The organism is Streptomyces sp. NPDC050548 (assembly GCF_044457385.1).
Taxonomy (GTDB): Bacteria; Actinomycetota; Actinomycetes; order Streptomycetales; family Streptomycetaceae; genus Streptomyces.
On sequence record NZ_JBITGV010000026.1, the window covers coordinates 92,689 to 136,995 of the forward strand.

General features: G+C 69.6%; 44 protein-coding genes. 28 read left to right on the plus strand and 16 right to left on the minus strand.

Annotated features, from left to right (window positions below):
* Positions 1-667: 667 nt before the first annotated feature.
* Complete coding sequence (locus ACIBJH_RS43880) at positions 668-2,476, minus strand: bifunctional metallophosphatase/5'-nucleotidase (RefSeq protein ID WP_399122575.1); 1,809 nt, start codon at positions 2,474-2,476, stop codon at positions 668-670.
* A 144-nt stretch (positions 2,477-2,620) separates the two neighbouring features.
* Between ACIBJH_RS43880 and mshD the strand changes: the two genes are divergently transcribed.
* Positions 2,621-3,550: a mycothiol synthase gene (gene mshD / locus ACIBJH_RS43885; RefSeq protein WP_399122576.1), complete on the plus strand. Its 930-nt coding sequence runs from the start codon at positions 2,621-2,623 to the stop codon at positions 3,548-3,550.
* 75 nt (positions 3,551-3,625) lie between these two features.
* Here mshD and ACIBJH_RS43890 read toward each other — a convergent pair whose 3' ends face one another.
* The 5 genes from ACIBJH_RS43890 to ACIBJH_RS43910 all read right to left on the minus strand — a co-directional run bounded on the left by ACIBJH_RS43890 (position 3,626) and on the right by ACIBJH_RS43910 (position 8,130).
* Positions 3,626-4,309, minus strand: a complete 684-nt coding sequence (locus ACIBJH_RS43890) for an ABC transporter (RefSeq protein WP_399122577.1) — start codon at positions 4,307-4,309, stop codon at positions 3,626-3,628.
* The gene (locus tag ACIBJH_RS43895; RefSeq protein ID WP_399122578.1) at positions 4,297-5,826 is read right to left on the minus strand and encodes an ABC transporter permease; all 1,530 of its coding nucleotides are present in this window, start codon (positions 5,824-5,826) and stop codon (positions 4,297-4,299) included. The genes ACIBJH_RS43890 and ACIBJH_RS43895 overlap by 13 nt, the downstream gene beginning before the upstream one ends.
* On the minus strand, positions 5,823-6,683 hold the full coding sequence (locus ACIBJH_RS43900; RefSeq protein WP_399122579.1) for an ABC transporter ATP-binding protein: 861 nt from the start codon (positions 6,681-6,683) through the stop codon (positions 5,823-5,825). Before ACIBJH_RS43900 ends, ACIBJH_RS43895 begins: the two co-directional genes overlap by 4 nt.
* Positions 6,684-6,751: 68 nt before the next feature.
* The gene (locus ACIBJH_RS43905) at positions 6,752-7,591 is read right to left on the minus strand and encodes a zf-HC2 domain-containing protein (protein WP_399122580.1); all 840 of its coding nucleotides are present in this window, start codon (positions 7,589-7,591) and stop codon (positions 6,752-6,754) included.
* On the minus strand, positions 7,588-8,130 hold the full coding sequence (locus ACIBJH_RS43910; protein ID WP_399122581.1) for an RNA polymerase sigma factor: 543 nt from the start codon (positions 8,128-8,130) through the stop codon (positions 7,588-7,590). Before ACIBJH_RS43910 ends, ACIBJH_RS43905 begins: the two co-directional genes overlap by 4 nt.
* A 124-nt stretch (positions 8,131-8,254) precedes the next feature.
* On the opposite strand from ACIBJH_RS43910, the gene ACIBJH_RS43915 reads away from it, so the two are divergent.
* The 12 genes from ACIBJH_RS43915 (at position 8,255) to pstB (ending at position 21,047) form a co-directional block, all read left to right on the plus strand.
* Complete coding sequence (locus ACIBJH_RS43915; RefSeq protein WP_399122582.1) at positions 8,255-8,641, plus strand: GntR family transcriptional regulator; 387 nt, start codon at positions 8,255-8,257, stop codon at positions 8,639-8,641.
* Positions 8,638-9,519, plus strand: a complete 882-nt coding sequence (locus ACIBJH_RS43920; RefSeq protein WP_399122583.1) for an ABC transporter ATP-binding protein — start codon at positions 8,638-8,640, stop codon at positions 9,517-9,519. Before ACIBJH_RS43915 ends, ACIBJH_RS43920 begins: the two co-directional genes overlap by 4 nt.
* A gap of 151 nt (positions 9,520-9,670) precedes the next feature.
* On the plus strand, positions 9,671-10,693 hold the full coding sequence (locus ACIBJH_RS43925; protein ID WP_399122584.1) for an ABC transporter permease: 1,023 nt from the start codon (positions 9,671-9,673) through the stop codon (positions 10,691-10,693).
* An 11-nt stretch (positions 10,694-10,704) separates the two neighbouring features.
* Entirely contained in the window at positions 10,705-11,652 is a 948-nt protein-coding gene (locus tag ACIBJH_RS43930; protein WP_399122585.1) for a hypothetical protein, read from the plus strand.
* Positions 11,649-12,479: a hypothetical protein gene (locus ACIBJH_RS43935; RefSeq protein WP_399122586.1), complete on the plus strand. Its 831-nt coding sequence runs from the start codon at positions 11,649-11,651 to the stop codon at positions 12,477-12,479. Before ACIBJH_RS43930 ends, ACIBJH_RS43935 begins: the two co-directional genes overlap by 4 nt.
* 139 nt (positions 12,480-12,618) lie before the next feature.
* The gene (locus ACIBJH_RS43940) at positions 12,619-14,979 is read left to right on the plus strand and encodes an RNA degradosome polyphosphate kinase (RefSeq protein ID WP_399122588.1); all 2,361 of its coding nucleotides are present in this window, start codon (positions 12,619-12,621) and stop codon (positions 14,977-14,979) included.
* The gene (locus ACIBJH_RS43945) at positions 14,960-16,072 is read left to right on the plus strand and encodes a CHAD domain-containing protein (protein ID WP_399122589.1); all 1,113 of its coding nucleotides are present in this window, start codon (positions 14,960-14,962) and stop codon (positions 16,070-16,072) included. Before ACIBJH_RS43940 ends, ACIBJH_RS43945 begins: the two co-directional genes overlap by 20 nt.
* A 41-nt stretch (positions 16,073-16,113) precedes the next feature.
* Entirely contained in the window at positions 16,114-16,554 is a 441-nt protein-coding gene (locus ACIBJH_RS43950; RefSeq protein ID WP_399122590.1) for an NUDIX hydrolase, read from the plus strand.
* 356 nt (positions 16,555-16,910) lie between these two features.
* Positions 16,911-18,044: a phosphate ABC transporter substrate-binding protein PstS gene (gene pstS / locus ACIBJH_RS43955; protein WP_399122592.1), complete on the plus strand. Its 1,134-nt coding sequence runs from the start codon at positions 16,911-16,913 to the stop codon at positions 18,042-18,044.
* A gap of 108 nt (positions 18,045-18,152) precedes the next feature.
* Positions 18,153-19,163, plus strand: a complete 1,011-nt coding sequence (pstC, locus tag ACIBJH_RS43960) for a phosphate ABC transporter permease subunit PstC (protein ID WP_399122593.1) — start codon at positions 18,153-18,155, stop codon at positions 19,161-19,163.
* Positions 19,160-20,221 (plus strand): phosphate ABC transporter permease PstA, encoded by a 1,062-nt coding sequence (gene pstA / locus ACIBJH_RS43965; protein ID WP_399122595.1) that lies wholly within the window; start codon positions 19,160-19,162, stop codon positions 20,219-20,221. Before pstC ends, pstA begins: the two co-directional genes overlap by 4 nt.
* Before the next feature lie 49 nt (positions 20,222-20,270).
* Entirely contained in the window at positions 20,271-21,047 is a 777-nt protein-coding gene (pstB, locus tag ACIBJH_RS43970; protein ID WP_381243605.1) for a phosphate ABC transporter ATP-binding protein PstB, read from the plus strand.
* Between the two features lie 123 nt (positions 21,048-21,170).
* Here the strand turns inward: pstB and ACIBJH_RS43975 are convergent, their stop codons facing one another.
* From ACIBJH_RS43975 to ACIBJH_RS43985, 3 genes are all read right to left on the minus strand, one after another.
* Positions 21,171-21,587 (minus strand): hypothetical protein, encoded by a 417-nt coding sequence (locus ACIBJH_RS43975; protein WP_399122596.1) that lies wholly within the window; start codon positions 21,585-21,587, stop codon positions 21,171-21,173.
* Between the two features lie 166 nt (positions 21,588-21,753).
* Positions 21,754-22,752 (minus strand): inorganic phosphate transporter, encoded by a 999-nt coding sequence (locus tag ACIBJH_RS43980; RefSeq protein ID WP_200714913.1) that lies wholly within the window; start codon positions 22,750-22,752, stop codon positions 21,754-21,756.
* Between the two features lie 7 nt (positions 22,753-22,759).
* Positions 22,760-23,380: a DUF47 domain-containing protein gene (locus ACIBJH_RS43985; RefSeq protein WP_026151758.1), complete on the minus strand. Its 621-nt coding sequence runs from the start codon at positions 23,378-23,380 to the stop codon at positions 22,760-22,762.
* Between the two features lie 197 nt (positions 23,381-23,577).
* Here ACIBJH_RS43985 and ACIBJH_RS43990 point away from each other — a divergent pair, with 197 nt between their 5' ends.
* Complete coding sequence (locus tag ACIBJH_RS43990) at positions 23,578-23,919, plus strand: metal-sensitive transcriptional regulator (RefSeq protein ID WP_399122616.1); 342 nt, start codon at positions 23,578-23,580, stop codon at positions 23,917-23,919.
* A gap of 3 nt (positions 23,920-23,922) precedes the next feature.
* On the opposite strand, the gene ACIBJH_RS43995 is transcribed toward ACIBJH_RS43990, so the two are convergent.
* Positions 23,923-24,102 (minus strand): hypothetical protein, encoded by a 180-nt coding sequence (locus ACIBJH_RS43995; RefSeq protein ID WP_359614761.1) that lies wholly within the window; start codon positions 24,100-24,102, stop codon positions 23,923-23,925.
* Positions 24,103-24,207: 105 nt separating this feature from the next.
* Positions 24,208-25,053, minus strand: coding sequence for a hypothetical protein (locus tag ACIBJH_RS44000; RefSeq protein WP_399122597.1), 846 nt, complete (start codon positions 25,051-25,053; stop codon positions 24,208-24,210).
* Between the two features lie 149 nt (positions 25,054-25,202).
* Between ACIBJH_RS44000 and ACIBJH_RS44005 the strand changes: the two genes are divergently transcribed.
* The gene (locus ACIBJH_RS44005) at positions 25,203-25,382 is read left to right on the plus strand and encodes a hypothetical protein (RefSeq protein WP_399122598.1); all 180 of its coding nucleotides are present in this window, start codon (positions 25,203-25,205) and stop codon (positions 25,380-25,382) included.
* A gap of 66 nt (positions 25,383-25,448) precedes the next feature.
* The gene (locus tag ACIBJH_RS44010; protein WP_399122599.1) at positions 25,449-27,014 is read left to right on the plus strand and encodes an FAD-binding oxidoreductase; all 1,566 of its coding nucleotides are present in this window, start codon (positions 25,449-25,451) and stop codon (positions 27,012-27,014) included.
* 87 nt (positions 27,015-27,101) lie between these two features.
* Here the strand turns inward: ACIBJH_RS44010 and ACIBJH_RS44015 are convergent, their stop codons facing one another.
* The 3 genes from ACIBJH_RS44015 to ACIBJH_RS44025 all read right to left on the minus strand — a co-directional run bounded on the left by ACIBJH_RS44015 (position 27,102) and on the right by ACIBJH_RS44025 (position 29,889).
* Positions 27,102-27,809 carry a phosphatase PAP2 family protein gene (locus ACIBJH_RS44015; protein WP_399122600.1) on the minus strand — a complete coding sequence of 236 codons (708 nt, stop codon included), beginning with the start codon at positions 27,807-27,809 and terminating at the stop codon, positions 27,102-27,104.
* A 166-nt stretch (positions 27,810-27,975) separates the two neighbouring features.
* Positions 27,976-28,920, minus strand: coding sequence for an NlpC/P60 family protein (locus ACIBJH_RS44020; RefSeq protein ID WP_399122617.1), 945 nt, complete (start codon positions 28,918-28,920; stop codon positions 27,976-27,978).
* A gap of 180 nt (positions 28,921-29,100) precedes the next feature.
* The gene (locus ACIBJH_RS44025) at positions 29,101-29,889 is read right to left on the minus strand and encodes a trypsin-like serine peptidase (protein ID WP_399122601.1); all 789 of its coding nucleotides are present in this window, start codon (positions 29,887-29,889) and stop codon (positions 29,101-29,103) included.
* Between the two features lie 188 nt (positions 29,890-30,077).
* Between ACIBJH_RS44025 and ACIBJH_RS44030 the strand changes: the two genes are divergently transcribed.
* On the plus strand, positions 30,078-30,356 hold the full coding sequence (locus tag ACIBJH_RS44030) for a DUF397 domain-containing protein (protein ID WP_399122602.1): 279 nt from the start codon (positions 30,078-30,080) through the stop codon (positions 30,354-30,356).
* Entirely contained in the window at positions 30,349-30,732 is a 384-nt protein-coding gene (locus tag ACIBJH_RS44035) for a VOC family protein (protein ID WP_399122603.1), read from the plus strand. The genes ACIBJH_RS44030 and ACIBJH_RS44035 overlap by 8 nt, the downstream gene beginning before the upstream one ends.
* Before the next feature lie 17 nt (positions 30,733-30,749).
* On the opposite strand, the gene ACIBJH_RS44040 is transcribed toward ACIBJH_RS44035, so the two are convergent.
* Positions 30,750-31,688: an oxidoreductase gene (locus ACIBJH_RS44040; protein ID WP_399122604.1), complete on the minus strand. Its 939-nt coding sequence runs from the start codon at positions 31,686-31,688 to the stop codon at positions 30,750-30,752.
* A gap of 99 nt (positions 31,689-31,787) precedes the next feature.
* Between ACIBJH_RS44040 and ACIBJH_RS44045 the strand changes: the two genes are divergently transcribed.
* The 10 genes from ACIBJH_RS44045 (at position 31,788) to ACIBJH_RS44090 (ending at position 43,587) form a co-directional block, all read left to right on the plus strand.
* On the plus strand, positions 31,788-32,390 hold the full coding sequence (locus ACIBJH_RS44045) for a TetR/AcrR family transcriptional regulator (protein WP_399122605.1): 603 nt from the start codon (positions 31,788-31,790) through the stop codon (positions 32,388-32,390).
* Entirely contained in the window at positions 32,387-32,845 is a 459-nt protein-coding gene (locus ACIBJH_RS44050) for a hypothetical protein (RefSeq protein WP_399122606.1), read from the plus strand. The genes ACIBJH_RS44045 and ACIBJH_RS44050 overlap by 4 nt, the downstream gene beginning before the upstream one ends.
* A gap of 281 nt (positions 32,846-33,126) precedes the next feature.
* Positions 33,127-34,488 carry a peptidase S8 gene (locus ACIBJH_RS44055; protein WP_399122607.1) on the plus strand — a complete coding sequence of 454 codons (1,362 nt, stop codon included), beginning with the start codon at positions 33,127-33,129 and terminating at the stop codon, positions 34,486-34,488.
* 342 nt (positions 34,489-34,830) lie between these two features.
* The gene (locus ACIBJH_RS44060; RefSeq protein ID WP_399122608.1) at positions 34,831-36,144 is read left to right on the plus strand and encodes a peptidase S8; all 1,314 of its coding nucleotides are present in this window, start codon (positions 34,831-34,833) and stop codon (positions 36,142-36,144) included.
* A gap of 369 nt (positions 36,145-36,513) precedes the next feature.
* Positions 36,514-36,822 carry a hypothetical protein gene (locus tag ACIBJH_RS44065; RefSeq protein ID WP_399122609.1) on the plus strand — a complete coding sequence of 103 codons (309 nt, stop codon included), beginning with the start codon at positions 36,514-36,516 and terminating at the stop codon, positions 36,820-36,822.
* A 169-nt stretch (positions 36,823-36,991) separates the two neighbouring features.
* Complete coding sequence (locus ACIBJH_RS44070; protein WP_399122610.1) at positions 36,992-37,834, plus strand: hypothetical protein; 843 nt, start codon at positions 36,992-36,994, stop codon at positions 37,832-37,834.
* On the plus strand, positions 37,824-39,137 hold the full coding sequence (locus ACIBJH_RS44075; RefSeq protein ID WP_399122611.1) for a hypothetical protein: 1,314 nt from the start codon (positions 37,824-37,826) through the stop codon (positions 39,135-39,137). The genes ACIBJH_RS44070 and ACIBJH_RS44075 overlap by 11 nt, the downstream gene beginning before the upstream one ends.
* Positions 39,134-40,693, plus strand: a complete 1,560-nt coding sequence (locus ACIBJH_RS44080; RefSeq protein ID WP_399122612.1) for an SCO6880 family protein — start codon at positions 39,134-39,136, stop codon at positions 40,691-40,693. Before ACIBJH_RS44075 ends, ACIBJH_RS44080 begins: the two co-directional genes overlap by 4 nt.
* Before the next feature lie 7 nt (positions 40,694-40,700).
* Positions 40,701-42,134: an ATP-binding protein gene (locus ACIBJH_RS44085; protein WP_317884262.1), complete on the plus strand. Its 1,434-nt coding sequence runs from the start codon at positions 40,701-40,703 to the stop codon at positions 42,132-42,134.
* 16 nt (positions 42,135-42,150) lie between these two features.
* Entirely contained in the window at positions 42,151-43,587 is a 1,437-nt protein-coding gene (locus ACIBJH_RS44090) for a type IV secretory system conjugative DNA transfer family protein (RefSeq protein WP_399122613.1), read from the plus strand.
* A gap of 25 nt (positions 43,588-43,612) precedes the next feature.
* Here the strand turns inward: ACIBJH_RS44090 and ACIBJH_RS44095 are convergent, their stop codons facing one another.
* Positions 43,613-44,158, minus strand: coding sequence for a GNAT family N-acetyltransferase (locus tag ACIBJH_RS44095; protein WP_399122614.1), 546 nt, complete (start codon positions 44,156-44,158; stop codon positions 43,613-43,615).
* Positions 44,159-44,307 lie beyond the last annotated feature (149 nt).

Consider the following 44,307-nt stretch of genomic DNA (forward strand, 5'->3'; position numbering starts at 1 on the left):
TCGGGACGATCTTGTGGAAGCTCATGACGGTTTCCCTCTCTGGTACGGCTTTCGCGGTGTCTGCTGCGGTTCTGCAACAGTTCCTCTACCGATCTGCTGCAACTGCCTATGAATTACGCCTGTAAATTCTTTGTCAGCCCTTGTCGGCGACCGGGCGACGCTTCGGGGCGGGCTTCTTCGGGGCCGCCTTCTTGGCTCCCGGAGCGGGCTTGCAGGACTTCTTGATGGGGTGAATCTTGTTGAAGCTCATGATTAATTCCCTCCCTGTTACGACGTCTTATGGGCTGTTTACTTGTGGCCGACCGGGCGGCGCTTCGGGGCCGGAGCAGGCTTCTTCGGGGCCTTCTTGGGGGCCGGGGCGGGCTTGTGGTGCTTCTTGACCGGGACGATCTTGTGGAAGCTCATGGTGCTCTCCTTTGTCTTGTGTTGCCTCTGTCGTTTGCGCTGTTCGCTTTCGACATGGAAAACACTACTGGACTTCTGGCGCAGGAAAAGCGATTTTGGCTTAGACCTTCCTGTGCGATTGCCATGGGTGATTCTTATGGAATTCGCGGAACTGAACCCGCCCTTACACAGAATTTAGAACGGCCCAGGCCTCGGGAAAACGGAAGGGGCCCGGCGCCGACCTGCGGCACCGGGCCCCTGAGCAGGGACGAACTGCTGACTGCTACTGCACGACCGTGATCCGGTTCGCCGCCGGAGGCGTGAGCGGGCTCGCCGCCGAGGAGTGGGCCGTCAGGTACTGGGCCAGCGCGGTGAGGTCGTCCGTGCCGACCAGGTCACCGGTGCCCTGCCCCAGCGTCGGGAAGCCGTCGCCGCCGCCCGCGAGGAAGCTGTTCGTCGCGACGCGGTAGGTGGCGGCCGGGTCGATCGCGGCGCCGTTCAGGCGGATGGAGTCCGTGACCACGCGGTCCGCGCCGGTCTTCGTCAGGTCCAGCGTGTACGTCAGTCCGGACGAGGGCTGGAGGATCTTCGGCGCCGCCGCGTTCGTACCGCTCACCTGTTCCTTGAGCGTCTGGATCACCTGCGCGCCGGTGAAGTTCTGGAGGTTCACGGTGTTCGCGAACGGCTGCACCGTGAAGCCCTCGGCGTACGTCACCACGCCGTCGCCCTCCGCGCCCTTGGCCGCGTAGGTCAGGCCCGCCCGCACCCCGCCCGGGTTCATCAGCGCGAGGTCGGTCTCCGGGTCCAGCTCCTTGCCGTACGCGAGCTGGGCGTCGGCGATGAGGTCGCCCATCGGGGACTCGGTGCCGGTGTTGTTGACGTCGGCGGAGACGTAGCCGATGGCGCGGTTGCCGATGGGAGCGGCGAGGGTGTTCCACTTGCTGATCAGGGCGGTCATGTCGGCGGCCTTGGGCACGGTCCGGGTGACCACGTGGTTCGCGGACTTGACCGCCGTACGGGCGATGTCGCCGGTCCAGCGGTCGTACGTCAGCGTGGTGTCCGTGTAGAGGCGGCCGAAGGACGCGGCCGAAGTGACCATACGGGGCTTGCCACTTGGGTCGTCGATCGTGCAGACGTAGGCGTTGTGGGTGTGGCCGGTGACGAGGGCGTCGACGGCCGGGGTGACGTTCTTCGCGATGTCGACGATCGGGCCGGAGATGCCGGAGCCGCCGCCGGACGCGTCGCAGTCGTAGTTGTAGGAGGCGGAGGCCGGGAAGCCGCCCTCGTGGATCAGCGCGACGATCGACTTGACGCCCTGCTTCTGCAGCTCCTTGGCGTACTTGTTGATCGTCTCGACCTCGTCCTTGAACTGGAGGCCCTTGACGCCGTCCGCGGAGACGATGCCCGGGGTGCCCTCCAGCGTGACGCCGATGAAACCGACCTTGACGCCGTTCTTCTTCCACACCCAGTACGGCTTGAGGATCGGCTTCTTCGTCTTCTCGTCGAGGACGTTGGCCGCGAGGTAGGGGAAGTCGGCGCCCGTGAACTTCTTGTCCGTGTAGCAGCCCTCGGTGGGGTGGCAGCCGCCGTTCTGCAGCCGGGCCAGCTCCTTGGCGCCCTCGTCGAACTCGTGGTTGCCGACCGAAGTGACGTCCAGGTCGAGCTTGTTGAGGGCCTCGATGGTCGGCTCGTCGTGGAACAGACCCGAGATCAGCGGGGAGGCGCCGACCATGTCGCCGCCGGCCGCGGTGATCGAGTACGGGTTGTTCTTGCGGGCCTCGCGCAGATGCGTCGCGAGGTACTCGACACCGCCCGCGTCGATCGTCTTCGTCGTGCCGTCCGCCTGGAGTTCGGTGACCCGGCCGGAGGAACCGGACGGGGGCTCCAGGTTGCCGTGCAGGTCGTTGAAGGACAGCAGCTGTACGTCCTGGTAGCGGCTGGGCTTGTGCCCGTGGTCGCCGCTCGGGTTTCCGTGCGCGTCGGCGGGCAGCGCGGCGGCCAGCGCACCGGCCGTGGCCAGGCTCGCGGCGGCGGCGAGCAGGCCTGCGACACGGCGTCTGCGCGGGCGGAACGGCTGGGAAGTGGCTGGCATGAGCCCCCCTGTGAGTCGGCTGAGAAGTCACCACGTTCCGGCGCAGCCTAGGGTCAACGCGCGTAGCGTGACAGGGGGTTCTTGGTTACATCCTGGTTTCTTCTTTGCCGCCACTTTGCTGGTGGGTCCGCTTACCCTGAGGCCATGACCAGCGACGACACCGCACGGCCCGCGCCCATCTCCCGTTCCATCGAGACCTATTCCGAGCTGACCCCGGACCAGGCCGGGGCCGTCCTCGCGCTGATCGCCGAGGCCGCCGGGACCGACGGGCAGCCCGCGGTGTCCGAGCAGGGGCGGCTGCAGCTGCGCGGGGGTGCGCGGCCCGGGGTCTCGCATCTGCTGCTCACCCTGGGCGAAGAACTGGTCGGCTACGGGCAGTTGGAGGACACCGACCCGGTGGAGGCACCGGCCGCGGAACTCGTCGTACGGCCCTCGGAGCGGGGGCACGGGCACGGTCGGGCGCTCGGCGCCGCGCTGCTGGCCGCGTCCGGGAAGCGGCTGCGGGTGTGGGCGCACGGCGGGCATCCCGCCGCGCGCCACCTGGCCCAGGTGCTCGGGCTCGCCCTGTTCCGCGAACTGCGCCAGCTGCGGCGGTCGTTGGCGGATCTGGAACTGCCCGAGCCGGTGCTTCCGGAGGGCGTGACGGTACGGACCTTCGTGCCCGGCGCCGACGACGCGGCGTGGCTCGCCGTCAACGCCGCGGCCTTCGCCCACCACCCGGAACAGGGGTCCCTCACCCAGCGGGACCTGGACGACCGCAAGGCCGAGGCGTGGTTCGACCCCGAGGGGTTCTTCCTGGCCGAGCGCGACGGCGAACTGATCGGCTTCCACTGGACGAAGGTCCACGCGGAGGAGCAGCGGGGCGAGGTGTACGTCGTCGGGGTGCTGCCCGGCGCGCAGGGTGGCGGGCTGGGCAAGGCCCTGACGACGATCGGCCTGCGGCACCTGGCCGCGCAGCGGTTGCCGACCGCGATGTTGTACGTCGACGCGGACAACAAGGCGGCGGTGTCGGTGTACGAGCGGCTGGGGTTCACGACGTTCGAGACGGACCTGATGTACCGGTCGGAGTCATGACGACCGGTACGTCGGTCCGGGCGTCCCTGGGGGCTGCGCCCCCAGCCCCCCATCGGCCCTGAAGGGGCCTCGTCCTCAAACGCCGGACGGGCTGAATTTCGCGGGCCGTGTCGACAGGAACCGCCTGCGTCGCAGTGGTTCCGGGCCGCAGGCTGTCCATAGGAGGGCCGCGGCCGTCAGGATGAGTGCCCAGTGGTCGTGTCCCGGTGCCCACCACTTCTCCTTCGGTGTGGCGAACAGGCCCCACTCCGTCGGGAGCAGCAGGGCCGCCGCCATGGACGTGGCGAGGAGGCTGATGGCCACGCGCTGGCCCGGTTCCGGTTCGTCGGTGAGGCGGATCGCGGTGGCCGACGCGGCCAGGGCGACGACCGCCGCCGCGGCGGCCTCCAGGGTGATGTCGCCCACCGGGGGGCGTACCTGGGCCGGGATCAGCAGGACGGCCGCCGTCCACCACAGGGCGGCCAGCGGGGCGATCAGCGCGGTGCGCAGGGCGGTGCGGAGCATGCGGCGGGTCGGTACCGCCGCCGTCACGTGGCGGGACGGGTCGTCCAGGAGGAACGTCAGGCCCAGGGCGAAGGCCAGTGCGGCGCCGCGCAGCAGCAGGAGGGCCGTCCAGGGGTCGGGGTCGTCCGAGAGAAGTCTGGGGAGCGCGGCCAGCAGCAGTCCCGCGGCGGCCCCCGCGCCGAGGGCCCGCCGGGGCAGGGCGCGCAGCACCGGGCGCGCCAGCTGCCCCAACGACCCTGTGGTCACTCGCCGCACTTGTCCGCTCCCGTCGGCGCCTTGACGCCCAGCAGTCCGGCCACCTTCGCGGTGGTCACCTTGGGTGCCGTCAGCTCCGCCCAGTGCGCCTTCACCTTGGGGGCGATCGTGGCCTTGTCGGCCTCCAGCAACTCCCGTACGACCGTGGTCTGTTCGGCCGTCATCGACATCGGGTTGGTCGGCGAGAGCACGATCGCGGAGCCGGTCACGCTGTCGTCGAGCCGGACCGCGCGCAGCTGGGTCAGCGGGTCGGACTGCCAGCCGAGCGCCAGCCACATGATGGTGACCACGCGGCCGTCGCAGAGCGAACTGGTCGCCTTCTCGCTGCCCATGACCAGCACGGAGGAGACCGCCGCGGCGAACTCCGGTACCCGGGGGCCGCCCCAGCGCGTGCCGACGGTCACCTGGTAGGGCACGGTGGACGGTTCGATGGCTCCGTCGCCGTCCATGCCGTAGCGGGCCTCGACGCGCTGCCGTACGAGCAGCTTCTCCTGGGCGGCGGTGCCGCCGGCCAGGGACTGGACGTGGTCCGTGACCTTCGCCCAGGTGCCGGTGCGGGGCATCCACTCGGGGAACGCGCAGTACGTGGAGTTGCCGTGCCGGGCGCAGGACTGGACCTTGGCCGGGTTGAGGGTGGCCAGCACGCGGGCGTCCGTCGTCGCCTTGGACACCTTGGCCGCCTGGCCCACCGCACCCCAGGTGCCCAGGCCGACCGCCACCACGAGTGCCGCCGCCACCGTCTTCTTGCGGCCGCCGTTGACCAGTACCGCCGCGAGGGCCAGGGTCAGGGCGAGTCCGGCCAGGTAGAGCGCGTGCCAGGCGGCCGGGCGGCCCAGCAGGTCGGAGGGGAGCGTCTTGCTGCTCGCGTCGCCGATGACCGGGACCAGCCAGCGCGTGGCGCTGTCGTCGGAGCCGGCCGAGATCGCCCCGAGGAAGAGCGTCGAGAAGAACGTCAGCACCAGGAGCATCGGTGCCGCGAACGGTGACCTCACCACCCGGGCCAGCAGCACTCCGGCCGCCCCGGCGAGCAGCACCGTCAGCGGTCCGACGAGCAGTTCGCCCACCGAGCCGTGGCCCACCGAGCCGGGCGCGAGCACGCCCCAGGTGAACTGCGCGGCCACCAGCAGCGCGGTGAGCGCGGCGGCCGGTACGACGGAGAGCGCGAACGCGACCGTACGGCGCCAGGGTTCGAGGGCGAGCACGTCGAAGTGCCGGTCGGTGTCCTGGCGTCGGGAGCGGAGCACGGCCTGGTTGGCGCAGAGCAGGACGGCCAGGGCGGGCAGCAGCGGGCCGGTCTGGGTGGCGCGGTCGACGTCCTGGAGAGCGGGGTAGGTGGTCCAGGCGTCGCGCATGGTCCAGCCGATCCAGGCGGCGTAGAGGACGAACATCAGCAACACCGGGAGGCGGAGCAGGAGTTTGCGGGCTTCGAAGAGGGCCAGCGCCAACACCGCCACCCAGGAACGTCGTTCCTCGTCGGCGCGTTCGGCCGGCGGTGCCTTCTCCAGTACGGCGTTCATACGGCCACCTCCGCGGCCATGCCGTCGAGGGTGATCAAGTAGCCGTCCTCCAGGGTGGGTTCGACGAGTTCCGCGCCGGGGGGCGGGTCGCCGACGTTGCGGAAGGCGCCGAGGCCGGTGCGCCAGCCCGCCATCGCGGCGGGGTCGCGTTCCGTGCCGCTCCACACCCGGCCGGCGGCCCGTGCGGTGAGTTCGGCCGGGGTGCCGTCGAAGCGGACGGTGCCGGCGGCCATGACGACGACGCGGTTGCAGAGCATCGCGACGTCCTCGGTCTGGTGGGTGGAGAGGAGGACCGTGCGGCCCTCGCCCGCCCTCGCGATCAACTCCCGGAAGCGCATGCGCTGTTCGGGGTCCAGGCCGACGGTCGGCTCGTCGAGGACGAGGAAGCCCGGGTCGCCGACGAGGGCCGCCGCGAGCGCGACGCGCTGCCGCATCCCGCCGGACAGCTTCTTGATGCGCTTGCCGCGCACGTCCGAGAGGTCGACCTCTTCCAGCACCCGGCGCACCTCGCGGTGGCGTCCCTCGCGGTCGGTGAGTTCCTTGAGGATCGCGACGTAGTCGACGAACTCGAAGGCGGTGAAGTCCGGGTGGAAGCCGGGCGTCTGCGGCAGATAGCCGAGGACGCGCCGCACCTCCTGGCGTCCGCCGGTGGTGCTCGGGTCGTGGTCGAGCACGGTGAACGTGCCCGAGTCGGCGGGCAGCGTGGTGGCGAGCACCCTCAACAGGGTGGTCTTTCCAGCCCCGTTGGGGCCGAGCAGCCCGGTGACGCCCTCGCCGAGCCGCAGCGACACGTCGTCGAGGGCGTGCGTCGAGCCGTAGCGCAGGCTGAGCCCGGCCGCGGAGACGGTGGTGGTCATGTACGGAACTCCAGTCAGGGTTCGAGAGACGCGGAACGCGTGGGATTCGGACGCGGAACGCGTGGGGTTCAGATGAGGGGCCCGAAGGCGGTCGGGCGGGAGTCGAAGCGGTCCCGCAGCAGGTACAGGAGTCCGGCGGCGAGCGCGGCCACCCCCGCGGCCACCCCCTGTCCGGCCGGAGTGAAGGGCACGAGCGTCGTTCCGGAGTGCCGTTCGTAGGCGGCCAGCAGGAACAGCACCCAACCGCCGCCGACCAGGGACGGTGCGAGGACCGGGCCGAGGCGGGGGGTCAGGGCGAGGCCCGTCGTGGTCAGGGCCAGCGCGGGCAGCAGCCAGCCGAGCGCGGCCAGGCCGTAGCCGGGCAGGGCCAGGGTCGCGAGGAGGTTGAAGCCGAGGCCGGCGGTCAGGACGGCGACCGTGCGGATCATCAGGAGCCGGAAGCCGTGCAGCGGGGCGACGACGGTCATCTCGTAGGTCGGGTCGAACTTCGGGCCGTAGGACAGCGCCACCCCCGCGAGCGGGAGCAGCGGGGCCAGGCCCAGGAAGAGGGTCGGGGAGGTCGCGGTCTTCAGGGAGTTGGTGACGAGCACCGTCATCACCAGCAGCGCGACCACCGCGCCGAGCCATGAGCGGCGCAGCACCGGCGTCGCCGCGAGCAGCCGTGCAGTGTGGTCGGCGACGCCGATCCGCACGAGCAGCGACTCCACCAACCCCCTTTTGGGGGCGTCGAGTTCGGCGTCGAGGCGCTCCCAGCCCGCGTCGAGCGCGACGGGGTCGGTGACGGACGCCAACAGGGCCCGGCAATCAGCGCACTTGGCGATGTGCGTGTCGGCGGACCAGAGCATGGGCGGTGCCAACTCGCCCCGCGCATAGGCGCGTACGTCGTCTTCGGCCACATGCCAGGTCATGCCAGCTCCTCCCGCAGTTGCTTACGGGCCCGCATGGCCCGTGTCTTGACCGTGCCGGCCGGGATGCCCAGCAGGACGGCCGCCTCCCGGGTGGTCAGCCCGTCGATCACGGTGGCCTGGAGGACCGCCCGCAGCTCCGGCGAGAGCCGGACCAGGGCGCCGGCGAGGTCCCCGTGCTCCACCCCCGTGAGCACGCGCTCCTCCGCCGACGCCTCGTCCCGGTGCCGCAGCCGCGCCAGCGCCTGCCGCATCCGGCCGCGCGCGCCGTCGCCGCGCAGCACGTCGATCAGCCGCCGCGACCCGATCCGCCACAGCCACCCGGCCACGTCGCCGTCCTCGCGGTAGCGGGCACTGCCCCGCCACACCGCGAGAAACGTCTCCTGCACGACGTCGTCGACCATCCCGGCGTCGGCGCACCGGCCGCGCAGCCGCGCGGTCAGCCACGGCGCGTACCGCCGGTACAGCTCTTCGAACGCGCGTCGGTCGCCGTCCGCCGCGATGGCCCGCAGCAGCTCCCCGTCGCTTCCCGTATCGCTCACATCTCCTCATCGCACGAGCCCCGCCGACCGGTTCACGGATCGGCGCACAGATCTCTCTTGACTTTCGCAGCCGTCTTCCACCACCCTTTCACTACTCAATTAGTGAAAGGGTGGTGGAACCCCAGTGGTCGAGTACCGCATCGACCGGCACAGCGGCGTGGCCACCTATGTCCAGATCGTCCAGCAGACCAAGCAGGCGCTCCACCTGGGAATGCTGGAGCCCGGCGACAAGCTGCCCACGGCCCGCGAGGTCGTCGAGGCCACCGCCATCAACCCGAACACCGTCCTCAAGGCCTACCGCGAGCTGGAGCGCGAGGGACTGGTCGAGGCCCGCCGCGGCCTCGGCACCTTCGTCCGTAAAGGGCTGAGCACCACGCCCGCCGACTCGCCCCTGCGTTTAGAGCTGGACGACTGGGCCGAGCGGGCCCGGGCCGCCGGCCTGGGCCGGGACGACGTCGCCGCGCTCTTCACCGCCGTACTCGAAAAGCACTTCCAAGGAGAACCTTCATGACAGGCACCGCCGCGATAGAGGCCGTCGCGCTCGGCAAGCGGTTCGGCCGGCGGGGAGGGTGGGCGCTGCGGGACTGCGCGTTCCGGCTGCCCGCCGGACGTGTCTGCGCGGTCGTCGGCCCCAACGGCGCGGGCAAGTCCACGCTCCTCGCGCTGACCGCCGGGCTGCTGGCCCCCAGCGAGGGCGGGATGTCCGTCCTCGGCGAGCGCCCGGGCGCGGCCCGCGAACGGGTCTCCTACGTCGCTCAGGACAAGCCCCTCTATCCGCAGCTCACGGTCGCCGAGACGCTGCGGATGGGCGCCGACCTCAACACGGACCGCTGGGACGCCTCGGTCGCCGAGCGCATCGTCGCCGACGGCGACCTCAACCCGAAGTCGGGCATCCGGGCGCTCTCCGGCGGCCAGCGCACCCGCGTCGCGCTCGCCCTCGCGCTGGCCAAACGGCCCGAACTACTGCTCCTGGACGAGCCGATGGCCGACCTGGACCCGCTGGCCCGGCACCAGATGATGGGCCTGCTCATGGCACAGGCCGCCGAGTCCGGCACCACGATCGTGATGTCCTCGCACGTGGTGGCCGAACTGGAGGACTCCTGCGACCACCTGCTGCTGATCGGCGACGGCAAGGTCCGTATCGCGGGCGAGATCGACGACCTGCTGGCCGCGCACCGGCGGGTGTCCGCGCCCGCCGACACCGTGCTCGACGCGCACACGGTCGTCGAGTCGCGCACCACCGGCCGCCAACTCACCGCCCTGATCCGCCCATTGGCTCCGCTGGCCGCCGACTGGCGGACCGACACCCCCACGCTGGAGGAGCTGGTCCTCTCCTACCTCCGCAACCCCCAGGCCCCCACCACCAAGACCCCGGAGACCGTCGCGTGACCGCCCTCGCCACACGGCCGGCGGCCTGGCGCCCGGTCCTGCACCTTCTGGAGTGTGGGGTCTGTTCTAACCATTCACCGGCCGGGACAGCAGTTAGATCCACCCCCAGCCTCCAGCAGGTACCCACCCCCGAGAGCCCGGAGACCGCCGCATGACCGCCCTCGCCCCATCTCCGGCGCTCACCTCGCGCCCGGCCCGGTCGCCGCATCTGCTGCGCTGGCTGATCCGGCTGCACCGGCCGGCCCTGCTCTCCTGGATCGCCTTCGTGCTCGTCGTCGCCGGCCTGCTGCTGTGGCTGGGCGGGCCGCTCACCGACGCCTCGGCCGAGGCCTGGAAGCAGTACCGCGCCTGCGGCACGGGCAGCTGCGTGTACGACGCGGGCGCGATCGGCCGCTACAAGGACTGGTACACGTACACGACGATCGCCGTCGTCGCCGCCCCGTTCCTGGTCGCCGCCTGGTCCGGTGCCGCGCTGGTCAGCCGTGAACTGGAAAGCGGCACCGCGCAGTTGGCGTGGACGCAGGCCGTCTCCCCGGCCCGCTGGCTGACCGCGAAGCTCGCCGTCCCGGCCGTGCTGGTCACCGTCGGCTCCGGGCTGCTGGCGGGACTGCACCACTGGGCCTGGTCCAACAGCCGGGGCCGGATCGACACGGCCAAGAACTGGTACGACCTCGGCACCTACGCCGCCAACGGCACGGCCACCACCGCGATGGCCCTGGCCGGGTTGGCGAGCGGTGTCCTCTGGGGGCTGTACAAGCGCAACTCCCTCGGCGCGCTGGTCGGTTCACTGGCGAGCACCGGCTTCCTGTGGAGCGTCGTCGCCCTCGCGACACCCCACCTGTGGCCCTCGGTCACCACGGTCAGCAGCCTCACCCACAGCGTCCCGGCCGGCTCCGGCATCGTCGTCGACCAGGGCCTGGTCACCTCCACCGGCAAGCACCTCTCCGGCCACCTGTGCGGCAGCACCACCTACGGCCCCTGCGAGACCGCCTACTCCAAGCTCGACGCGGTCGGCTACTACAACGACTACCACCCCCAATCCCACTACTGGCCACTCCAGTTGACCGCGACCGCGATCGTCCTCGCCGTCACCGGCCTGCTGACGGTGGCCGCGTTCCGACTCCTCAAGCGCCGCACCGGTTCGGCGCCCGCACGCAAGGCAGCCGCCGTATGACCGCCCTGGCCATGAGACCCACCGGTGCCCGACCGCGGCGCGCCGTCCTGCGGCTGCACCGGCCCGCCCTGATCCTCTGGGGAGTCTTCGTCGCCGCCGTCTCGGCGGTGCTCCTGTGGGCGTACGGCCCGGGAGGGAGCGCGGCGAGCGCCGCGTGGCGACGGAAGTGCACCGCCGACCTCTGCGACTGGGACTACTCGATCGACGGCTACCACCTCGCCTACCGGTTCAGCGAGGCCGCGATCGGTTTCCTGCCGGTCCTCGTCGCCCTCTGGGCGGGCGGCCTGCTGATCGGCCGCGAACTGGAGAACGGCACCGCGGAACTCGCCTGGACCCAGGCGGTCAGCCCGGCCCGCTGGCTGGCGGCCAAGCTCGCCGTCCCGGCCGCACTGCTCACCGCGGGCACCACCCTGCTCGTGCTGCTGCACCGCCTGCTCTTCGACGCGCACCGCATACCGGACGGCTGGAACTGGTCCGACAGCGGCACCTTCGAAGCCAACGGTCCCGTCGCCGTCGCGTTCCCGCTGCTCGGCCTCGCCCTCGGCGCCCTCGGAGGTCTGGCCGTCCGCCGTGCCGTGGCCGGCCTCGCCGTCGCCGCCGTCGCGACCCTGATCGCGAGGACCCTCGTCCTGTGGGCGAGCCCCCACCTCTGGCCGTGGAAGTCCGCCGTCAGCACCCTGCCGCACGGCTACCCGGCGAAAACGGCGGCCATCTACGGCGGTCAGGGCGCCGTCACCGCCACCGGCGCCCACATCCCCGACCCGTGCGCCGGAGCCGGCCAGGCGTGCCTCGCCGCCCATGACGTCGTCGGCCACTACCGGGACTACCACCCCTCCTCCCAGTTCTGGCCCCTCCAGCTCACCGAAACGGCCCTGATCCTCGCCGTCGCCGCCCTGGCCACCGCCGCCGCCTTCGCCCTGCTCGGCCGCCGTACGAACACCAAGGGAGCCGCCGTATGACCGCCTTCGCCGTGGACCCGACGGTCCGCCCGAGACCGGCCCGCATGTGGCGGGCCGTGCTGCGCCTGCACCGGGCCGCCCTGATCGGGTGGGCCGTACTCGTCACCGCCGTCTCCGGGGGGCTGCTGTGGGCCTACGGCCCCGGCGGGAACGCGGCCCGGGCCGACTGGCAACGCCGGTGCGCCGGGGACGCGTGCTCCTGGAGCAACGCGATCACCCTCTACCACGCGGCGTACACCGTCGCCGAGGTGCTGATCGGGTGGGTCCCCTATCTCGCCGCCGTCTGGGCGGGCACCTTCGTCGCCCGCGAACTGCAGCGCGGCACCGCACGCCTCGTCTGGACCCAGGGCGTCTCCCCGACCCGCTGGCTGGCCACCAGCCTCGCCGTGCCCGCCGCGCTGCTCACCGCCGGCAGCACCGTGCTCGTCCTGCTGCACCGGCTGCTGTTCGACGCCCACAAAGTGCCGCTGAGCTGGAACCCGTGGAACGACGAGACCTTCACCGCGAACGGCACCCTCGCGATCGTCCACCCCCTCCTCGGCCTCGCCATCGGCACCCTCGCGGGCTTCCTCCAGCGCCACGCCCTGACCGCGGCCGGCCTCGCGATCGCCGCCACGGGCCTCGCCCTCACCACCCTCGGCTTCGCCCGCCCGCACCTGTGGCCGACGGCGGCCCGCGGCAGCGTCGTACGCACCGACTCCTACGTCGGCTACCAGCCCGGCTTCCACTTCTGGCCCCTCCAGCTCGTGGAGACCGGCATCGCCCTGGCCCTCGCCGCCCTGCTCCTCGCCACCGCCTTCACCCTGCTGCGCCGCCGCACCTCCTGACCGGAACCCGCCGCACGGTGGCTCCCAGGCATCCATTACGTTCGTTTCCGTGCCGTAGACGTCCGGGAGCCGCCCCCCGATATCCCGCACGCCATGTCGCCGTAACCATTGGTTCAGACGGGCTTGCGACGCTCGGCGAATGAAGCCCGTCGTGCCAGAGCCTTCGCCGCCTCCCGAGGTGAACGGGAGCAACGGGACCGTCGTCCCGCTCCTTCCGGCGCTGTCCGACGCGCCCGTATCGCCGGTGGCGCGGAACAATGGGCACATGAGCAGCCAGCCCAACGCCCAGGCACAGGTCCAGCACGCGCAGCCCTCCGTGGGCTCCATAGCCGCCCACCGCCCGCACACCGTGTCGGCCGCGGTCTCCGATCTGGAACCCGACATCGACGCCGACCTCGACGAGTACGAGGAATCGCCGTACGACGGGCCCCAGCTTCCGCAGGGCCGCTTCCTGGACCGGGAGCGCAGCTGGCTCGCGTTCAACGAGAGAGTCCTGGAACTCGCCGAGGACCCCAACACCCCGCTCCTGGAACGCGCGAACTTCCTCGCGATCTTCGCCAGCAACCTGGACGAGTTCTTCATGGTCCGGGTGGCCGGCCTCAAGCGCCGTATCGCCACCGGTGTCGCCACCCGCTCCGCGTCCGGCCTGCAGCCGCGCGAGGTGCTGGAGATGATCTGGGCCCGCTCGCGCGAACTGATGGCCCGGCACGCCGCCTGCTACCACGAGGACGTCGCCCCCGCGCTCGCGGAGGAGGGCATCCACCTCGTCCGCTGGAACGAGCTGACCGAGAAGGAACAGGCGCGCCTGTTCACCCTGTTCCGGCACCAGATCTTCCCCGTGCTGACCCCGCTGGCCGTCGACCCCGCACACCCCTTCCCGTACATCTCGGGCCTCTCGCTGAACCTCGCGGTCGTCGTCCGCAACCCCGTCACCGGGCACCGACACTTCGCGCGCGTCAAGGTGCCGCCGCTGCTCTCCCGCTTCCTGGAGTCCTCGCCGGGCCGGTACGTCCCCCTGGAGGACGTCATCGCCGCCCACCTGGAGGAACTCTTCCCGGGCATGGAGATCCTGGAGCACCACGCGTTCCGGCTCACCCGCAACGAGGACCTCGAAGTCGAGGAGGACGACGCCGAGAACCTGCTCCAGGCCCTGGAGAAGGAACTCATGCGGCGCCGCTTCGGACCGCCGGTGCGCCTGGAGGTCGAGGAGTCCATCGACCGCGAGGTGCTCGACCTGCTGGTGCGCGAGCTGAAGATCAGCGAGGCCGAGGTCTACCCGCTGCCGGGCCCGCTCGATCTCACCGGCCTGTTCCGCATCGGCTCGCTCGACCGGCCCGAGCTGAAGTACCCCAAGTTCATCGCGGGCACCCAGCGCGACCTCGCCGAGGTCGAGTCCGCGTCCGCGCCCGACATCTTCGCCGCCCTGCGCAACCGGGACGTGCTGCTGCACCACCCCTACGACTCGTTCTCCACGTCCGTGCAGCGCTTCCTGGAGCAGGCGGCCGGCGACGACGACGTCCTCGCCATCAAGCAGACCCTGTACCGCACCTCCGGCGACTCCCCGATCGTCGACGCGCTCATAGAGGCCGCCGAGGCCGGCAAACAGGTCCTCGTCCTGGTCGAGATCAAGGCCCGCTTCGACGAGCACGCCAACATCAAGTGGGCGCGCAAGCTGGAGGAGGCCGGCTGCCATGTCGTCTACGGCCTGGTCGGCCTGAAGACCCACTGCAAGCTGTCGCTCGTGGTCCGCCAGGAGGGCGACACCCTCCGCCGCTACAGCCACGTCGGCACCGGCAACTACCACCCCAAGACGGCCCGCCTCTACGAGGACCTCGGCCTGCTGACCGCGGACCCCCAGGTCGGCGCCGACCTCTCGGACCTCTTCAACCGGCTCTCCGGATACTCGCGCCGCGAGACCTACCGCCGCCTGCTGGTCGCCCCCAAGTCCCTGCGCGACGGCCTGATCGCCCGGATCAACAAGGAGGTCCAGCACCACCGTGCCGGGCGCCCCGCGTTCATCCGCATCAAGGTCAACTCGATGGTGGACGAGGCGATCATCGACTCGCTCTACCGCGCGTCCCAGGCGGGCGTCCCGGTCGACGTGTGGGTGCGCGGCATCTGCGCGGTGCGGCCCGGCGTCCCCGGCCTGTCCGAGAACATCCGCGTACGGTCCATCCTCGGCCGCTTCCTCGAACACTCCCGCGTCTTCGGCTTCGGCAACGGAGGCGAGCCCGAGGTGTGGATCGGCAGCGCCGACATGATGCACCGCAACCTCGACCGACGGATCGAGGCCCTCGTCAGGGTCACCGATCCGGCCCACCGCGCCACGATCAGCCGGCTCCTGGAGACCGGCATGTCGGACACCACCTCCTCCTGGCACCTGGGCCCGGACGGCGAGTGGACCCGGCACGCGACCGACGCGGAAGGCCAACCCCTGCGCAACGTCCAGGAGATGCTCATAGACGCCCGGAGGCGCCGGCGTGGCACAGCAACACCTTGACCCGACGGATCCCACGGCCAGGGCCGTGACAGGTGACGCCCTCGCGGGCTACCTGCGCGGCCAGGCCACGGAGTTCCTCCGCGCACTGCGACTGCACCGGGAGACCGGCGGCGGGCAGAACGGCACGGAGGAGTCCGTCGACGCGGCGCGCGCCCTGCGCCACTCGGCCCGCCGGATCAGCGGCAGCCTGCACACCTTCCGGCCGCTCCTGGACGCCGACTGGTCCGAGGAGATGCGCCCCGAACTGGCATGGCTGTCGGGCACGTTGGCGCTGGAGCACGCGTGCGCGGCCCGGCTGGAGCGGCTGCTGCTGGCCCTGCACCGGCTGTCGGGCTCGGCCGTGTTCCCCGCGCAGTCGGCGGCCTCGGCCGTGGGCGGCCGGATCACCGGCGCCGGCCGGGGCGTCCCGGCACCCGCGAGCGGCCGGGGCAGCGGAGCGGCCGCACCGGCCACCGCCACCGCCGAACGCGGCAACCTCACCGTGGGCGCCGCCAAGGCCGGCGCCCTCCTGGAACGCCAGCTCACCCTCGCCCGGACCCGGGCCCACTCCACCGCCCTCCAGGCCCTCGGTTCCTCCCGCTTCCACGCGGTCGCCGACAAGGTCGCCGTACTGGCCAGCGAGGTCCCCCTGACCCCGGCCGCCGCCGGCGCCGACCTGCGCCCGCTGGCCGCCGCCGCGGGCGAGCGCCTGAACGACGCGGTGACCGCGCTGCCCCTGGTCACCGCCGGGCACCCGTACAACGCGGAGGCCCTCGTCCACGGCCTCTCCCCCGACCCGGCCCCGCACCCCCAGGACGGCCCCTGGCACCAGGTACGGCTGCTGCTGCGGCTGCACCGCTACGCCGGTGAGGTCCTCCACGGGGACGGCCCGCCGCTGGACGTACGCCTGCTGGCGGCCGGCCAGGCCCTCAATCTGCACCGGGACGCCTCGGAGGCCGCCGCGGCGGCGGCGTCGGCGGCCCGGACCCCGCGGATCGCCCCGGCGACCGCGTACGCCCTCGGGGTGCTGCACGCCGACCAGCGGCACGAGGTGGAGGCGGCCCGCTTCGCCTTCCAGCGGTCCTGGCAGAAACGGGTCGCGGGCACCCCCTGACACCCTGCACCAACCCGCGCGGAGGAGACGGTGAACCCCCAGTGACTTCCTCGACGAACGACACCACCGTCCAGGCGGCCGGCTGCGTCCTGTGGCGACACCGGTCCGCCGGAGATCTCGAACTGGCGCTGGTCCACCGGCCCAAGTGGGACGACTGGTCGTGGCCCAAGGGCAAGCTCAAGCGGGGCGAGACGTTCGAGGAGGCGGCCCGCCGCGAGGTCCTGGAGGAGACCGGCCACACCTGCCGGCTGGGGACGCGACTCCCCTCGGCCCGGTACGTCGACCACCAAGGGCGGCCCAAGGAGGTCCGCTACTGGGCGGCGGAGGCGACCGGCGGAGCCTTCGAACCCAACGACGAGGTCAACACGCTCGCCTGGCTCAGGCCGGAGGAGGCCCACCGGCGGCTCACCCACGAGCGGGACCGGGACCTGATCTCCCTCGTGCTCATGGCGGTCGGCACGGACGAGGACCCTCTCGGCTGACCGCGCCTCCTGGGCTGCCGCGCCGCCCACCTCGCGTTACGTTGCGTAGGGACGGCCGCAGCAGGGCCGTCGCCCAACCGAGGGACCGCCCGCTCGTGGAGGCGTTTTCGGGCCCGCCGCGCCTGGCATAGTCCGGAATCGGCTCGTGTCCTCGACGTGAGCGTTCCGTGACCTAACCGCACCGCCCACAGGGGTTCACCCTCCGTTCACTTATGCCCATAGGCGCCTTCACCTGTTCTGCCTAATTTCGGCCTTACGCGATGCGAGCCGCGACCTGGGGGTCGCTACCCGCGTCACCCACGTCTTCGCACGCCGCCGGAATTCAGGACGGCGGCTCTCGGAAGGAACTCTTTCAAGTGAAGCTTCAGCGCATGAACCGGCGGGCCCTCACCCTCGGTGCTCTCGCGGTCTCCGGCGCCCTGGCCCTCACGGCGTGCGGCTCGGACGACAACGGCGGCGGCTCGGGCTCCAGCACCAGCTCCTCGGCGGCCAACGCCAGCTCGATCGACTGCGGCAGCGCCAAGAAGGGCGAGCAGTTGCTGTCCGACGGCTCGTCCGCACAGAAGAACGCGATCGCCGCCTGGGTGAAGAACTTCACGCAGGCGTGTGGCGTGCAGATCAACTACAAGGCCGGCGGCTCCGGCGCCGGCGTCACCGCGTTCACGCAGGGCCAGATCCCGTGGGCCGGTTCCGACTCCGCGCTGAAGCCCGAAGAGGTCACCGCCTCCAAGTCGGTCTGCTCCGGCGGCCAGGGCATCGACCTGCCGATGGTCGGCGGCCCGATCGCGCTCGGCTACAACGTCCCGGGTGTCGACAACCTGGTCCTGGACGCCCCGACGCTCGCCAAGATCTTCGACAGCAAGATCACCAAGTGGAACGACGCGGCGATCAAGAAGCTGAACCCGTCCGCCACGCTGCCCGACCTCAAGATCCAGGCGTTCCACCGCTCGGACGAGTCCGGCACCACGGACAACTTCACCAAGTACCTGATCGCCGCCACCCCGGACAACTGGAAGTACTCCGGCGGCAAGGCCTGGCAGGCCAAGGGCGGTCAGTCCGCTCCGCAGTCCTCGGGTGTCGCCCAGCAGGTCAAGGCGACCTCCGGCGCAATCGGCTACTTCGAGCTGTCGTACGTCACCGACGGCATGAAGGCGGTCAGCATCAACACCGGCGCCGCAGCCCCGGTCGCGCCCAGCACCGACAGCGCCACCAAGGACATCGCCGCCGCCCAGGTCGTCGGCACCGGTTCGGACTTGACGCTGAAGCTGGACTACAACACCAAGGCCGAGGGCGCGTACCCGATCACCCTGGTGACGTACGAGATCGTCTGCGACAAGGGCAACAAGGCCGCCACGCTGCCCGCCACCAAGGCGTTCCTCGCCTACATCGCCAGCGAGGACGGCCAGAAGATCCTCAGCACCATCGACTACGCGCCGATCCCCGACACGATCATCACCAAGGTTCGCAGCACCATCGCGAGCATCAGCTAGTCCGAGTGTGCGGCCGGGCCCCGCTCCAGGGGTCCGGCCGCACCGTCCGGTGCACCGCCGCCACGGACCGCACACAGCACGTGTGGACCCGCAGACCGGAGAATTTCAATGGATATATCGACAAAGAACCCTGAAGAAGCACCTCCTCCCACCCCCGAGCCCTCCGCCGCCGAGCAGAAGCGCGTAGCCCGCGGCGCCACCCGACCCGGTGACCGGATCTTCCTCGGTCTCTCCCGCGGGTCGGGCATCTTCCTGTTGGTGATCATGGCCGCGATCGCGGTCTTCCTCACGTACCGCGCCTCCCTCGCGATCAGCAAGGACCACGCGAACTTCCTCACCACGTTCGAGTGGAACACCAACCTGATCCCTCCGAAGTTCGGCATCGCCGTCCTGGCGTTCGGCACGGTGATCTCCTCGATCATCGCCATGGTCATCTCGGTCCCGGTCGCGGTCGCCATCGCCCTGTTCACCACGCACTACGCTCCGCGCAAGCTCCGTGGCCCGGTCTCCTACGTGATCGACCTGCTGGCCGCCGTACCGTCCATCGTGTACGGCCTGTGGGGCGCCCTGATCCTGGTGCCGCACATGATCGGGCTCTTCGGCTGGCTGAACGACTACTTCGGCTGGACCGGGATCTTCTCCTGGGACCAAGGCGCCCCCCGCTCGATGCTCACCGTCGGCATCCTGCTCGCGATCATGATCCTGCCGATCATCACCAACGTGAGCCGCGAGGTCTTCCGCCAGGCTCCGCAGATGATCGAAGAGGCGGCCCTCGCCCTCGGCGCCACCCGGTGGGAGGTCATCCGCATGGCGGTGATCCCCTTCGGCCGCTCCGGTGTGATCTCTGCCTCGATGCTCGGCCTCGGCCGCGCGCTCGGCGAGACGATGGCCGTCGCCACCGTGCTCTCCCCGGACTTCATCATCCACGCCAGCCTGCTCAACCCGGGCGGCGGCACCTTCGCCCAGAACATCGCCAGCAAGTTCAGCGAGGCGACGCCGGACGGCCGTGACGCGCTCATCGCCTCCGGTCTGGTCCTGTTCGTCATCACCTTGCTGGTCAACGGCGCGGCCCGGCTCATCATCGCCCGCCGTGCGGAGTACTCGGGGGCCAACGCATGAGCAACGCAGCCGTAGCCGACAAGCCCGCGAGCACCCTCCAGGGCGCCACCCTCCCCAGCTGGTCGCCGTACGCGATCGCCGGCGGCTCCATCGTGCTGGCCGTCCTCATCGGCCTGGTCGGCAGCCTCGACAGCAAGATCCAGTGGGGCCTGATCGCGGCGATCCTCTTCGTCGCCGGTACGTACGTCATCGCGGCGCGCGTCGAGGGCCCCCGCCAGGCCAAGGACAGGGTCGCGACCAGTCTGGTCTGGGTCGCCTTCCTCCTGGCCGTCGTCCCGCTCGTCTCGCTCCTCTGGACGACGATCAAGCGCGGCGTGAAGGTCCTCGACCTCTACTTCCTGACCCACTCGATGGGCGTCGTCACCGACACCGAGGCCGGTGGCGGTATCTACCACGCCATCATCGGCAGCCTGGAGCAGGTCGCCCTCGCCACTCTGATCGGCGCCCCGATCGGTGTGCTCACCGCGATCTACCTCGTCGAGTACGGACAGGGCAAGCTCTCCAAGGCGATCACGTTCTTCGTCGACGTCATGACGGGCATCCCGTCGATCGTCGCCGGTCTGTTCATCCTCAGCATCATGCTGATGTGGGACATGGAGCCCTTCGGGTTCGCCGGCTCCTGCGCCCTGGCCATCCTGATGATGCCGGTCGTGGTCCGCTCCACCGAGGAGATGCTGAAGCTCGTACCGAACGAGTTGCGCGAGGCGTCCCTCGCCCTGGGCATCCCGAAGTGGCGCACGATCCTGAAGGTGGTCCTCCCGACCGCGATCGGCGGCATCACCACCGGCATCATGCTGTCGGTGGCCCGTATCGCCGGTGAGACCGCGCCCGTACTGCTGCTGGTGTTCGGCAACCCGTTCATCAACAACGACCCGTTCCACGGGGCACAGGCGTCGCTGCCGCTGTACATCTACCAGCAGTTCGCGAACAGCTCGGGCTCCGGTGCGGCCTACGACCGTGCCTGGGCGGCCTCGCTCACCCTGATCGCCTTCGTGATGATCCTCAACCTGGTGGCCCGCGGCATCGCCCGCTGGAAGGCCCCCAAGACCGGTCGCTGACCGCGACCCCCTCAGCGACCGTTCTGAACCCCCTGGAAGTGAAGCAGTCATGGCCAAGCGAATCGACGTCAGTGGGCTCACCGCCTACTACGGCTCCCACAAGGCAATCGAAGACATCTCGATGACGGTCGAGCCCCGCACGGTGACGGCCTTCATCGGCCCCTCCGGCTGCGGCAAGTCGACCTTCCTGCGCACGCTCAACCGTATGCACGAGGTCACGCCCGGCGGCCGGGTCGAGGGCAAGGTGCTCCTGGACGACGAGGACCTCTACGGCCACGCCATCGACCCGGTGTCCGTGCGCCGCGAGATCGGCATGGTCTTCCAGCGCCCCAACCCCTTCCCCACGATGTCGATCTTCGACAACGTGGCGGCGGGTCTGCGCCTGAACGGCTCGTACAAGAAGAGCGAGCTGTCGGACGTCGTGGAGAAGTCCTTGAAGGGCGCGAACCTCTGGAACGAGGTCAAGGACCGCCTCAACAAGCCCGGTTCGGGCCTGTCGGGCGGTCAGCAGCAGCGCCTGTGCATCGCGAGGGCGATCGCGGTCGAGCCGAAGGTCCTGCTGATGGACGAACCGTGCTCTGCCCTGGACCCCATCTCCACCCTCGCGATCGAGGACCTGATCGGCGAGCTGAAGGAACGCTTCACGATCGTCATCGTGACGCACAACATGCAGCAGGCGGCCCGTGTCTCGGACCGTACGGCCTTCTTCAACCTCGCGGCGGTCGGCCAGCCCGGCAAGCTCATCGAGATCGACGACACGGAGCGCATCTTCTCCAACCCGTCGGTCCAGGCCACGGAGGACTACATCTCGGGCCGCTTCGGCTGAACCCGGGTCACTCCTCCCCAAGAACCCCTCGCGGTGCTGCATGGCGGTGCCACCGCGAGGACGAAAAGGGCCCGCCCCCGGCTCCCGGGGGCGGGCCCGTTCGTGTGTCCGGCCGAGCAGTCCCTAGAGGGGGCTACCGGCGTACTGATGGTCCCAGTCGCCGCACGTGGCCTCCTTCACGTCACCGTCGTCCCGGAGACAGACCTGGATGTACACAGTCGAGGTCTCGGAGACGTTGTGGTCCTCGTACGCGCAGTTGCCGAAGCCGTTGCCGTCGTAGATCGAGTGTTCGGTGCCGCTGGCACCGACCTTCCAGTAGCCGATGACACCGGCGCCGTCCGCCTTGTTGTCGCAGACCCCGAAGTGGTCGCCGTAGCTCTCGAAGTACATGGATCCGGCCGAGTCGACGTACTTGTCCCACGCAACGGTCTCGGCGTTGGCCCTCGCGGCCGACGCGGGAGAGGCCGCGTAGAGGAGCAGACCCGTGAGAGCCGACGCCACCCCCGCCCCGGACATGAGGTGACGACGAAGTTTGGACATAGGGACCCCCACCCTCGTATGGCGCGTTCCATTCGAACGCTTGAGCCCCAGAAGGTAGCAGTGCTCCCGGCGACACCACCGGGCTTTCGAGAAAGCGGTTGCCCCTTCACGGGAAGGGCCCGCTCCGGAAGCCGGAACGGGCCACTGACCTGAGGGAGGGGAGGGGCTACAGGAACGCCAGGTTCACGACCCAGAACGAGCACGCGGCGACCACCGCAGCCGCCGGCATCGTGATGAACCACCCCATCACGATGTTCTTCGCCACACCCCACCGCACCGCGTTGACCCGCTTGGTCGCCCCCACACCCATGATCGCCGAGGTGATCACATGCGTCGTGGAAACCGGCGCCTTGAAGAGATACGCGGTGGTGAACATGATCGCCGCACCAGTGGTCTCCGCCGCGAACCCCTGCGGCGGATCCAGCTCGATGATCTTCCGTCCCAGCGTCCGCATGATCCGCCACCCACCCGCGTACGTCCCCAGCGACAGCATCAACGCGCAGACGATCTTCACCCACACCGGAATCGGATCGCCGTACGTCGAGTGGCCGGAAATCACCAGGGCCATCACCACGACACCCATGGTCTTCTGCGCGTCCTGGAGCCCGTGCCCGAGAGCCATCCCCGCCGCGGAGACGGTCTGCGCGATCCGGAACCCCCGCTTCGCCTTGTGCGGGTTGGCCTTCCGGAAGATCCACATGATCGCGGTCATCACCAGGTACCCGGCGACGAGCCCGACGACCGGCGACACGAACATCGGGATGATGACCTTGTCGACGACCCCGTGCCAGATGACATCCGTACCGCCGGCCAGCGCGGCCCCCACCATCCCGCCGAACAGCGCGTGCGAGGACGAGGACGGCAGCCCGAAGTACCAGGTGATCAGGTTCCAGGTGATCGCACCGATCAGCGCGGCGAAGAGGATCCCCATCCCCTTCGACCCCTCGGGCGTCTCGATCAGCCCCTCACTCACCGTCTTGGCGACCCCGGAACCGAGAAAAGCGCCGGCGAGATTCATCACCGCGGCCATCGCCAGCGCCGCGCGCGGAGTCAGCGCCCGCGTCGAGACCGACGTGGCGATCGCGTTGGCGGAATCGTGAAAACCGTTCGTGTACGTGAAAAAGAGCGCGACCAGAATGGTCACGACCAGAGCGAAGGTGTCCATGAAGAGGTCAGGACTCCTTGACGGCGATGGTCTCCACCGTGTTCGCCACGTGCTCGAACGCGTCCGCCGCCTCCTCCAGCACATCCACGATCTGCTTGAGTTTGAGCACCTCGATGGCCTCGTACTTGCCGTTGAAGAGCATGGCCAGCAGCTTGCGGTGGATCTGGTCGGCCTGGTTCTCCAGCCGGTTGACCTCGATCCAGTACTCGGTGAGGTTGTCCATCGTGCGCAGGTTCGGCATGGCCTCCGCGGTGAGCTCCGCCGCCCGCGCCAGTACCTCGATCTGCTGCTCGACACCCTTGGGCAGTTCCTCCACGTTGTAGAGGACGACCAGGTCGACGGCCTCCTCCATGAAGTCCATGATGTCGTCGAGGCAGGAAGCGAGGTTGTAGATGTCCTCGCGGTCGAAGGGCGTGATGAAGGAGGAGTTCAACTGGTGGAAGATCGCGTGCGTGGCATCGTCACCGGCATGTTCAGCGGCCCGCATACGCTCTGCGATCTCGGCCCGGCCGGCGGTGTCCGCCCCGAGCAGTTCCATGAGGAGTTTCGAGCCCGTGACGATGTTGTCCGCGGACGCGGCGAACATGTCGTAGAAGCTCGTCTCCCTGGGGGTCAGACGAAAGCGCACAAGGGGTCCTCGGGATGCATCGGTTTCGGTCAGGCTGATGCTAAGTGCATCATCCGGCCACGGCTAATGGGCCGTCCCCCAGTGTCGCCCATGAGGCACAGTGATCCGCACGGGGGCGTACCAAGGGCCCTATACCCAGCAAAGTTCGTTACGATATACCCACTAGGGGTATATGTCTGGAGGACGCAATGGACGCGATGACGACCACCGAGGCCGACGCGACGGCAGCGCCCTCCGAACCGGCCACCGAACCGGTGACGCACGGTTACCACCACCAGAAGGACGAGCACCTCAAGCGCCTGCGCCGGATCGAGGGCCAGATCCGCGGACTGCAGCGCATGGTCGACGAGGACGTCTACTGCATCGACATACTCACCCAGGTGTCCGCCTCCACGAAGGCCCTGCAGTCGTTCGCGCTGCAACTCCTGGAGGAGCACCTGAGGCACTGTGTCGCCGACGCGGCCGTCAAGGGCGGCACGGAGATCGACGCGAAGGTCGAAGAGGCGACGAAGGCGATCGCCCGACTCCTCCGCACCTGAGACCTAGGCCCTGTCGGAGGCGTCCCGCTCCTCGGCCACTTTCAGCACCTCGTCGATGCTCTCCAGGCTGAGCCGGTCCTGGGCGGCCGAGGCCGCGATGATCAGGTCTCCGCACAGCTCGATCTCGGCGAGTGCCACGTGGTCCTGAACTGCCGTACCGCCGACCGGAGCCACGTGCGTCACCTCTTCTCTGCCGTCACCGACTTCCTAGAGTAGGGAGCGGTCTACACACCGCGCATGGCACGGACGGGCTAGTTCTCACACGGACTCGTCACCGATCGGATCAGGTCACTTCTCGGCGATCTGCCCGGCGAAGATGTCCTTCGACGCCGGAAGCCGTACGTCCACGGAGGCCCCGAAGTCGTACAGCAGCGTCGTCGAGGCGACCGCCACGGTGCTGCGGCGCTGCCCGTTGACGAAGCTGAACCGCTGCCGGACCTTGCGGACGCGCCCCTGGTCGTCTAGGTAGACGTCGAAGGGCACCCGGGCGGTGGCGAACCCTTTCGCCGCCGACCTCAGAGCCGCCGCGTTCCCCGCCGAAGCGCTCCGCGCGGCGACGGAGAGATCGGCGACCCCCCGATAGTGACGCACCGAGGCCCCGGCCACCTCCGTCTTCCCCAGATACGTCGCCGCGGTCGTCCCGCGCAGCACCTCGGCGGCGGCATACGGGTCGGTGGCCCCGCCGGTCACGAGGTTGCCGTCGGACAGCGTCCCGGTGTCGACCCGCACCCACTTGTCGGCGGGCACCCCGGCACCCCGGTTCTTCATGAACAGGGCGCCCGGCGCGAGGAGTTCGGTGATCGGCCGGTGCTCGCTGGCCCCGGCCGGGTCCTGCGGCAACTGCACGGTGAGTCGGCCCAGTTGGCGGCGGAAGTCGTAGCCGCCCGCGCCGCGGATGGTCACGCGGGTACCGCCGGTGGCCATCTCCATGGACGTACGGGCCTGTGAACTCCCCGCCGCGACAAGGGCGTCGGCCGCGCGCCGCACCACCGCGACCGCGTCCCCGACCCCGCGCGCGTCCGCCGTGGCCGCCCCGTCGCCACCGCCGCACCCACCGGTTCCGACACAGACCCCGACCACGAGTCCCGCCGCGACGACCGCCCCACCGGTGCGCCTGCGCTGCCGCTCCTCCATCGCTGCCGTACCCCCGGTACGTCGTCACGGGCCCCCTGTCGTTGCGCCTAACGAGCGGGCGGGTGGCCCCGTCACGCGGATCCGGGCCGGGTACAAGGACATACGGCGGCCATACGAACCCTTTACGGAACCTCGGTAACGTTGTCGGAGTGGCACAGCAGGACAGCCTCGCGGCTCCCCCCGAAGATCCGGAACACCGCACGACACTCGTCGAGCAGGGACCTTTCTGCTTCGGCCGGTGCGTCTGCGGCTGGCGCGGACCGGCGAGACGGGCGAGAAGCCAGGCCAGAACGGACGCCGCGGGCCACCTGTCTGTTCCGAACCCGTGACATGAGCGCGAGAACTTGTGGGGCGCCGGACGTATCTCACCTCACGGAATCCCCACAGGAGGCGAAATGGAACGGCGTACGTTCATAGGCGGCGGCGCGGCCGCGATAGCGGCGGCAGCCACGGCCGGGTGCAGCGGCAAGAGCCTGGGCATCGGCAGTGGTGACACATCCACCGTCGCCAACACCTCCAGGACCACCGGCACCGGCATCGGCAGGCTGCCCACCGCCGCGGCCAACTGGGCCGCCCTCGCCCGGGACCTGGACGGCACCCTGGTCCGCCCCGGTGACGCCTCCTGGAAGACGGCCCACCAGCTGTACAACACCCGCTTCGACAACCTGAAGCCGGCCGCGGTGGCCTATGTCGCGAACGCCGACGACATCCGCTCCGTCCTCTCCTACGCCCGCGCCCACAGCATCAAGGTCGCGATCCGCAACGGCGGCCATTCCTACGCCGGTTGGTCCTCCGGCGACAACCGGCTGATCGTCGACGTGTCGAAGCTGAACAAGATCCGGGCCAGCGGTTCCACCGCGGTCGTCGGCGCCGGCTCGAAGCTCATCGACGTCTACCGGGCCCTCGCCGCGAAGGGCGTGACCATCCCCGCCGGCTCCTGCCCCACGGTCGGCGTCTCCGGCCTCACCCTCGGCGGCGGCCACGGCGTGGTCTCCCGGGCGTACGGCCTGACCTGCGACAGCCTCACCCAGGCCACCCTGATCACCGCCGACGGCAAGCAGCTGATCGCCAACGCGAGCGAGAACAAGGACCTGTTCTGGGCGCTGCGCGGCGCGGGCAACGGCAACTTCGGCGTCGTCACCGAGCTGCAGTTCAAGACGCACCCCGCGCCCCAGGCCGTATCGGGCTATCTGACCTGGCCGTCGTCGATGGCCGCGGCCGTGGTGAAGGCCTGGCAGGAGTGGGGCCCCGACCAGCCCGACGAGATCTGGTCCTCCTGCCACCTCTCGAACACCCCCGGCGGCATCCCCAAGGTCTCCGTCGCCGCCTTCTCCCTCGGCACCTACAACGAACTCCAGAACGCGGTCGACCGCCTCGCCCACCTGGTCGGCGGCAACGCGTCGAGCGTCTCGCTCAGGCGGCACACGTACGAGGAGTCGATGAACGCCTACGCGGGCTGCTCGTCCTTCTCGACCGACGCCCAGTGCCACCTGCCGGGCTCGACGCCGGGCCGCAACCCGCAGGGCGCGCTGGCCAGGGAGACCTACACCGGCCGCTCCGACTTCTTCGACCGCTCGATCTCCGACGCGGGCATCCAGACGATGCTGGCGCAGATGCGGTCGGTCAGCGGCAACGGCGACATCGCGCTGACGGCCCTGGGCGGCGCGGTCAACAGGGTCTCCCCCACGGCGACGGCCTTCGTGCACCGCCGCTCCCGCATGCTGGCCCAGTACCTCGTCTCCTGGCCGTCCGGCACCACGGGCACCGCCGCCCAGTCCTGGCTGACCCGCTTCCACACCGCGATGAAGCCGTACGCCTCCGGCGCCGCCTACCAGAACTACACCGACCCCACCCTCACCAACTGGCGCAAGGCGTACTACGGCGACGCGGCAACCCGCCTCACGACATTGAAGAAGCAGTACGACCCGAACCACTTCTTCAGCTATCCGCAGGGCTTGTAAGCAGGCGGTACCTGGTAAGGGCGCGGGGAACTGCGCGCCCAGCCACAACGAACCCGCAGACGAAGAACCGGCCTTCCAGCGGAGCGCTTACGCCGCCAAGTCCCTTTCCTCCGTCCCCGAAGCCTCCGACCGCGCCCCCGGGATCACCGCGTCCCGGGCCAGCCGACGAGCGTCACCGGACCGCACCAACCACGCACCCCACCGCGAGCTCTCAACAGCCTTGACCACAGGCGTCAGCAGAACCATCGCCAGCGGAGACAGCAGAAGAGCCACAGCCGTACCGAGCGCGAACCCACCGATCACGTCGGTCGGATAGTGCACGCCCAGATAGACCCGGCAGAACCCCTCCACCAGCGCGAGCCCTATCCCCACCAGCCCGAACCGCCGGTTCGCGACGAACAGCGCGACGCCCATCGCCATGGTGATCGTGGCGTGATCACTCACGAAGGAGTAGTCGGTCTTCCCGGAGACGAGGACATCGATGCCGGTGTGGTCGAGGAAGGGACGGGGCCGCTCCACGAACCCGCGGATGGGCACGTTCACAAGTACGGCGACCGCCGCGGCCAGCGGTGTCCAGACGAGCGCCGCGACGGACTGCGCGGCGTCCTCGTCGGCGCGCTGCCGCACGGACCACCAGCACCACACCACGAGCAGCACCATGGCGACGAGCAGTCCGTACTCGCCGACGAACTCCACGACCCGGTCGAGCCAGTGCGGCGCGTCCTTGGCGAGGCCATTGATGTCGTAGAGCAGATCGACGTCGGGGTTCGACCCGGATTCGGCGAGTACAGCCATGATGCTGCGGCTCCTTCGTCGTTGTTCCGGGCGCACCTCGCGTGCGCGTTACTCAACAGGAACGCACGGCCCCTCTTCGTACGTTCCACACTCCACCGAATGATCACGCAGACGTTATCGAAGAGAGACTCATCGCCGCAGCTCAGGGGGTGGGTTCACGCTCGGTTCACACCGTCGTGGGGAGCGCTTTCGCGCCATCTTCGGTGACTCTGGTGGCGCCGAAGTAATCGGGGGTGTCAATGGGGTCGAAACGGATCACAGCACCCGTCCGGGGCGCGTCGATCATGTATCCGCCGCCGACATAAATCCCCACATGCCGGATGGCACGGGAATTGGTGAGGTCGTCCGAGAAGAACACCAGATCTCCCGGCAGCAATTCGGCCCGCTGCGGATGCGGTCCCGCGTTGTACTGGTCGTTCGCAACGCGCGGCAGCGTGATCCCCGCGCTCTCGAACGCGGCCTTGGTCAGGCCCGAGCAGTCGAAGCGCCCGCCCTGGTCGGCGGTGCCGTTACCGCCCCACAGATAGGGCGTGCCGAGCTTGCTCTGGGCGTACGTGATCGCGGTGGCGGCCTGCTGGGAAGGGTCGACCCGGCTGACCGGCGCGGCGAAGCTCTGCTCCAGGGACGTGATCGTCTTCACGTAGTTCTTGGTCTCCGCGTACGGCGGCACACCCTGGTACTTGATGACCGCGTACGCGCCCGCGTTGTAGGAGGCGAGCATGTTCTCGGTCTGGTTGCCCGGCACGCTCTTCACATCGGAGGCGAGCTGGCAGTCGTAGGTCGCGGCGGACGGAATCGCGTCGTTCGGGTCCCATACGTTGCGGACGCCGTCGCCGTTGCCGTCGATGCCGTGCGTGGCCCAGGTCCCGGGGATGAACTGCGCTATTCCCTCGGCCTTCGCGGGGCTCTTCGCGTTCGGGTTGAAGCCGCTCTCCTGGTAGAGCTGGGCGGCGAGCAGTGCGGGGTTGAGGGCGGAGCAGAGGTTGCCCCATTTCTGCACGAGTGACGAATAGGCCGTCGGCACCGCGCCCTTGGCGAGCGAGACGCTGCCGCCGCCGGCTCCGCCCGCGAGGTTCCCGGCGACGAGGTACACCCCGACGACGAGCAGCATCACGAAGCTGAGCCCGAGCCCGGCCGCGACCCCACCGATCACCCATACTTTTCGCACGGCTCAACCCTCCCCCATGTCAGCCCTGTTCAAGGCCATTTCGGGGCAGGGTGGCGGCATTTCGCTGTGTTTCCGCCGGATGTGACGCGTATTCAGCGAGCGGGTCGGGTGGTGCGGCGGCCCTTATTCCGGGTCGCTCGTGGCGTCCTTGTACAACTCGGCCGCTTCTTTCCCGAGCACGACACTGTAGGAGATGTCGGGCGTCAGTCCGCCCTGTTCATGTCCGCCGATGACGCCGACGACCTGCTGGTCCCCGTTGATCCAGGGGCTGCCGCTGGTGCCGCCGGTGAAGCCCGGGCAGTCGATGCGCTGCTGGGTGGCGCTGTGCTGGGTGGGCTTGTTGGTGCAGCTGATGGGCTGGTCGGTGGCGGAGGGGTAGCCGGTGATCGTCACGGCGGTGGCCCCGGTCTCCGTCCCGGTGGTGAACCGGTCGGCGCCGACCACGTCCTCGATGTTCTTACCGTCCAGCTCCGCGACCGTGGCGAAGCCGATGTCACTGTCCTCGGCCTGCCCCTGGTTCCACCCGTCCGGCAGGTACCGCCGCACGACCTTCCACACCCCGTACGGCGCCCTGCCGTCCCGGTAGCCGGGTACGAAGACGTCGCCCGGGTCGCCGTCCAGGCAGTGGGCCGCGCTGACGATGAGGTCGTGCCCGGCGCTGTGCACCACGGACGCGGTGCAGTGGTGGCCGCCGGCCAGGCTGGTGGCATGGTCCGCGCCGAACAGGGCTCCGACCCGCACGCTCTGTTTGTTCACCTCGGTCACGGTGGTCACCCCGAAGGGCCCCGGGCCGTCGTCGGCGGTCGCCACGGACGCCGAGGTCAGGGCCAGCGTCACCACGGCGACGAACAGCGCGTACCGGCGGTTGCCCGCGAGGCGAGCGGAACGGGAGATGCGTGAGCTGCGCTTCATCGGCCCCCACTTTGTCCCACGAAGGTGAGAAAGGACGTCGACGTTTGCTGAGATTTCGCTGTGAACGGCTCGTGCAATGACTCGTTCGGCGCTGCGTTCGGCGGTCAGTCCACCGTACTGTCCTCCCGTCTCTTCTGCCCCCTGAGCGATACTCGATGCCGCCCCGGCTCAAGAAAGAGGAATCTTCCGTGTCCGACATCCCGCCCGACCTCACCTGGGAACGCGCCGCCCCACCGGACGCGACCGGACCCGGCCCCTGGATAGAGATCGCCTTCGGCGCGGGCGACGACGGCGAGGCCCCGGTCTACATCCGCGAGACCAGCGACCCGGACAACGTGGTCACCACCAACCGCCGCAAGTGGGACGCCTTCGTACTGGGCGTCCAGGCAGGCGAGTTCGACCACTTCGTGGAGGGTGTGGCGGACACGGGGGACCCAACAGGCCCGGAAAACGGGCCAGATGCATAGAAGCCGCGTCTTCGCCCTCCTGATCGACACCCCCGGACCGGAGGCCGCCGCCGCGGCGGCCTTCTGGTCGGCGGCCCTCGGCGCCCCCGCCGCACCGGTCCCCTCGGAGGAGCAGTTCATCAGCCTCCACGAGGCGATCCCCGGTCTGGTGACGGCTGTTCAGTCGATCGACGACACCAACCCGCGCTTCCACATCGACATCGAGACCGACGACGTGGAGGCGGAGACCGCCCGCCTGCTCGCCCTGGGCGCGACCCCGGTCTCCCGCTGGCTGGAGTGCCGCACCCTGCGCGCGCCCGGCGGCCACCTGCTGTGCGTCCTGCCGGTGCACAGCGCCGCCGAGGTCTTCGACGCCGGGGCGCGCAGCTGGAGTTGAACGCCTCTCGACGGCCCTTACGCCACCGCACCCACCGAGAACCGCACCCCCGTGAGCTCCTCCGAAGCCGTCCACAGCCGCTCCGCCGCCGCCACGTCACTCGCCTCCGCGCTCCGCCCCACCAGCGTCGGCGCCCCGCGCATCTCGCCGATTCCGCTCGGGCCGACGTAGCTCGCGCCCGGCAGGTCCTGGGTCACCGCGTAGAGCGTCGGCAGGGCGCCGCCCTTGTCGTCCTGGGCCAGGACCCTGTTGCCGACGGCCATCAGCGCGCGGCCGACCGGGTTCGCCGTGTGGCTCTGGAGGTTGGTCGCCGCCCAGCCCGGGTGGGCCGCCAGCGCGCGGACGCGGGAGCCCGACTCGGCCAGCCTGCGCTGGAGTTCGAGTGTGAACAGCAGGTTGGCCAGCTTGGACTGGGAGTAGGCGCGCTGGGGGCCGTAGATCCCGTCGAGGTTCAGGTTCTCGAAGTGGATGTAGCCGTCGCCCATCTTGTGCGCTCCGGAGGAGACGGTCACCACGCGGTCGGTGATGTGCGGGAGCAGCAGGTTCGTGAGGGCGAAGTGCCCCAGGTGGTTGGTGCCGAACTGGGTCTCGAAGCCGTCCCGGGTGCGCCCCTCGGGGAGCATCATCACGCCCGCGTTGTTGATGAGCAGGTCCAGCGGGCCGTCCCAGCCCTCGCCGAACTCCCGCACGGACGCCAGGTCCGCGAGGTCCAGCCGCCGCACCTCGGTGCTGCCGCCCGCCTTCGCCGCGGCGGCCCGCCCGCGCTCCGGGTCCCGTACGGCGAACACGACGTGCGCGCCCGCGCGGGCCAGCTCGGCGGCCGCCGCGAAGCCGATCCCGCTGTTGGCGCCGGTGACGACCGCCGTCCGGCCGGTGAGGTCGGGGATCCGGCTCGCGTCCCACTTGGCGGCCTTGGCGCCGCCCTTGCCACTGATGGTCTTGTCCGTGTTGCCCATGCCTCCCAATGTAGGCAACGACTACAATGCTGTCAATGACAACAATGATGTCGGCGGCAACAATGCTGCCGTCGTCTACATCGGGATACGATGGTTCGCATGCCTGTACGCCCCTATCACCACGGAGACCTGCGCTCCGCCCTGCTCGCGAGCGCGGAGCGCACCCTGCTGGAGAAGGGCGTCGCGGCCCTGTCCCTGCGCGAACTCGCCCGGGACATCGGGGTCAGCCATGCCGCCCCCGGCCGCCACTTCAAGGACAAGCAGGCCCTCGTCGACGCGCTGGCCCTGTCCGGCTTCGAGCGCATGGCCCAGGTGCTGGACGGCGCCGACGACGCGCAGGCGCCTCTGGAGGACCGCCTCATCGCGCTGGCGAAGGCGTATGTCCACTTCGCCGCGTCCAACGCCGAGCTGCTCGAAGTCATGTACACCCGCAAGCACGACCCGGACATCTCCGAGCAGCTGAGCGCGGCCGTGGAGAGCACCACGGTCCCCTTCGTGCGGATCATCTCCGACGCCCAGGAGCGCGGCGAGATCGTCGCCGGCGACCCCTGGACGGTCAGCCTGGTGGTAGGCGCCGCCCTGCACGGCACGGCCTCCTTCGCGGCCCAGGGCACCCTCACCCCGGAGGCCGCGGTCGCCGGCGTCCCGACCCTGATCCACCACCTGCTGAACGGCCTCACGCCCCGCGAGAACGAGCGGTGAGCGACACCTACTTGACGGTGATTCCGGCCGACCCGCACTGGCAACCCGACCGCGCCGCCGCGGACCACGCCACAGCCGCCCTGTCCGCCCTGCTCCCCGACGCGGACGCCCGCCGCGGCCTGGAAGCCATCTGGCACGACACCGTCGAGATGGTCCACTGCGGCGCGAACCTGGAGACGATCCACTGCCCGCACTGCGGCGCCGATTCCGGTGGCTGGTGGGGCGAAGCCGTTCAGGAGCGTCACACCGAAGGCTTCTCCACGCTCCTGGTCACGGCCCCCTGCCGCAACGCCGAGACATCGCTCAACGAGCTGACGTACGACTGGCCGATGGGCTTCGCGAGCTTCAGGATCGCGGCCCTGTATCCGAACCGTGGGTGGCTCACCGAGGAGGAACTGACCTCCGTCGCAACCGCGCTCGGGCATCCCCTGCGCCAGATCCTCGCGCACTTCTAGCGCCCCTCCACAGCGCCGCCGTCGACGCCTGTCAACGCGCGTCCCGCTGTGGACTTTCCGTGGAGAGAGTCAAGCCCGCGCCATCGCCGTGCCATCCCGGCGCCATTGATCAGCAATCCCCCAACCCCCTTGAGTAACGCGGGAGTCAGAACTCCGGAACCCTTCTTGTTGTCACGTACTCAACAAGAGAAGGTCGTCACGGGCCGCCGCCCCCACCGGGAACCTCACCGGTGGATCCCCCACCCGCAGGCCTCTGCCCACCTCTCTCTGGAGGCTGTACGTTGCGTACGTCACCCCCCAACTCCCCCCACATACGCGGCAACTGGCGAAGAATCGGTTCTGCCGCCGCCGCGACCGCCGCGCTCCTGATCGCCGGCCTCGGCACCGCCGCCCACGCGAGCGCCGCCACCACCCCCCACAAGGTGAGCGCCAAGACGATCGCCGCACAGGTCGCCAAGGCCCATGTGCAGTACGAGAAGGCCGCCTGCGGCGCCACCCCGAAGAAGGGCTTCGCCGCGTGTAACGCCCTCCGTGTCACCGGCGGCACCACCGCCTTCATGGAGAAGCAGGCCGCGCTCAAGGGCGTCGCGCCCAAGACCATCTCCCCGAAGGCCGCCACCGACGACCCCACCGGCTACGGCCCCTCGGACATCCAGTCCGCCTACGGCCTCGCCGACGCGGCCGCCGCCAACGGCTCGGGCGAGACCGTCGCGATCGTCGACGCCTACGACGACCCGAACGCCGCCGCCGACCTCGCGACCTACCGCTCGTACTACGGCCTCTCGGCCTGCACGGTCGCCAACGGCTGCTTCAAGAAGGTCAGCCAGACCGGCTCGACGACCTCCCTCCCCTCCGCCGACAGCGGCTGGGCCGGCGAGGAGTCCCTCGACCTCGACATGGTCAGCGCGACCTGCCCGAACTGCAACATCCTCCTGGTCGAGGCCAAGTCGGCGAGCGACGCCAACCTCGGCACCGCGGTGAACGAGGCCGTCAAGCTGGGCGCCAAGTTCGTCTCCAACTCCTACGGCGGCTCGGAGTCCTCCTCCGACACGACGTACGACACCTCGTACTACAAGCACCCGGGCGTCGCGATCACCGCCAGCGCGGGCGACGAGGGCTACGGCGCCGAGTACCCGGCCGGTTCGCAGTACGTCACCGCCGTCGGCGGCACCGCGCTCTCCACCTCCTCCAACTCCCGCGGCTGGACCGAGAGCGTCTGGAAGACCAGCAGCACCGAGGGCACCGGCTCCGGCTGCTCGGCGTACGACGCGAAGCCGTCCTGGCAGACCGACACGACCTGCACCAAGCGCATGATCGCCGACGTCTCCGCGGTCGCCGACCCGGCCACGGGCGTCTCGGTCTACGACACCTACGGCGCCGACGGCACCGGCTGGGGCACCTACGGCGGCACCAGCGCCTCGTCCCCGATCATCGCCTCGGTCTACGCCCTGGCCGGCACCCCCGGCAGCAGCGACTACCCGGCCTCCTACCCCTACGCGGCGGCCGGCACCTCCGCCCTGAACGACGTGACCAGCGGCAACAACGGCACCTGCTCCACGTCGTACTACTGCACCGCGAAGTCGGGCTACGACGGCCCGACCGGCTGGGGCACCCCGGAGGGCATCTCGGCCTTCACCGGCTGAGGCACTCCCGCAGAACCTCCCCGTCGGGTCACGGGGAGCCGCCGGCAGAGGGGGACGTGGGGTCCCCTCGGCGGAGCAAATGGCAACGGGCCGCGGCAACCAGCCGCGGCCCGTTCGCCGTGCCCCAGGCCTCTGAGGCACTCCAACTCCCATGAAAAACCTGTGGGTTTGGTAAAGGGCCAGACCCTGTTCGGTAAGCCGGAAGTCAGGATTCCAGCAGCCTCTTGTTGTCGCGTACTCAACAAGAGATGGTCATCGCGGGCCGCCCCCCACCGCCGGGGAAACCGCACCGGCGACACGCACCCGCACCGCCCCTGTTCCACCGACTCAGGAGGCTGCACCTTGCGTACCACCACCCCCAACTCCCCCCACACGCACGGTAGATGGCGCCGCATAGGTTCCGCGGCCGTAGCCACAGCCGCACTCGTCTTCACCGGCCTGGGCACCGCCGTACAGGCCGACGCGGCAGCCGGCGCCACCACCTCCACCGCGGTGACCTACGCCGCCACCCCCTGTTCGACCCCCAAGCACGTCGGCGATCTCACCTGCAAGTCCTACCGCGTCACCGGCGGCCTCACCGCCTTCCAGAAGATGCAGGCCGCGAAGACCGGCATCACCCCCAAGGCCGCCGACGCGACGACCCCGTCCGGCTACAGCCCGACCAACCTCCGCTCCGCCTACGGCCTCACCTCCGCCGCCGCCTCCAACGGCTCCGGCGAGACCATCGCGATCGTCGACGCGTACAACGACCCCAACGCCGAGGCCGACCTCGCGACCTACCGCTCGTACTACGGCCTCTCCGCCTGCACCACGGCCAACGGCTGCTTCAAGAAGGTCAGCCAGACCGGTTCGACGACTTCTCTGCCCACTTCCGACGCCGGCTGGTCCGAGGAGATCTCCCTCGACCTCGACATGGCGAGCGCGATCTGCCCGCTCTGCAACATCACCCTCGTCGAGGCCACCAGCGCCAGCTACGCCAACCTCGGCACCGCCGAGAACGAGGCCGTGGCCCTCGGCGCCAAGTTCGTGTCGAACTCCTACGGCGGCTCGGAGTCCTCGTCCCAGACGACGTACGACACCTCGTACTACAACCACCCGGGCGTGGCCATCACCGTCTCCTCCGGTGACAGCGCCTACGGCGCCGAGTACCCGGCGACCTCCCGGTACGTGACGGCCGTCGGCGGCACCAAGCTCTCCACCGCCTCCACCACCCGCGGCTGGACCGAGGTCGTCTGGAAGACCAGCAGCACCGAGGGCACCGGCTCCGGCTGCTCGGCGTACGACGCCAAGCCCACCTGGCAGACCGACACCGGCTGCACCAAGCGCATGGAGTCCGACGTCTCCGCCGTCGCCGACCCCGCCACCGGCGTCTCCGTCTACGACTCCTACGGCGTCACCGCCGGCTGGTACACCTTCGGCGGCACCAGCGTCTCCGCCCCGATCATCGCCGGTGTCTACGCCCTCGCCGGCACCCCGGCCAGCGGCACCTACCCCGCGCAGTACCCCTACGACTACGCGGGCACCTCGTCCCTCAACGACGTGACGAGCGGCAACAACGGCACCTGCACCACGTCGTACTTCTGCACCGCCGCGACCGGCTACGACGGCCCGACCGGCTGGGGCACCCCGGAGGGCATCTCGGCCTTCGCGAACTGAGGTCAAGGGGACCCCACCCTGATCTGATCCACAGTCACATGTCATGCCACCGTGGGTCGTGGGGGCCACACGTGGCATGAGAGAACGGGCCGCGGCATCCAGCCGCGGCCCGTTCATCATGAGAACATCAGCACGAGCAACTCGATAATCAGGGGCTAACGACCGAACCACGCACAGGTTCCGCCCAGGCCTCATTGCCCGGCGTTACCTACCGTGATACACAGAGTGACCGTACGTGGTATTCGTACGAAACTCGCCAACCAATGACGCCAAGTCGACATACGACGGCGCCATTGTCGGCGACAATGATGTCTGACCTCTGCGCACCTGCAGGGGATGCGGAACTACCCACCAGGGGCGGTGACTTACATGCGCTTTGCGGCCGACAAGGGAGACATCAACACCATCATCGGCGGGATCGCTCCGGACTGGGGCCCCTTCGGCAGCCTGGGCAACGAGGCCAAGGTGATGATCGAGGTCGTGATGGCGGTCGCCATCCTGCTCTGCCTCGGAATCGCCGTATGGGGTGCGGCCAAACAGCGCATCGGCGCGACGGCGCTCCGCGACACGTTCAGCGCGGAACAGGGCAAGGGCCTCATCATCGCCGGCCTGACCGGGGTCTTCATCATCGGCTCCCTAGGCACCCTCTTCACGATCGTGTACGGCATGGCCGTATAGCCCCCGGACTCGACCGCCCGCTCTCCCCACCCCACCCGCCCGTCGCGCCCACCGGCTGAGGTTGCGTTTCCCTGATGTCGAGTCACCACACCGCGCCCGCGCGGGAACCAGCACGGCTACCGTCGTACTTCCAGATGTTTCTGGACGACGGCGAAGGGGCGTACCCGGCATGAGTTCCGGAGACGAGCACGAGACCTCCGGCGGTTACGGAGGCACCGGCCAGACCCGAACCCGCTACCCCCAGACCCCGGGCGACGTCTACGGCGGCGCCCGCAGAGGCGGCCGGTCCTCCTCCAGAAGCCTGGTGACAGTCGTCGGAGTAGTCGTCCTCCTCATCGCCGCCATCGCCTTCGCGAACCGCGGCGGCAACGACTCCTCCTCCAACGACACGACCGTGTCCGGCGGTTCGAAGCCGGACGCGAGTTCCACGGCAGCGAGCGGGACGAAGCCGGTGGAGACGAAGGCGGGCGGGATTCCGTCGGGGTTCGCGCAGAACGAGCAGGGAGCACAGAGCGCGGCGGCCAACTACTCCATCGCGCTGGGCTCGACCGACATGTTCAACACGGCCAAGCGGCACGAGATCGTGAACACCGTCTTCGCCTCCGATGTCGCCGCGAGCCGCCAGCAAGCCCTGGACACCGCGTACTCCAGCGCGAGCTTCCTGAGCAACATCGGCCTCAGCAAGGACGGCACCGCGCCGGCCGGCCAGACCTTCATCTCCCGGGTCGTCCCGGTGGGCACCAAGGTCACCGCGTCCAGCACAGGCACCACCACGGTCGCCGTCTGGTACACCTCGCTCTTCGGGCTGTCCGGCGGGAACTCGACCAACCCCGTGTCCGAGAGCTGGTACACCACCACGTACGAGCTGAAATGGCTGGACAACGACTGGAAAGTCACCGACTTCCAGCAGAAGGACGGCCCCGTGCCGGTCGGACGCGACCAGAGGGCCTCCACAGCCGACGACATGACAAAGGCCGTTGAGGAATTCGGAGGGTTCACGTATGCGCGCTAACCACCGCTTCCTCAAGGTCACAGCGGTCCTGGCCGCTGTCCAGGCCACCGGGGTGCTGCTGGCCACCCGTGCCCTGGCCGCTCCTTCTCCCTCGCCCACGCCGACGAAGAGCAGCGACCCCTGCGACCTCATCCGCGGCCCCGCGAAGGACTACTGCGAACGCGGTTCCGGCGACAAGGGCTCCACCACCACCCCCAGTCTCACCAGCACCCTCGACCCCCTCTCCTCCCTAGGAAAAGGCTGCGCCGACGCCGCCTCCTGGACGATCGACAAGCTCAGCGAAGCGGTCAAGGAAACAGCGAACGTCGACTTCACGAACCAGCGCTTCCTTCAGCAGTACGCGGTCGTCTTCGCCGCGTCCACCATCCTCACCCTCCTCCTGTGGCTCCTCGCGGTGGCGAAGCGCGCGGTCCGAGGCGTCCCCCTCACCACCGCGATCTCCGAGGCCATCGGCTTCCTCTGGCTCACGGTCATCGCCTCCGCGTTCACACCCCTGATCCTGTACACAGTCGTCTCCGCCACGGACGGCGTCACGGACGTCCTCGCGAAGACGACCGGCAACCAGACCGACACCTTCTTCGGCACCTTCTCCGGCGCCCTCGCCAAGGGCGACAACATCGGCGGCGGCCCGATCATGCTGATCGTCGTCTCCCTGGTCAGCATCCTCGCCGCCGGCGTCCTCTGGCTGGAGCTCGTCATCCGCGCCGCCCTCCTCTACGTCGGCGCCCTCCTCGGCACCGTCGTCTACGCGGGCCTCGTCGACAAGAACCTGTGGGGCCACGTCCGCCGCTGGGCGGGCATCATGATCGCGGTGATCCTGGTGAAACCGGTCATCGTCATCGTGCTCGGCCTGGCCGGCGCACTGTCCTCCGCCGACGGCCCGGACTCGTTCTCCGCCGTCGTCTCCGGCCTCGCCATCATCCTGCTGGCCATCTTCGCCAGCGCGATGATCTACCGCTTCGTCCCCGGCTTCGGCGACGAGATCGCCAACGGCCGCAACAACCGCATCATGCAGGGCGCCGAGGGCAAGGCCGCCGCGGTCATCAGCTCCCCGGCCACCATGGTCGCCCAGGGCATCAAGACCCACAGCGCCCGCACGAACGACGGCGGAGGCGGCGGCCAGTCCTCCGGCGGCGCCCGCCCGTCCAACCCGGTCTCCGGCGGCGTGGCCGCCCACAGCAGCCGCCCCTCGGGCGGCGGCGGAGCAGTCCCCACCTCCGCGCCCCCGCCCCGCCAGAGCCCGGCGAACACCCCGCACGCCAGCAACACCCGCAACAACCGCACGGGAGGTGAAGGGCGTTGACGACAGAGTCCCACCTGTCCCATCCGATCACGCCCCGCCGGACATATCTCATCGGCCGGGCCCGGCCGAACGCGATCGTCGGCAAGAACCGGGAGACCGGCGAGATCGCGCTCATCATCGTGGGCGCGTTCCTCGGCATGATGTGCGGGCTCCTCGTCCCGGTCCTGTCCCTGCGGATCGTGCTGCTGACGGGCTTCCCGCTGCTCGCGCTGATGGCGGTCTACGTGCCGTACAAGCGCCGTACGTTCTACAAGTGGTTCGAGATCAACCGCAGTTACAAGCGGACCCTGCGCAACGGCACGACGTACCGCTCCTCCGTCATGGAGGCCGGCGTCCACCTCGACGGCCGCGAGGTAGAGATCGGCCCGCCGCCCGGCATCGGCCGGATCAACTGGCTGGCCGCCCCCTTCGGCCCGGACGAGATCGCCGTACTCCTGCACGCCGACCGCCGTACGGTCACCGCCGCGATCGAGATCGAGGGCCCGGGCGTCGGCCTGCGCGACAGCGAGGACCAGGAGGCCCTCGTCGACCGCTTCGGCACCCTCCTCAAGCACGTGGCCAACGGCGACGGCTTCGTCACCCGCCTCCAGATGCTCGCCCGCACCCTCCCCGCCGACCCGGACGCCCACGCCAAGGACGTCGCCCAGCGCGGCGACGAGAAGTCCCTGACCTGGCTCCAGCAGTCGTACGACCAACTGCAGTCGATGGTGTCCACCAGCAGCGAGCAGCACCGCGCCTACCTCGTCGCGTGCATGCACTTCACCCGCGAACTCTCCTCCGAGGCCAACGCGATGGCCCGCGCGTCCCGCCCCCAGGCGGGCCGCAAGCTCGACCGGGACGCGGGTCTCGCCGTCGTCATGGCACGTGAACTCACCGACATCTGCTCGCGGTTGCAGGAGGCGGACATCCGCGTACGGCAGCCGCTCGGACAGGGCAGGCTCGCCTCGCTCATCCACTCCATGTACGACCCGGACCACCCCATCGACCACATCCAGGCGATGACGAAGCGCAACGCCTGGCCGGCCGAACTCGACGCCATGGAACCGACGTTCCTCCAGGCGAAGACCCGCGAGTCGTCCACCCGCGAACCGTGGTGCCACGCCACCGCCTGGGTGAAGGAGTGGCCGATGACCCCCGTGGGCGTCAACTTCCTTGCCCCGCTCCTCGTCCACACCCCGGACGTGATCCGCACGGTCGCCGTCACGATGGACCTCGAACCCACCGAGGTCGCCATCGAACGCATGCTGACCGAGAAGACCAACGACGAGGCCGACGCCTCCCGCGCCGCCAAGATGAACCGCACCGTCGACCCCCGCGACGTCGCCGCCCACGGCCGCATGGACCAGCGCGGCGAGGACCTGGCGAGCGGCGCGGCCGGGGTGAACCTGGTCGGCTACATCACCGTCTCCTCCCGCAATCCCGAGGCCCTCGCGCGCGACAAGCGCACGATAAGGGCGTCCGCCGGCAAGTCGTATCTGAAGCTGGAGTGGTGCGACCGCGAGCACCACCGCGCGTTTGTGAACACACTGCCGTTCGCCACCGGCATCCGGAGGTAGGGCTCAGATGCGGGATCCGCTGTCCGTCCTCACCGACGCCTTCACGTCCTTCCTCTTCGGAAAGATCGAGTCCACCCGTCTGCCCGTCCGCACCTCGACGGGCCAGGCCCAGGCGGTCTATCTCCCCACGGCCGCCCCCGGGTTGGGCGACTCCGGCGTCATCATCGGCCGCGAGGTCTACTCCGGCAAGGGCTACATCTACGACCCCTTCCAGCTCTACGGCCAGCAACTCCCCGCCCCCCACTGGCTGGTGCTCGGCGAGTCCGGCAACGGCAAGTCGGCCCTGGAGAAGACGTACGTCCTACGCCAACTCCGCTTCCGCGACCGCCAGGTCGTCGTCCTGGACGCCCAGGGCGAGGACGGCGTCGGTGAATGGAACCTGATCGCGGAGGAGTTGGGGATAACTCCTATCCGCCTGGACCCAACAGCCGCCCTGGACATGGGAATCCGCCTCAACCCCCTCGACCCGGCGATCACCACCACGGGCCAACTCGCCCTGCTCCGCACGATCATCGAGGTGGCGATGGGCCACGGCCTCGACGAACGCTCGGGCTTCGCGCTGAAGGTGGCGCACGCCTACGTCAACGAGACGATCGTCGACCGCCAGCCCGTCCTCATGGACATCGTCGAGCAACTACGGCACCCGGAACCGGAGTCGGCCGAGGCGATGAACGTCGCCATAGACGACGTACGCGCCTGGGGCCTGGACGTGGCCCTCGTCATCGACCGCCTGGTCGACGGCGACCTGCGCGGCATGTTCGACGGCCCGACGACGGTGGGCATCGACCTCGACGCCCCCCTCATCGTCTTCGACCTGTCCCACATCGACCGCAACTCCATCGCCATGCCCATCCTGATGGCCATCGTCGGCGTCTGGCTGGAGCACACCTGGATCCGCCCCGACCGGAAGAAGCGCATCTTCCTGGTCGAGGAGGCCTGGCACATCATCAACAGCCCCTTCGTGGCCCAACTCTTCCAGCGCCTGCTGAAGTTCGGCCGCCGACTGGGCCTGTCGTTCGTGGCGGTGGTCCACCACCTGTCGGACGTGGTTGACGGGGCCGCCGCAAAGGAAGCGGCGGCGATCCTCAAGATGGCGTCGACGCGCACGATCTACGCCCAGAAGGCGGACGAAGCCCGGGCAACGGGCCGGGTGTTGGGGCTACCACGCTGGGCAGTGGAGATCATCCCAACCCTCACCCCCGGCATCGCGGTCTGGGACGTCAACGGCAACGTCCAGGTGGTCAAACACCTCATCACCGAGACGGAACGCCCGCTCGTCTTCACCGACCGCGCGATGACCCAGTCCTCCCGCGACCACGACCAAGAACTCACCGACGACGCCCTGCGCGCCGCCGAGTTGGAGGCGGAGGAACGCGCGGCGGCCTTCATGGAACAGCACTTGAGCGATCTCGACGGCTCCTCCGAGTCCACGGTGGCGTGAGAGGCGAAGAGGCGAGATGAGACCGAACGACGAACGGGAACGCCGAGGAGGCATCCCCGACGGCCTGTTGATCGGCCTGCTCGCCTTCCTCCTCGGCATGACCCTGCTGGTGTGGACGGCCACGGGCCTGGCGGCCCTGTTCTCCAAGGGCGCCTGGCCCACGGGCGTGACCTTCGCCCGCACCCCGCTGGCCATGCGCCACCTGATCGGCCAACCGCACGACATCACCGGCGCCTGGCCGGAGACCCCACCCACTCAACTCTCCGGCTACGGCCTCTTCTGGGGCCTGTTCATCGGCCAGCTGATGGTCCTGTTCGTCCTGACCGTGTTCACGATGGGCACGGTCGCGAGATGGCGAGCGGTACGGGCCCGGGCCCGAACGGAGCAGCAGGCGCCGGAAGTTCACGAGGTCCCGGCCCAAAGACCGGAACCACAGCCGCAGCCCACGGCCGTCTTCGAACAGCCGCCGAGCGCACCTCCGCTCGCCCCTGCCTCAGCTTCTCCGATGAACGGTGAACGGGTGGGTGGGTGGGAAAAGATCTTCGTGGCACCGCCGGAAAGCCGCCAAGCAACCGCAACCCAGGCCGTACGGGACGCGGAAGGCCCAGCCCTGGTAGTCACGTCGAACAGAACGGTCTGGCAGGACACCAAGGACGCCAGAGCCAAACTCGGCCCGGTCCTCCTCTACGACCCCACCCACCTCTGCGACACCCCGGCCCGCCTCCACTGGTCCCCCACCACGGGCTGCGAGGACAAGCAAACAGCGGTGAGACGAGCCGCCGCCCTCCTCGCCCCCGTAAAACCCACGGCGAAAATCGACCAGGCCGTGGCGGACACCGCCGAAACCCTCCTCCGCAGCTACCTGCACGCAGCCGCGATCGACGGCCGCACCATCCGCCACGTCCACCGCTGGTCCCAGGGCGCCCAGATCCAGGACGCCGTACGAACCCTCCGTACGAACCCCAAGGCGGCCCCCGGCGCGGCGGGCGAACTCGAAGCCGCGCTCACCTCTCACCCCGAACGCCGGGACATCGCCCAGGAGTTGACGAGCCGCGCACTGTCCTCCCTCTTCACGGTCAACATCCGCGAAGCCTGCACACCCAACAGAACTGACGCGCTCTCCTTGGATTCCTTCGTGAACGAAGGGGGCACGCTTTATCTGGTAGGTGAATCCATCGAGGACCCCCGTACGAACCCGGGTGCGATGCCTCTGCTCACCGCCCTCGCATCAAGCGTGGTCGAGCGCGGCCGGCACATGGCCGAACGGTCATCGGCCGGTCGCCTCGACCCACCAATGACGCTCGTCCTGGACGACATCGCCGCGGTCGCCCCGCTCCCCCAACTCCCCGACCTTCTGGCCACCGGAGCCGACCGCGGCCTGCCCACCCTGGCCCTCCTCCGCTCCCAGGAACAGGCCAGAGCCCGCTGGCCGCACCACGAACTCCCGGTGTAGCACCAGGACTTACGGCACTCCGCGGCTACGGCCGCTCGAACTCCATCTCCAGCTCGCGCTCGTCCGCTTTCCCGGCCAGCGGCACGACGACGCCCGTGGGCACGAAGCCGACCTTGCCGTAGAACCGCCGGGCCCGTTCGTTGTCCTCGTGCACGATGAGCCGTACCCGCTCGACACCGCGTCCCCAGGCCCACTCCAGGGCCGCGTCGAACAGCACCTCGGTCAGTCCGATGCCCCGGACCTCCGGGCGCACGAACACCCCGACGATGTGCCCCTGCTTCCGCTCGACCGCGAAGCCGGCCCAGTCGACGGTCCCGGCCTCCTCAAGAAGCACGGTCAACGTCCCGACCCACTCGCCGTCGGGCCCCTCGGCAATGATCTGCTGAGCCTTCTCGGCACCTTCGGCGGCCCCTACGGCCCGCTCCTGGTAGAAGGAGTCCGGCTGGGCCTTCGCCGCCTCATAGGTCTCCATGAAGGCGAGATGCGCGACGGGATCCTGCAGGGCGACCAGCCGCAGTTCCTTCACCGCTGCCCACTCGTCGGCGCGTATCGAACGGATCTTGTAGTTCATGTCTGCCACGGTAGCCACCGTAGCCGAAACGCAGAAAACCCCCGCACCGGAATTCGGTACAGGGGTTTTCGCAATATTTGTTCGGCGGCGTCCTACTCTCCCACAGGGTCCCCCCTGCAGTACCATCGGCGCTGTAAGGCTTAGCTTCC

Excerpts from the sequence above, each read along its gene's own strand:
- ACIBJH_RS43925 (WP_399122584.1), top strand. The coding sequence starts at position 9,671 with ATGACCGCCCTCGCCCCATCTCCGGCGCTCACCTCGCGCCCGGCCCGG.
- ACIBJH_RS44010 (WP_399122599.1), top strand. The coding sequence starts at position 25,449 with ATGGAACGGCGTACGTTCATAGGCGGCGGCGCGGCCGCGATAGCGGCG.
- ACIBJH_RS43895 (WP_399122578.1), bottom strand. The coding sequence starts at position 5,826 with ATGAACGCCGTACTGGAGAAGGCACCGCCGGCCGAACGCGCCGACGAG.
- ACIBJH_RS43975 (WP_399122596.1), bottom strand. The coding sequence starts at position 21,587 with ATGTCCAAACTTCGTCGTCACCTCATGTCCGGGGCGGGGGTGGCGTCG.
- ACIBJH_RS43880 (WP_399122575.1), bottom strand. The coding sequence starts at position 2,476 with ATGCCAGCCACTTCCCAGCCGTTCCGCCCGCGCAGACGCCGTGTCGCA.
- ACIBJH_RS44095 (WP_399122614.1), bottom strand. The coding sequence starts at position 44,158 with ATGAACTACAAGATCCGTTCGATACGCGCCGACGAGTGGGCAGCGGTG.
- ACIBJH_RS44025 (WP_399122601.1), bottom strand. The coding sequence starts at position 29,889 with ATGAAGCGCAGCTCACGCATCTCCCGTTCCGCTCGCCTCGCGGGCAAC.
- ACIBJH_RS44040 (WP_399122604.1), bottom strand. The coding sequence starts at position 31,688 with ATGGGCAACACGGACAAGACCATCAGTGGCAAGGGCGGCGCCAAGGCC.
- ACIBJH_RS44015 (WP_399122600.1), bottom strand. The coding sequence starts at position 27,809 with ATGGCTGTACTCGCCGAATCCGGGTCGAACCCCGACGTCGATCTGCTC.
- ACIBJH_RS43930 (WP_399122585.1), top strand. The coding sequence starts at position 10,705 with ATGAGACCCACCGGTGCCCGACCGCGGCGCGCCGTCCTGCGGCTGCAC.
- ACIBJH_RS44070 (WP_399122610.1), top strand. The coding sequence starts at position 36,992 with ATGAGTTCCGGAGACGAGCACGAGACCTCCGGCGGTTACGGAGGCACC.
- ACIBJH_RS43900 (WP_399122579.1), bottom strand. The coding sequence starts at position 6,683 with ATGACCACCACCGTCTCCGCGGCCGGGCTCAGCCTGCGCTACGGCTCG.
- mshD (WP_399122576.1), top strand. The coding sequence starts at position 2,621 with ATGACCAGCGACGACACCGCACGGCCCGCGCCCATCTCCCGTTCCATC.
- ACIBJH_RS44090 (WP_399122613.1), top strand. The coding sequence starts at position 42,151 with ATGAGACCGAACGACGAACGGGAACGCCGAGGAGGCATCCCCGACGGC.
- ACIBJH_RS44035 (WP_399122603.1), top strand. The coding sequence starts at position 30,349 with ATGCATAGAAGCCGCGTCTTCGCCCTCCTGATCGACACCCCCGGACCG.
- ACIBJH_RS43920 (WP_399122583.1), top strand. The coding sequence starts at position 8,638 with ATGACAGGCACCGCCGCGATAGAGGCCGTCGCGCTCGGCAAGCGGTTC.
- ACIBJH_RS44045 (WP_399122605.1), top strand. The coding sequence starts at position 31,788 with ATGCCTGTACGCCCCTATCACCACGGAGACCTGCGCTCCGCCCTGCTC.
- ACIBJH_RS44075 (WP_399122611.1), top strand. The coding sequence starts at position 37,824 with ATGCGCGCTAACCACCGCTTCCTCAAGGTCACAGCGGTCCTGGCCGCT.
- ACIBJH_RS43905 (WP_399122580.1), bottom strand. The coding sequence starts at position 7,591 with ATGACCTGGCATGTGGCCGAAGACGACGTACGCGCCTATGCGCGGGGC.
- ACIBJH_RS44065 (WP_399122609.1), top strand. The coding sequence starts at position 36,514 with ATGCGCTTTGCGGCCGACAAGGGAGACATCAACACCATCATCGGCGGG.
- ACIBJH_RS44000 (WP_399122597.1), bottom strand. The coding sequence starts at position 25,053 with ATGGAGGAGCGGCAGCGCAGGCGCACCGGTGGGGCGGTCGTCGCGGCG.
- pstB (WP_381243605.1), top strand. The coding sequence starts at position 20,271 with ATGGCCAAGCGAATCGACGTCAGTGGGCTCACCGCCTACTACGGCTCC.
- ACIBJH_RS43990 (WP_399122616.1), top strand. The coding sequence starts at position 23,578 with ATGACGACCACCGAGGCCGACGCGACGGCAGCGCCCTCCGAACCGGCC.
- ACIBJH_RS43940 (WP_399122588.1), top strand. The coding sequence starts at position 12,619 with ATGAAGCCCGTCGTGCCAGAGCCTTCGCCGCCTCCCGAGGTGAACGGG.
- ACIBJH_RS43980 (WP_200714913.1), bottom strand. The coding sequence starts at position 22,752 with ATGGACACCTTCGCTCTGGTCGTGACCATTCTGGTCGCGCTCTTTTTC.
- ACIBJH_RS44085 (WP_317884262.1), top strand. The coding sequence starts at position 40,701 with ATGCGGGATCCGCTGTCCGTCCTCACCGACGCCTTCACGTCCTTCCTC.
- ACIBJH_RS44020 (WP_399122617.1), bottom strand. The coding sequence starts at position 28,920 with ATGCTGCTCGTCGTCGGGGTGTACCTCGTCGCCGGGAACCTCGCGGGC.
- ACIBJH_RS43935 (WP_399122586.1), top strand. The coding sequence starts at position 11,649 with ATGACCGCCTTCGCCGTGGACCCGACGGTCCGCCCGAGACCGGCCCGC.
- pstA (WP_399122595.1), top strand. The coding sequence starts at position 19,160 with ATGAGCAACGCAGCCGTAGCCGACAAGCCCGCGAGCACCCTCCAGGGC.
- pstC (WP_399122593.1), top strand. The coding sequence starts at position 18,153 with ATGGATATATCGACAAAGAACCCTGAAGAAGCACCTCCTCCCACCCCC.